Origin of the sequence: Neobacillus drentensis (genome assembly GCF_036965425.1) — a bacterium.
GTDB classification, from domain to species: Bacteria; Bacillota; Bacilli; order Bacillales; family Cytobacillaceae; genus Neobacillus; species Neobacillus drentensis_F.
In genome coordinates, this window is the sequence record NZ_JBALPP010000034.1 from 45,875 (window position 1) to 103,545 (window position 57,671).

The window sequence follows — 57,671 nt, forward strand, 5'->3', positions numbered from 1 at the left end:
TGTTAAAGTAATCGAGACCACACATAATACATATCACTTTTTCGAAAATCCATGGGGAAGGACAAAATATAGCTTTTATCTTAACCTTGTGGACTCTGTCGTTTCAGTTTCAAAGGCAGTCGAAAAGTTTAATTTGGCAAACTTTAAAGTTATGAATAATCGGAAATATACAGTTATAAGAAATTCCATTGATTCAGAAAGAATTATCCCTACTGAACGGACAAAAGCAGAATTGAAAAAGGAATTCGGATTGCCTGAAGACTCGTTTGTGGTCAGTACTCTTTCAAGACTAGATGTTCAAAAGGGGTTAGAATATTTTATTGAAGCAGCCAAGACTTTAAATCAAAAATATAAGCATCTCGTCTTTTTAATTCCAGGAGAAGGCGGCGAACAGTATAGCCAGTCCTTAAGAGAAAAAGCTGAAGGTGTCAGCAATATAAAATTTATCGGTCATGTTTCCAAAGTGAATGAATTGTTTAAGGTAATGGACGTTTTTGCGATGACGTCATTATGGGAAGGCGCCCCACTTACGTTATTAGAAGCGATGGCGTATGGAAAAGCTGTGGTTGTTACAAACGTTGGAAATACGGCTGAAGTGATTCAGGACAATGTGAATGGCTTTATTGTCGAAAAAAAGGATGTTTCCGCATTTGTTGAGCGGCTTAGCAGATTTATTGAAAATCCTGATAAACGATCCGAACTGGAACAACAAGCCAAAAAGGACTTTACAGAAAAATTTAGTAATCAAATTATGATCAGTCATTATAAACAGTTATACAAATCATTACTTTAAAATAATAAGGAAGAGTGGCTTACAAAAACCACTCTTCCTTTATTTGTCTGCAAGCAGGTTTAAAATTTCCTTGAAACGCTCGTCCCATGTGGTTTTTGCCAAAAAGTCATCCAACTCTTCATATGGCAGCTTGGAATGAATCAATTGTTCATAATCTTGTAAGATGGCTGATTTTACTGCCGCTTCACCTTCACAATGGGTAACGAGCGGATATTTTCCGATATGAGGAATACCGGTGGATATCGTTGGCAGCCCAAAATATAAGTATTCATAAATTTTTATTGGGTCAACCGCATCGGAGAGTTTACTCGATTTAAACGGAATGATGCCAATATGCCATTTCTCAACAAATTGCTGCAGCTGACTCGGATGTACTTTTCCATAAAATTTACAGTTGGGGGATGCTTCAATTTTAGCTAAAATATCATCAGGGGCGCCATGACCGATAAAATGGAAAAAAAAGTTCTCATTTTTGGCTAAGGAAAAAATAAGATCCCAATCAAACCATGAAGGTGTCAAATGGCCAAAATAACCGATATGAATTTTTTGATCAGGTGATTCTTTTCTAAGAGATACATTTCTTTTCCCGGATAAGGCGGCGTTATATCCATTTCCAATCACATAAATATCATTTCTAATGGAGGCAAATTTGTCTTTTAATGGCTGGGAAACAACTGAAACCAAATTAGAATCCTTCACAAATGCTTCCTCAATGCTCCGGTTATACCAAGGTGCATCCCCTGTCTTATAGAATTCTTCCCACTCATCCATGATGTCATAAACAATTTGATAATTAGATTGATTTAATTGATTTACACATCCGTAGAAAAGCTTTGCTGGGAATGTTGTTATATAGGTTTTATTTGCTATTTCATCTAGCATTTTTAATTTCTCGATCCCATAGATGAAATCGTAAACAGGAACTTCGAAGATATTCTTATAAACCATCTGATAGCTCTTTTCAAGCTTTTCCTGATCATCCCATTGCCATGCGACAAATAGTACAGCAAATCCCTGGTCAGATAAATACTTGGCAAGATTAATCGTTCTTTGATTATACAATTCTTCAAATTCACGCCCGGAGGTTAGAATGGCAAAGCCTTTGATTTCTTTACTTCTATTCAATTCCGCAATTTTAAGATAAACATCATGAAGCTGGAGATTATTACGATTGAAAATTTTGTTAACTCCTATTTTCGTAAACAATCTTCTTTGCACTTTTTGGAAAGTAGGCTGCAATCCATTTTGCTGAATGGATTTTAAACTCTTCCGGATTACATGTTTAACTGACATTTTTATGCCCCTTTATATAATAATGGTATCATTATACCTTAATTCGAAGGGGATATAAAATTCTGTCGAATTATCCTATGTTTTGTCCATGCTGATTAAAGTGCTCTAATTTGCCGAAAACAAAGGTATTAGTGGTTGTCATAGTCCCATTATCTCTGAGAAAGTACCATTGTTCGTTTTCGTAGTACCAGCCTGTCCGCATACTGCCAATTGCATTGAAATTGTACCACTTGCCGCTTAATTTTTGCCAGCCGGTTTGCATTTCGCCTTTATCATTAAAGTAATACCATTCATAGTCTATTTGTACCCAGCCGGTTTCCATCTTCCCAGTTGATTTATCAAGATAATACCAGTGTCCCTTCGAATGAAACCAACCCTTTTTTAGATTCCCTTTTGAATCATTATAGTACCAATCACCTTGATAGTTGACCCATTCGGTTTGAGTGGACTTGGATTTCCCTAGTGGAATGGTAACCGTCTTAATCCAAGTACCATTACTAAATTCTCTTGCTTTCAATTCTACTTTATCATCATATACATTAACGACATATCCTTGGGATTGAGTATAGTTTTCTTTTCCTTTAGGTGTATAGGTGTAGGCAACGGAGCTGGTGTTAACCATGGTAATGCCATCAGTTACAATACTTTTCGGATTATTAATAGGGTAATGAGAATGCCCTGTAAAAAGAATAACCTGAGGATACTTTTTTAACAGTGCAAGAATCTTTTGATCTTCTAGACCAGCACCCCATTCGCTGCCGTAAACAGTATTGGTAATGGGCTGGTGAAAGAAAACAAAGATTGGTTTATTGCTATCGGCATTAATAGACAAAGTATTCTCAAGCCATTGAAATTGTACGTCAGAAATATACGCTGAATCCCTTTCTTTCGATCCATATTGAGCGAGCATCGTTTTCTCTGATTTTTCTCCGCCAATTGTAATAAAATGATACCCCTTTATCCATTTATCATAATAAAGATTTGAAACGTTCATGTTACTTAGAAATCGATTTTTTAACTCCTCATCTGTGACGGAGGCATCTCCTTGCGAGTCAAGCCATTCATGATTTCCGATCGCCATAAATTCCTCAGCCCTGCTATTTTTCTTAGTCTTGAAAACCGAGTTAAACAAATCATACTCTTTTGTTCTTCCATAATTGGTCATATCACCATTAACGGCAATAGCATCATAACTTGGGGCGATGGTATTTAAGTCATCCATTGCCTTTTCAAATTTCTTTGTCAGTTTGGGGATATTTGGATCAATATGAGTATCACTTATAACGGCAACTTGTAAATTTGGATTAGTGCTGGCTTGTACCGTTTGAAATGCGGGTCCAATGATTCCTGAGACCATCAAACCAATCGATAAAATGGTTTTTAACATACCTCTACCTCACAACAATTGAATTTGTAATTGTTTATGATTATAGATTTTGTAGCTTAATTAATTCTTAAGTGAAAGAAGTGGGTGAAATATTATCATTTCCTAACTGAGTTTTTATATTAAAGTACTTTTGACCTAATTTCAGCCTAAGCCCTGACCAAATGCTCCTCTTTTGCATAAATAAAAGTAAAGGAGAGGATAAGCCATGAATATTATTCAACGACTAATTCCTGTTTCTCATACTGAAACCCGACCGGGTATTAAAATGGTTCCAAAATACATTACTATACACGAAACAGATAATACAGCGAGAGGTGCAGACGCAGTGGCGCACGCAAGTTTACAGGAACGGGGGAATAGCCGGACAGCCTCGTGGCATTTACAGGTAGATGAACACGAAATCATTCAGTCCATTCCCTTTGATGAAGTAGCATGGGCCGCTGGAGACGGACGAAATGGTCCGGGGAACAGGACATCCATTCATATTGAAATGTGTGTTAATGTTGACGGAAATTATAAACAAACTGTAACGAATACAGTTGAACTCGTCCAATATTTGATGAGCAGATTCAATATATCGATTGATCATGTAGTTCCTCATAAACATTGGACGGGTAAGAACTGCCCTAGAAATTTATTGCCACAGTGGGAGAGTTTTATTAAACGTCTCCAAGGTACAAATGATGGTTGGGTTAAAAAGGGCACCCAATGGTTCTTTTATAAAGATGGTATAAAACAAACTGGCTGGCTAAATCAAAATGGAAAATGGTATTTTCTTGATGCAACCGGACTGATGAATACCGGATGGACTAGAGTCAAGGGGTTGTGGTATTTCCTAAATACCGATGGAGTTATGCAAACGGGCTGGGTGAAAGTACAAGACAAATGGTACTTTCTTAATGCTAATGGAGTCATGCAGACAGGCTGGGTGAAAGTTAAAGACAAATGGTATTACCTTAGCGATAATGGAGTTATGCAAAAGGGCTGGCTAGAAATTAATAATAAAAAATATTATTTAATGAGTGACGGTTCGATGAGAACAGGCTGGCTTAAATTGGACTCGAAATGGTATTTCTTTAACACTAATGGAGAAATGGCCGTTGGCTGGGTTCAAGATAACGGGAAGACTTACTATCTTAATGCCGATGGTGTGATGGTTACAGGAAAACAAACCATTGATGGGGTAGAATATACGTTTGGTGATGATGGAGTTTTAATAGAAGCGCAAGCCACATCTCCAGCTAATGATACAAGCGCGGGTGGAGCTATAATTGCTCAAGATACTTCCATGACCGTTGCACCAGAAGGCAACAAATCCGAAGCAGTAACTACTCGGTCTGTAAGCGCTAATCCTAACGGAGCAGTTGGAAACCCTGCAGGCGGTAATCCAGAAGGAACAGCAGGAGAGCCTGTTACAGAAACCCCTGAAGGAGTACAAGAAGTTCCAATCAATGAAACTGAAGTTCAAGCAAATGATGAGCAAACACCTTAATGAAGGTAAAGGGCATGATTCTTTTATAAAGAATCATGCCCTTCTTATTTTCATTGCAGTCGAAAACACTAGTTATCTAAGACATACTGCTCTTTTATGGAGCTAACTTTTTGTAGTTGTTTAACGTTAAAATTGGTTATTTGCTTTTCGAAATTTTGAAGCTTTACAGCGTATTCTTTTTCCGATTGAACCGGTTTATTTTTTGCAAAATAATCGATAATCCAATTATTGATAAAGTTGTAGTAATGGGTTTGGTCGCCCTGGTAATTTCCAATATTAAATGTAATATTCCTCATATCCTGAAAATCATAAAGCTCTACATTGGGATATTTTTGGGCAAGCTTATAAACTTCATTTTTAAACCTTATTCTTTCAGTTAAATATTTCGGATTTTTTTTATAAAAGGTAACGTGATTATAGATTGGGTATGGCGCATAGAACAAGGTGAATTTCGTATTCGGATGTGCTTTTACAAGAGAAATCACATTTTCCTTAAAGGATTCGATTTGGATCGATGACTTTTCATAGCTCGGTAACTGTTCCAAAGGCTCTACATTCTTAAGCGTAGTTTTAATATGGTCGATTGATTCGATCGGGGCAACCTGACCAAATTTGTAAAGTGATTCAATATCCCTTCGGCGCTCGTCCCCTGCTTTGTTCGCCATTAGATTATTATAAAGGACCTCAATCGAATAAGAACTAAACAAATATCGAATATCATTGAATCTCCATTTATCGTACATATAGGTAGGGAAATCGCTTGGAGGTCCCGTTACCCAGTCAGGGTCACCTGCAAAGGAAAAATAATTGAGCTCCCAGATGACACGTTTTAAATGGGGCTTGTCTCGAAACGCGGCTTCCGCAACCATCGATTGTTCCTTGGCAGTCGATGCTGGTAAAGAGGCGTTAAAAGATTTAACGCCAAGCCTTTCATTTACGTAGCTTTCGCGGAAATTACGCCCCATTGAGGTAGCAGTAAAAACGGTATCGTAATCTTGATTTTTCAAAAATCCTGGCATTTGATAACGTTCTGTCGCAATATATTGCGGTCTGTACAGATCAGGTTTTCTAAAATAAAATAACGGGTCAAGTTTATACATTACGACCGAAACTAAAAAAATGAAAAAGGATGCCATAATGGCAGAAATGGCAAGGAATTTTTTATATGACATGATGGTAAACCCCTTAAAATTTAAAATATAAAAATTCGCTGACTCTGCTCAAATATAGCAAAGAAATCACTGCAATAAGACTAATGAATGCTGCAGTCCGATAATTAGGTTTAAAGGTATTCAAGCGTTCGATTGAGTTCTTGGCAAATACAACAATACCAAGAATAAAAGCAAAGAGAAGGATTAGTTTTAAATCAAAATAATACGTCGCCGCTATAAAATGAGTTCCAAGTGTTTCATTAAAGAACGCTGTCAGACGGTCTGGGAAATGAAACCCTTGAAGACTGAACATTTTTGTCAGCATTAATTTAACAGTCGTTAGATCAGGCGAACGGAAAAATACCCAGGCAATATGAACAAATAAAAAAGTGATAAACCAAGCGACAAGCTTTGGCAGCCTGATATTTAATGTGGACCAAAATCTGTAAATGACGCTTGCAACCCCATGCAAGATTCCCCAAATGACAAACGTCCATCCGGCTCCGTGCCAAATACCGCTGACAAAAAAGATGATAAATAAGTTAATATAAGTGCGGACATTGCCTTTTCTGCTTCCACCTAGCGGAATATAAAGATAGTGGGTGAAGAAGCGGCCTAAAGTCATATGCCATCTGCGCCAGAAATCTTGAATATCAAGTGATTTATAAGGTGAGTTAAAGTTAACCGGCAGCTTGATATTAAAAAATAAACCTAATCCAATTGCCATGTCACAATACCCGCTAAAATCAAAATATAATTGGAACGTATAAGCTAAGGTAGTAACCCAGCTATCAAACAATGTTAATGTTGCAATATTGGTGTACCCTGTATTGGCCCATCCAGCCAGTGTATCTGCAATGATAACCTTTTTAAAAAGTCCAATTGAAAAAATATACAGCCCTGAAGCGATATTATTCAATTTAATCTTATAATTTGTTCCGTCTCTTAGTTGGTCGATAATTTCCCGATGATGGACAATCGGTCCAGCAATCAAGTGAGGGAAGAAGGTAACAAAGAATGCATAATCAAGCAAGGAATATTCCTTCGTTCCTTCACGGAAGGTGTCAACTAAGTAAGCAATTTGCTGAAAGGTGAAGAAGCTAATGGCTAACGGCAGAGCCAGATGTAACAGCGAAAGGTCCGTCTTGAAAACAGCATTAACGTTGGTCATAAAGAAATCGTAATACTTGTAGTAACCAAGTAAGCCAATATTAAACAGAATGCCAATTGTTAAGACGGTTCTTTTTATAACCAGCTTTTGAATTTTGTTAAGTATGGTTGCCAAGGTGAAATTTATTGCAATCGATGAAAGAATAATCGGTAAATACTTAATATTCCAATAACTGTAAAAATAAAGGTTGGCAATAACGAAAAAGATCTTCGCGATACTTTTGTTTTTTAAGTTCAAAAGCAAATAGTAAGCTACGAATACTATTGGAAAGAACACGAAGATGAATATGTAGGAATTAAATAACAAATTGCGTACCTCCTTAAGATAATAAACAATGATGATATTATAACATATAGTAGAAAATCCACACATATTGTTGAAAAATGTCAAATGATAAGAAATTGAAACGAATATGTAACTTTTAGTTTGTGTAATTCGTCAAAATTCATGGTATATTAATAAGAACTATGTATGTCCAACAGGAGATTTCATGAAAAATAAAGTAACCGTCATTTCAAACATGTATCCGACGAGCGAGCATAAGAGCTTTGGAATCTTTGTGAAAAATCAAGTAGAAGCACTGCGCAGCAAGGGTTTGGATGTGGATGTCCTTGCGATTGACAATCCGAACAAAGGTAAGCTGAATTTGCTGAAGAAATATGGGAAATGGATGCTCAAGTTTGGAGTTCATCTGCTTTTTAAAGGGAGCAAAACATCCGTTGTTCATGCCCATTATGTGTTCCCAAGTGGCTGGCTTGCGAAGTGGTACAAAAAGCTTTTCGGAGCCCGTTTTATCGTCACTGCACATGGCGGTGATATTGATAAAATGGTGAAGAAAAGCGGACGCATTCAAACTATGACAAGAAACATTTTAGCAGATGCCGACCACGTCATTGCGGTTGGCCAAGAATTATTTGCCACCCTTGAAAAAGACTTTGGGGTGCCGAGGCCAAAACTTTCTCTCATTAATATGGGTGTAAACCTGAATGTTTTTAAGCAGGTTGATAAAGTGCAGGCTCGGAAGCAATGCGGAATTCCAGAGGGGAAGACTCCATTATTGTTTGTGGGAAATATCATTGAACAAAAAGGTGTTAATGAATTGATTGAGGCTTACAGCCTTCTCAAAAATGATTATCCAGATTATGAACTGTACATACTTGGTTCAAATAAGGATCAAGGCTATTTTCAAAAAATCAAGACGATGATAGCAAAAGAAGGGCTTACAGAAAGTATTCATTTTCTTGGTACTAAAAACCAAGCAGAGGTTGCTTTATGGATGGCCGCTGCAGAAGTGTTTATTCTGCCCTCACATATTGAAGGGTTCGGGCTTGTGGCCCTCGAGGCGATGGCTTGTGGAACGCCAGTGGTTGGAACTAATGTGGGCGGGCTTAAGTATCTTCTCGATGAAGGCAACGGAATTTTGGTAGAAGTAAATAACACCGATTCTCTAAAAAAAGGAATTATAACGGTCCTTGAATCGACAGAAGTGAAACAGGAGCTTATTCGAAACGGTTTAGAAATGGCGAAGGAAAACGATCAAGACATTATGACAGACCGCGTCATTCAGCTGTACCAAGTGGAAGATGTAAGGGGCCTAAGCTAATGCCCTTTTTATTGAATTTCATCTATTAATATAGTAACTATGAAGTTTATGGAAAATATGAAATAATTAGTCATTTGCTTGAAAAGGAAAATCTATTTAAAATAAATTTTAGCTGTGTTATAATCCACATGGTACATTCGTTAAGTTGTTATGTAATTGATTGTTAAATAGATAACTAACTTTCTAGTAACCTAGATGGTTACGGCCAACTATATGAGGAGGATCATGATGATCTACATCACCCTGATATTATGTTTTTTTAGTTCTATTCTTCTTACGCCTTTAGTAAAAAAACTTGCCTTCAAAATTGGGGCTACTGATAAACCAAATCAACGAAAAGTGCATCAAAAAATCATGCCGCGTCTTGGTGGATTAGCCATATACCTAAGCTTTATCGTCGGATTGTTAGTAATGCGTCCTGGAGGGCCCTATGCGCTGCCGATTATCATAGGTAGTATTATCATTGTCATTACCGGAATTCTTGATGACATGTTAGAGCTTTCGGCGAAAATTAAATTTGTTGCTCAGATTGCTGCAGCAGCCATTGTGGTTATCTGGGGCGGCGTTCATGTTCAATTTATCAACCTGCCATTTGGAGGCCAAATTGAATTCGGTTATTTAAGTATCCCGCTGACAATTATCTGGATCGTCGGGATAACCAATGCTATCAATCTAATTGACGGTTTAGACGGACTAGCTGCCGGTGTTTCTTCCATTGCCTTGATTACTATTTCTGGAATGGCGATTATCATGGGTGATGGCTATGTAACAGCTGTTGCTTCTATCGTTCTAGCAAGTACGCTTGGATTTTTGCTTTACAATTTCCACCCAGCCAAAATCTTTATGGGTGATACAGGTGCCTTATTTTTGGGCTATATGATTTCCGTTTTATCTTTGTTAGGTTTTAAAAACGTAACACTGATTTCCTTTATCGTTCCTGTTATTATTCTCGGCGTACCGATCTCCGATACTTTCTTTGCGATTATTCGCCGAATTGTGAATAAGAAGCCATTATCTGCACCAGATAAGTCGCATTTACACCACTGTCTGCTCCGTACTGGCTTTACCCATCGTCAAACAGTGTTAATCATTTATGCAATGGCAGCTTTCTTCGGTCTTGCGGCGATTATCTTTTCACAGGCAAAGCTAATGGGAGGATTCTTCCTCATTCTCGTTTTATTGATTCTAATAGAATTGATTGCGGAAACCGTTGGGCTTGTCGGCAAGAACTACCGTCCATTAATTAAAATGATGCGCGTTTTACTAGTTACCACAGTACGAAATAGATAAGATGTAATGCCTGACCAAAGCGGTCAGGCTTTTTCTTCGTTATAAAAAAATGTATAATGTTCCTAAAAAATGGTGGAATTATCAATATGACGAAGTTTTTAAAGTTTGGTGCTGTTGGTATCTTCAATACTCTCATTACGATAGGGAGTTTTACTCTGTTCGTTTATCTAGGAATAAATTATTTAATAGCGAACGTCATTGCCTATGGCTTGGGAACCGTTAACAGTTTTTTTTGGAATAAAAACTGGGTGTTTCAAGAAAAATCAGGCACGCTGATACTATTTCTAAAATTTGTTGTCGTTAATCTTATTACGCTTGGATTTAACACTTTATCTCTATTCCTATTGGTGGATCAATTAAATATCCATTCTGCAGGAGCTCAAGTTATTTCGACTTTCCTAGGCATGTTCGTAAATTTTTTCTTAAATCAAAAATGGACATTCAATAAAAAAAAGCCGCATCACGAATTATGATACGGCTTTTTTTGCTAATTGTTATTTTCGCTTGAGTTTGTATCAGTAGAATTTGAATCAGAATCACTGCTACCATTTGTGCTGTCTGTTGTGCTGGCGTCATCAGCAGTTGAATCGGCAGCTAAATGGGCTTTTAAGATAGATTTCGTCTCTTCGAGCGATGCTTCATCAAGCTTGTAGTAGTAAACCCGGTTAATATAATCGTCCGCACCCTTTAAGTTCAAGGTGTCGATTTTTAAGCCGCTGCCTGCAAGGCCATAATCCATCAACGACTTCATATCATTAAAGGACATATTCGTCTGCATATTGTCGCCAACTGCTTCAATCATGTTAGCATGCTTGGTAATGGAACCAAGAGATAGTGCTTTTTTGAAAATCGCTTTAATAATTTCCTGCTGTCTCATCCCGCGCATTACATCGGTATCCTTATGACGCGTTCTTGCAAGGGCCAGCGCCTGCTCGCCATTCAGCGTTTGGAAGCCAGGTTTTAAGTTGATAGCATTGTGATGGTCTTCTGAGTCCTTTTCTGAAATAGCATATGGGACATCGACATCAATTCCATCTAAAGCATTAACCACATCAATAAAGGCATAAAAGTTTACCTTAACATAATAGTCAATAGGAATATCTAGCAGGTTTTGTACCGTATCGATTGTATACTTCGGACCGCCGTATGCATGAGCATGGGTGATTTTATCATATTTATCTTTGTCGGGAATATACACATACGAATCACGCGGTATACTCAACAGCTTGACGGACTTTTCTTTTTTGTTTAAGGTTGCCACCAAAAGGGCATCAGATCGGACCGCATCGCCATATTGCTTCTTCCGGCTCTTACTTTCATCTACCCCAATCAAGAGGATTGAGATATTATCCATATCGGGATTAGCCTTGACCGTTCTTTTTGATACGGTCTGTACGGGTTTATATGATTTATTGACGACTGATTCCGCTTTTTTAAGCAAAAATGTTGCATATGCGGCACTACATAGGGCAACAATTAAAAACGGAACGAAAATCCACATAAAAACCCGCTTTTTCCGGATCTTTTTCTTCTTCTGCGCTTTACGCTGTGAGCGTTGAATTTCGGACATATATTTTCTCCTTTATATCAATATCATCATGATTCATTTTTTAAAAGTATAAAAGACCAATTTACATTTTACCCTTTTTTTACAGCTACGTAAACTGTAGTTTAGTGTCGAAATTTGAAAAATATAATTCTTCCATTTTTCCACCTTTCCTGCAGAAAACTTTCCCAAAATAGACGTTTGTCAGATTGGAAATGTTACATATAATTTTAAAATAATAAGCCACTTGAACCCTTGAAAATTCTAAATATTCACGCTAAAAATAATTTACGAACATTCAACAAAATACCAACAATTATTTTACAAAAAAGACTATGAATCTATTTGAAAAATTAGTAGAATAGTCTTGCAATACAAATATTTTTTGTCGAAGGGCGGAAAAAGTGTGAAGAGAAAGATAAAGAGAAGCATGAAGAGACGCATGCTTAATAGTTCTCTAGCTGTTGCGTTAGCGCTTACAACAGTTCCTATGAATATTTTCCCACATACTGCGAAAGCTGCAGTAACAGGAAACACAGCTAAACTACGTATCTTAGAAACAACTGACTTGCATGATGCAGTCATGGCGTACGACTATTACCAAGATACAGATAAGGGTATAAACTACGGTTTGGCGAAAACTGCCAGCTTAATTCAACAAGCAAGATCAGAGGTAGACCCAAGCAACTCGATGTTATTTGATGCCGGTGATTTACTACAAGGAAATCCAATGGCAGACTATGTAGCAAAAGTAAAGCCTTTAACTGCTGATGAAACACATCCAATGTTTAAAGCTATGAAGCTATTAAAATATGATGGCGGTATCGTAGGAAACCATGAGTTCAACTATGGCCTAGACTTCCTAAACACTGCGATGAAAAATGCACCGTATCCAATTGTAAACGCTAACATTTACAAGGATGATCATGATAGTGATCCAACAAATGATCAAAATTATTTTACTCCATATCAAATTATCCCTAAAACGATTAAGGATGCTAATGGTGTTGAACATACAATAAACGTTGGTGTTGTTGGTTTTGCACCGCCACAAATCCTACAGTGGGATAAAGATAACCTTCAAGGTAAAGTAATCGTAAAAGATATTGTTAAAACAGCAGAAAAATATGTAGCAGAAATGAAGTCTAAGGGTGCAGACGTTATTGTTGCGATTGCCCACTCCGGCTGTGACGTTACAAATGATGGTCAGCAAGATGCTGAAAACGCTGTTTTCTCATTAAGTAAAGTTACTGGCATAGATGCCCTTCTATTTGGACATGCTCACTATGCTTTCCCTGCTGGTAAAGAGTTCCACTCAGGAAGCAATTTAGCGAACCCAGATTTACCAGGACTTGACACAAAGCAGGGTACAATCAACGGAACACCTGCAGTAGAAGCAGGCTTCTGGGGCAATAACCTTGGAGTACTAGACTTAGCGTTAGTACAAGATGAAAATGGAAAGTGGACAGCAGATAAAACTGCCTCAAAATCTGTCGACATGCCTGTTACGGCTGCAACTGCAGTTGATCAAACAATTGTTGATGCCGTAAAACCGGAACATGATGCAACACTTGCCTACGTACGCGGAAAAATTGGTGAAACCACTTCACAAATGCACAGCTATTTTTCACGTGTAATGGATGATCCAACAATCCAAATCGTAAACAATGCACAAACCGATTATGTTAAAAAGTGGATTGCAACGAATAAACCGGAATTAAAGGATATTCCAGTCATTTCTGCTGGTGCTCCATTCAAAGCTGGCCGTCAAGGTGCAACTGATTATACGAATATCGTAAAAGGCGATCTTTCTATTAAGAGTGCAAATGACCTTTATTTGTATAACAACACTTTAAAAGCTGTTGAGTTAACAGGTGCAGAAGTTAAAGAATGGTTAGAAATGTCTGCATCTCAATTTAATCAAATTGACCCTAACAATGCGAATGCACAGGAATTAATCAATTATGGCTTCCAACCATATAACTTTGATGTGATCGATGGTGTTAAATACCAAGTCGATATTACGAAGCCAGCTCGTTACAATTTCACTACTGGTGATGTGGTCAATGCTGATTCCCACCGTATCATCAACTTTACAGATATGAATGGAAATCCAATTGATCCAAATCAAAAATTCATTGTGGCGACTAATAACTATCGTGCAAGCGGCGGCGGTAACTTCCCTGGAACAAAGGGCGGCAATGCCAAAGTTGTGGTTGATTCACCATATGAAAACCGTCAGATTTTAATGGATTATATTAAAGAGCAAGGTGTTGTCAATCCTGCAGCAGACAACAACTGGAAAATCGCTCCTGTTGGCGGCGTAGCGAAAACTTTAACATTTAAATCTTCTCCAGCTGCGAAAGATGTTTTAGCATCTGCACCAAATGTGAAAGATGCTGCGCCATTAGCAGATGGATTTGAGCAATACACTTTAGATCAAAACGTACACATTCAATTATTAGGCATCAACGATTTCCATGGTCAGCTTGACACTTGGAGATCCATTAAAGATTCTTCTGGTAAAGTAGTTGATTACTCAGGCGGTATCGAATGGCTTGCTGCTTACTTAAAAGACAGAGAAGCAACAAACCCTGCGAATACCTTAATGCTTCAAGCCGGTGACCTTGTTGGAGCAAGTCCCCCAGTTTCTGCATTAATGCAGGACGAGCCAACTATCCGCATGATGAATGAAATCGGGATGGACGTTGGTACAATCGGTAACCATGAATTTGACGAAGGCGTTGCCGAAATGAAGCGTTTAATCCATGGCGGCAGCAATCCGAAAACAGAAAAATACGAAGCGAAATACGGTAAATTCACAGGCTCAACTATGGATTACGTAGTAGCAAACGTTGTCGATGAAAAGACTAATGAAAATATTTTACCTCCATACGTGGTAAAAGAAGTTGATGGCGTGAAAATCGGCTTTATCGGTGTTGTAACAACTGAAACTCCATTAATCGTTACTCCAAGCGGTGTTGCAGGCGTCAAATTCACAGATGAAGTAACTGCTATTAATAAATACGCAAAAGAATTAACTGATAAAGGTGTAAAAACAATTGTCGTTCTTGCACACGATCCAGGAACTTCAAAAACAGACGGTACAGCAGCAACTGGAAAAGTTGTTGACATGGCTAAAGCAATTGATCCTTCAGTTGACGTTATTTACGGTGCGCATGACCATAAATATCTAAATACAACTGTTGACAGCAAGACTTTAGTACAATCATGGTCATATGGTACAGCATTCTCAGATATTGACTTAACTATTGATGCCGTTACTGGTGATATTATTGACCGCAAAGCAGAAGTGGTAGATACACTTCACAGCAAAATTACTGCTGATGCAAAAATCAAAGCGGAACTTGACGGCTACCAAGAAGACATCAAACCGATTGTCAGCCAAGTAGTTGGTTCTACTTCAGCTCCAATCACAAACGTAGCAAATGCTTCTGGTGAATCCGCACTTGGTAATTTAATTGCTGATGGTATGCGTAAAGTTACTGGAACTGAATTAGGATTTATGAATTCAGGCGGTATCCGTAACCCACTTCCAGGCGGAACCATCACTTGGGGCGATTTATTCAAGGTTCAACCATTTGGTAATGACCTAGTAACAATGACTGTTACTGGTGACCAAATCAGAACTTTATTAAATCAACAATTCCAAGCACCGCCAAGCTATAACAAAATCATGGCAGTCTCTGGTCTTCGTTATACTTGGACCGATTCACAGCCTTATGGCAGCAAAGTTCTTGATATTTATCTTGAAGATGGTTCATTAATCGATCCAGAAGCTGAATACACAATAACTGTAAACAACTTCATGGCAGATGGCGGAGATGGTTTCTCAGTCCTTAAGTCTGGTAAAAATCGTGTAACAAACGTGGTGGATTTAGACGGATTCATTCAGTACTTCAAATCTTTACCGCAGCCGGTAAGTGCACAAATTGAAGGCCGTATCTTAATCGATAACTTTGTTGAAGAGCCTCAAGTTTCAGTAACAAACTATGACGATACAGTTTATGGTACAACTGAGCCAGGTGCAAAAGTTGTAGCAAAAGTTGACGGAAAAGTTTTAGGTACTGCAACTGCTGATGACCAAGGTTACTTTGAAATTCCAATGGGACAAACATTTGCAAAAGGTACAGTGATTCGTTTAGACATTACTGACAGAACAGGAAATCTTGCTCCATTTGATATCACAGTTGAAGCACAAACAGGCTGGATCTATTCCCAGGATGAAGATGGAAACGACGTATGGTCTTATGTTGATCCTGAAACGGAAGAGCTTTACACTAATAAGTGGCTTCACGATGAAGATGGTATATGGTATCACTTCAACAAAGAAGGCATCATGGAAACTGGCTGGGTGAAAGTAAATGGCAAGTGGTACTTCTTTAGCGAAGATGAAGACACTGCCGGTGCTATGCAAACTGGCTGGATTAAAGAAGGTAACAAAAAGTACTATTTAGATGCAGTTAACGGCGATATGAAAGTTAACTGGGCACAAATAAATGGCAAGTGGTACTTCTTTGACATTCACGGTGTTATGAAAACCGGTTGGGTACTTGTGAACAAGAAGTGGTACTTCCTTGATACTACTACTGGTGTTATGAAAACGGGCTGGCTGCTATCTGGGAAGAACTGGTATTACCTAGCAAACAGCGGTGCTATGTTAACAGGCTGGGTACAGGTTAGCAATAAGTGGTACTATTTATATAATGATGGTAAAATGGCTGCTAATACTACTATTGGCAAATACAAAGTAGGTAAAGATGGAGCTTGGATTAAGTAATCTGTCTTGATTAAGAGGCAATTCCTTCAGGGATTGCCTCTTTTTATTTTTTCCGATTTTTACTATGATTTGTTTGTTTTTGATTTCTGTTTAATGGACAAACTGACTATTAAGGAGGATTTTTTTATGCTTTTTCTTACCTTGATAGTATGTTTTTTCGTATCAATACTTATTACTCCACTCATAAAAAAATTAGCCTTCCTTATTGGAGCCACTGATAGGCCAAACCAGCGAAAGGTCCATCAATCGATTATGCCAAGACTTGGAGGCTTAGCAATATTTATCAGCTTTATGGCTGGAATGCTCCTCTTAAGGCCTGGAAACCCCTATTCGCCTGCGATACTTATCGGCTGTTTGATTATTATCCTTACCGGTCTTTGTGACGATTTGTTTGAGCTGCCCGCAAAATATAAACTAATTGGCCAACTGGTAGCCGCCGGTACCGTTGTTTTTTTTGGAAACCTGCAAGTTGTCTTTATTAATCTGCCGTTTGGCGGTCAGCTGCAATTTGGTTTTTTAAGTATTCCGATTACAATTCTTTGGATTGTTGGAATCACCAATGCCATTAATCTCATTGATGGATTGGATGGATTAGCTGCTGGGGTATCGTCAATTGCGTTAATAACGATTTCGGGGATGGCAATTATTCAGGGGAATTTATATGTTGTTGCGGTTGGGTTAATTGTACTGGCAAGTACACTAGGATTTTTATTTTACAATTTCCATCCGGCCAGTATTTTTATGGGGGATACCGGGGCATTGTTTTTAGGGTTTATCATCTCAGTTTTGTCCCTTCTTGGTTTTAAAAATGTCACCTTTATTTCCTTTGTAATTCCTGTAATCATTCTTGGAGTGCCGATTTCGGATACATTTTTCGCAATACTTCGGCGTATTATTAACAAAAAGCCTTTGTCCGCACCTGACAAATCTCATTTGCATCATTGTATGCTGCGCATGGGCTATTCACACCGCCAGACTGTTCTGCTTATTTATGCAATGGCAGCGTTTTTTGGACTGGTTGCTGTCATTTATTCACAAGCCCGTATTGGTGGCGCCTTATTTTTAATCGCTGTAGTTATTCTTCTTATTGAAATCATTGCCGAAAAAATCGGTCTTATGGGACGAGACTACCGCCCATTACTCAATATCGTCCAGACGCTAAAAACAACCACTGCAAAAGACCGCTCATGACAAAAGGGACTCATACTTTGAGCCCCTTTAAATTTTCCCAATTGTAATCTATCTCAAGACCTAATATAATCTTCCTCAAGATATACTGTTTCACCTTTTTCGATGGTGCATTGGCCATTCGTCAGTTCGACCATCCATTCGACAAAGGTTTCGACACTGCTTTCCTCTACAAACGTATCAATGATGACGTTATCTAGGTAGTGAATTTCTTTCAGTTTATATTCCGACGCCCTGAGTTCTTTTTCTAACTTCCCGAGCCAAGTGTAGTCAATTTTTACTTGGATGACTTGGGCAAGTTTTCTTTCAACGATTCCAACGGTATCAATACCTTCAGAGGTAGCTTTGCCATAAGCGCGAATGAGACCGCCGGCGCCTAATTTGATTCCGCCAAAATAACGGGTAACTACCACGGCACTATCCTTTAGCTTTCTCTTTTTCAATACTTCAAGGATCGGGACACCGGCCGTTCCGCTTGGTTCCCCGTCATCATTGGCTTTTTGAATCTGATCCTGCTCGCCAATCAGATAGGCAGAACAATTGTGGGTGGCGTCCCAATGCTTTTTCTTAATAACTTGAATAAATTCCTGGGCTTCCTGTTCCGTTTCGACTCTTTTTATATGAGCGATAAACCGGGATTTCTGGATTACAATTTCGTGTTCTCCTGTTTCTTTTACTGTAAAATAACTTGCGAGCATGTTAAACTCCTTTCTATTTTTAAAAAATAAAAAATATGGTTGTAATATACCTTTAATATGATAGTAAAATTCGAATGATATAATAATCATAGTTCAGTGATGTTAATATGTGTTATAGGATGAAAGTAGTAGAATAATATTATCATTATACTACTTTTTACTGAACTTTGAGGGTTAAGTCTTTAGATAGTGCCTTCAAAATAGCAAAACGCTCCATTTATAGGTAATATATGTTAGAAGGCCTAAAGGGAAAAATATGCAATCCCTGGAGGAATGAAAATGAAAATTAAACAGATTAATATGAAGTCTATTGATGAAATCCGCGAAGAAATGATTGAGACAGTAACCTGCAGTAAGAGTGACATCTTTCGCATTAGTGAAAAATGCCGTCAAGATTACGACAACATGACAACAGAATTAGACAATATTAAACAAATGATGGTCAAGCTTAATGATGAAGGAGATCAGCTTGAAAAGCAAGTGCACCACGCGAGAGTCATGCTGTCTGAAGTGAGTATGAATATTAAAAAGTATTCGGAGGAAGAGGTCCGTGATGCATATGAAAAAGCGCATCAGTTGCAAATGGATCTTTCTATAAATTGGCAGTATAAAAAGCAGCTTTTGGATAAACGCGATGATCTCGAACGCCGGCTATTTGGATTAGTTGATACAATTGATCGGGCTGACCAGCTCATTTCACAAATTTCTGTCGTCATGAACTACTTGCAGAGTGATTTAAAACAAGTCGGCGAGGTAGCTAAAGCGAAGCAGGATTTTGGTCTGAAAATTATTGAGGCACAGGAGGAAGAGCGGAAGCGGCTCTCTCGTGAGATTCACGATGGACCTGCGCAAATGCTCGCCAACGTTATCGTCCGTTCCGATTTAATCGAACGGGTTTATCGTGATAGGGGTGTTGAAGAGGCATTTTTAGAAATAGATAGTTTCAAAAAAATGGTCCGTTCAGCCCTATACGAGGTACGGCGAATTATTTACGACTTACGTCCTATGGCGCTGGATGATTTAGGTCTCGTGCCTACCCTCAGAAAATATCTTCGTACTATCGAAGAATATCATAACCACTCGAAAATTAGTTTTGAGAACATTGGCCTAGAACGTCGGCTTCCGACTAAGTATGAAGTCGCATTGTTTCGCATGATTCAGGAATCAGTGCAAAATGCACTTAAGCATGCGAATGCCTGTGAAATAAAAGTAAGACTGGAAATAACCAATTCGTCAATTAGCGTTTTGATCAAAGACAATGGCGTAGGTTTCGATATTACCCAAAAGAAGCCTGAGTCTTTTGGAATGATTGGGATGAGGGAGCGGGTCGACCTGCTCGATGGTGAAATTACATTTGATTCAAAAATTGGAAAAGGAACAGCAGTATTAATTCATGTTCCATTAATCAACTAAATGAGGGGGCGTAGCAAATGACTACTAAAATTGTCATTATTGACGATCACCAACTATTCAGAGAAGGCGTTAAAAGAATACTAGAATTTGAAAAATCGTTTCAAGTCGTGGCAGAAGGCGACGACGGCAGTGAAGCGTTAAACCTTGTACAAGAATATCGTCCGGATGTTGTCATCATGGATATCAATATGCCAGAAAAGAATGGTGTCGAAGCGACACGTGAATTAGTCGAGAAATACCCTGAAACAAAGGTAATCATTTTATCGATTCATGATGATGAAAACTATGTGACCCATGCACTACAAACCGGTGCCTGCGGCTATCTGTTAAAAGAAATGGACGCTGATGCTTTAATCGAAGCAGTACGTGTCGTGGCCGATGGCGGTTCCTACTTGCATCCAAAGGTCACTCACAACTTGGTCAACGAATATCGCAAGCTGGCTGCTGGTGTGGTCCGTGCAGGTTCCTACGTGCAGACAATCGAAATTCGTCGTCCATTGCATTTGTTAACTCGCCGTGAGTGTGAAGTGCTGCAAATGCTTGCAGATGGAAAAAGCAACCGCGGTATTGGTGAAGCTTTATTTATCAGTGAAAAAACGGTCAAAAACCACGTATCCAACATTTTGCAAAAAATGAACGTCAACGACCGTACACAGGCTGTTGTTGTTGCAATCAAAAATGGCTGGGTGGAAGTACGTTAATATTTGTGTCAAGAGCATGCTCTAAATGGGCATGCTCTTTTTTGTGGTGCATTTTTTAGGATTTTCATATAAAATAGTCATACTGTATTTATAGACAAGGATGGTAAACATATATGAAAACGGCAGTTGTCACGGATAGCACTGCGTACATAACGAAAGAATTGCGAGAAAAACTTAATATACATATGATCCCGTTAAATATCATTTTCGGGAATGAGGTTTATCAGGAGGAAATCGATCTCACATGGAGCCAGTTCTACGAGGAGGTTCGGATCAAGGCGCTCCCAACGACCTCCCAGCCGCCGATTGGGGGATTTGTTGAATTGTTTGAGCAGCTTGCATCAGCAGGTTACGAAGCTGTTATCAGTATTCATTTATCCAGTGGAATCAGCGGCACCTATCAAGGGGCGGTTACCGCTGGTACAATGGTTGAGGGAATAAAGGTGTACCCATTTGATTCGGAAATCAGCTGTATGGTGCAGGGGTTTTATGCCTTGGAAGCCGCTGAGATGGCATCTTCGGGAGCGGATGCAGATGCCATTTTGGCAAGGCTTTCGGAATTAAAGAAGACGGCACGTGCTTATTTTATGGTCGATGATCTGGCACATTTGCAGCGCGGCGGCCGCCTTTCAAGCGCCCAAGCTTTCATCGGCAGCCTCTTGCAGGTGAAACCACTGCTGCATTTTGTGGACAAGGTAATTGCTCCGTTTGAAAAAATCCGTACCCGCCGGAAAGCGATGAAGCGGATTACCGGTTTGCTTGGCGAGGATGCCTTGAGCGGTGGCAATTGGCGGGCCGTCATCATCCACGCCAATCGCGGGCAGGAAGCTGAGGAGTGGCGTCAGGAGCTGACTGCTCTGTACCCCAACGTAGAATTCTCTATTAGCTACTTCGGCGCCGTCATCGGCACCCACCTCGGCGAAGGCGCCATGGGATTGGGCTGGATGAAAAAACTATAAGATTAGATACCTGCCATTTCGGTCGCTGGGCCGGAATGGTTTTTATTTTGGGTGCGCGCGAAATAATTGGGAGAGTGTGCGAAATTACATGGTAAATCAGCGGAACAGACCGGTAAATCCGCGAAATAAAATTAAATATCCACGAAATAAACTTATTTTGCCGCGAAATTATTTTCAATTACAAAAAGAGTTAACAATAACTTCATCCTTGACAAAAAAATTTCAAAAAAACCCCTATTTTTTCGACAATAATAGGCAGGAAACAACAAAGTTTATCTAGAATTCCTTCTAAAAAGGAAGAGGGAGTGATTATAAATTGATTTTAAAAGACTTGACTGTCCCGTTAAGACTTATATTAACTATGTTTTGAAAAGAAGACTCAGAATTCGTCATATAAAACATCCGGAAATTGAAAAAGACCTTGCGAAAAGATGGGCGGGGTACTGGGGTGAAATTGCATTAGCCCACTATGTAAAAGAACTTCCTCAAGAAAAATACTACATCTTCCACAACCTTCATTTACAACACAATGGTGTCCACTTTCAAATCGATACACTTCTTATAACTCAATATTACATTCTCATCATTGAAGCAAAAAATATTAATGTTACCCTGTTATTTGATAATGTATTCAAACAGTTAATTCGAATTAATGATGATGGAACAGAGGAATCCTTCGAAGATCCCCGTGTCCAATGTCAACGGCTTCAATACCTACTGGGAGGCTGGCATGTAAAGAATGGCCTAAATTTGTTTCCAATGAATTATCTCATTTTCTTAAAGAGTGTGAAAACGATATTAAAAGCTGATCGTGATGATAAAGTTGATTTTAGTAAAATATGCAAAGGGAGAGACTTTTTTAATAAAATAGAGAGTCAAGATAACAGGTATCATCAAATAAGAGTTGATAAAGAGACTATTAATAGACTAGTGGAGTTACTTGTAAGTCAACATTGCCCTAAACAAATAAACATATTAGCAGAGTACAATATTTCAAAGGAAGATATTCGAAGCGGAGTACATTGCTCTAATTGCTTCTACATACCGATGATTTACAAGAAGGGAAAATGGTTTTGCCCCACCTGTCATATGTCCTCAAAAGATGCTCTCATCGTAGGACTTAATGACTATTTTTACTTAATCCAACCTTGCGTATCAAGCTCAAAATTTTGAAGTTTCTTCCATATTCCCACCAAGGATGTTGCTAAAAAAATCCTTATTAATTTGCACTTACCATCCACCGGCACAACCAAAAATCGCAAATACCACTTCACCCCAAAGGAGATTCCCTATGCGTTTTACCTTAAAAAATCAGCAGTTAACACCAGTTAAATTTCCACATGAAGAATCTTTTAGAATTTCCCAAATCCCACTTATCCCACAGCCACAGCTAAATCAAAACTTTCCTTACAACAAAGACCTGCAGCAGCTTCTTACCGGAAAACAGCTTCTTCTTGACGATATCCCATTCCCCCTCAACGAAATTCACACACATTATGAAAATGGATTTATTACTTACCGACCTGGAATCCAATACAACGGTAAAAAGACTTGCTGCACACGGTGCGGAAATAAGGATCCACAGTGGTTTTCAGCCTACCCTTGCAAAAGATGCGGTGAAATCTGCCTCTATTGCCGGCACTGTATCATGATGGGGCGGATAAGCGAATGTACCCCGCTGCTTGGCTGGAATGGCCCAGTGCCTGACACCGCACTCGACCAAAAAATTATGGCTTGGCAGGGGAGACTTTCAGAGGGACAGCAAGTCGCATCCGACCATGTGGTGGACGCCATCCAACAAAATAAAGAGCATTTAGTCTGGGCTGTTTGTGGGGCAGGAAAAACCGAAGTGCTGTTCGCGGGAATTGAAGCCGCCTTGGCCGCCCTAAAAAGAATCTGCATCGCCACACCAAGAACGGATGTGGTTCTTGAGCTCACCCCTCGATTAAAGGCAGCATTTCCTGAAATCACCATAGCCTCTCTTTACGGCGGCAGCGAAGACCGACATTTATTCGCCCCGCTCACGATTGCAACCACTCATCAGCTGCTCCGTTTTTACCATGCCTTTGATGCAATCATTTTAGATGAAGTCGATGCCTTTCCCTACACGGTAGAGGAATCACTCCAGTATGCTGCCATTCAGGCGCGGAAACCAAACTCGGCCATGATCTATCTAACCGCCACACCCAATCAAAAATGGCAAAGAGAAAGCCGGACTGGAAAAAGAGCCTTTACAACGATACCTGCCCGCTTTCACCGCCACCCACTTCCTGTCCCTGAATTCATTTGGTGCGGCAACTGGCAAAAGCAACTTCACAAAAATAAATTACCCCCGAATGTCCTCAAATGGATAAAAGACAGGACCGACTCAAACAAACAAGCCTTGCTCTTCTTTCCACACATCCCGCTTATGGAAAAAGCACTTCCAATCATACGTAGGCTTGCCCCGAATACTGAGGCTGTCCATGCAGAAGATCCTGGCAGGAAAGAAAAGGTTCAAAAAATGCGTGCTAAAGAAATTCCTCTCCTTCTCACAACGACAATCCTTGAACGAGGCGTAACATTTCCAAATATCGACGTTGCCGTTATTGGGGCTGAGGATGATATTTTTACAGAGAGTGCCTTAGTTCAAATTGCCGGAAGAGCGGGGAGGAGCAAGGATCACCCGGAAGGAGTAGTGGCCTTCTTTCATTACGGTAAAACGGAAGAAATGCTGAAAGCCAAAAAACAAATTATCGGAATGAATCGTGAAGGCGTAAAAAGGGGATTAATTGATTTGTAAGAAAAAGGATGAGAAGAATGAATTTATTCCTGCAAGACCGCTGTTTAATATGCCACGAACTAATCCGCCCCAGCAACAGCTGGCGAGCCATGATTTCAGTAGAAAAAGAACATTCTATTTGCACAACATGTGAAAGCAAGCTAGAAAAAATAGAAGGGGAAACATGCCGTATTTGCTACCGGCCAATTAGATTACTGGATGAAAAATTTCTTCATGGAGATCTGTGCCATGATTGTAAGCGTTGGGAGGAGGACTCGGAATGGCAAGGTTTTCTTGATAAGAATATCTCCCTATTCCTCTATAATGACTTTTTAAAAGAAACACTAGCGAGGTTTAAATTCCGCGGCGATTATGCTTTGGCAAAGGTTTTCGTCGAATTTATTAAAGAAAAACTCACAGACATGGAGCCCGACCTTCTTATTCCCATCCCATTAAGTGACCAGCGCCTTTATGAGCGAGGGTTTAATCAAGCGGCAGCTGTCATCATTGAATCGGGCTTTACACCAACTGACATTCTAACTCGGATCCACTCAGAAAAACAATCAAAAAAATCTAGATCAGAGCGGATTCATCTTCCTCAGGTTTTCAAGATTAAACCAGACCTTCACCTCCAAGGAAAAAGAATCATCCTCATCGATGATGTCTATACAACAGGCTCAACCCTAAGGCATGCCGCAAAGCTTTTAAAAGGTGCAGGGGCTGCAGTCATTCAATCATTAACGATAGCGAGATAAGTGCCTGACACCCTTCGTGGACAAATACTAACAATTGTCCATGTGGGGTGGACATTAGTTAGTGTACGCCTCCAGTGGACAATGGTAGGGAAATGTCTTTTTATGGTGCCTGACACCCAAAGCATAATTGTGGCAAATTGTCCCAATAAAAATTAAAATTAATATTAAGATGAATAACTATTCATTTTAGTAAATGTTTCCTATCAATGTCAAAGGGTGTGCCAAACATTGTCACTATTTACCCATTGTTTTTGTCAATAATTCGACAAAATTTTTGTTCTGATTTAGCAGGATTATCATAGGGTAAAATAGAAATGTTATTACATAGCCTTAACTAAAGGAGGAGTCCACATGAAATATAACGTTCGTGGCGAAAACATTGAGGTTACTCCAGCAATTAGAGAGTATGTAGAAAAGAAAATTTCAAAATTGGAGCGCTATTTTACGGAAGCTCCCGACGCAAAAGTAAATGTGAATCTTAGATTCAATCAGGATAAAACTTCTAAAGTAGAGGTAACCATCCCGCTGCCACATTTAGTTTTACGTGCTGAAGAAACAAATGTTGATATGTACGCAGGAATTGATTTAATTTCTGACAAGCTTGAACGTCAAATCCGCAAGCACAAAACAAAAGTAAACCGTAAATTCCGTGAAAAAGGTGATTTTCCTATTACCTTTGCAACTTCAGAAAATACCGAAGTACATGAATTAGATGAAGAAGATTTAGAGTTAGTGCGTACAAAACGCTTCGACCTTAAACCAATGGATAGCGAAGAAGCGATCCTGCAGATGAACATGCTGGGTCACAGCTTTTACGTTTTCACGAACTCAGATACTAACCGTACTAATGTAGTATACAAGCGTAAAGATGGCCGCTATGGCTTAATTGAAGCCCATTAATATGAATATGAACGTCGCACCGGATCGTCGGAGCGGCGTTTTTTTCAATAAAGGACCCCGCTTACATAATTGAAATAGGTGCACTAATTCTGAATCCTCTGTACCCCGCCTGCCCAATGATAACACTCTTTTCCGGTAAAGGAAAAAGAGTGCTAAAAAAATGCCCCCCTAAAATTTAGGAAGGGATAATTTTCCGTGGAAAATTTCAAATTCAAAGTTCTGTCAAATATAGACAAACTTTTTTAATAGTACCGCCGTAAATTCAAATTGATTATCGTAATCTTTAGTAGACTTTTATCAGGGGGACAAATGTCATATGAAAAACAGAAAAATTAGTAGTTTAGTAACAAGTGGTATGCTTGCTTCAACTTTAATTTTTTCATTTGGTGCAGGCAGTGCATCCGCAAATGGCGATGGCACAGAAGCCACAACGGATTCAACGGTGACAACCGATCAAGTTCAAAATGGAACAGACCAAACTGAAACCTTAACCGAACAAAACGGAACGGATCAAGTTAAAGGAGAAACAGCACCAGAACAAGAGAAAGTAGAGACTCCTTCCTTAGTTCCTGGGGATTTCTTCTATTTTGTAAAAACAATGACTGAAAAAATCCAGCTTGCATTCACTTTTGATGATTATAAACAAGCAAAACTTTTAGCGGATTTTGCGTCTGAACGTATTGCAGAGGCCAATGCATTATTTGCAGAAGGCAAAACGGAAGAGGCGGCAGCGCTTTTAAAAGAAGCCATTGCCACACAAGAGGAAGCTAGTCAAACATTACCGGCAACTGAAGCAGGAACCAAAGCAGATTCTACGGATGATTCTCAAAGTGCTGAAGAAGGCAAAGTAGAAACAAAGCTTGCCCATAACATCGATGCTTTATGTGCGGCATTGGCACACGTAAAGAATCCAACTGCACAGCAAGCGATTATGAAAAACGTGCAAAAATCATTTGCTAAATTAGCAAAAAAGGCAACTAAACTGGAAGAAAGAGATGCCAAATTTGCTGAAAAAATGGGCGAAATTGAAGACAAGGTTGCAAGTGGAGAGGTTTCAAGTGGAGAGGTTTCAAGTGATGAAGCCGTAAAGGCAAAGCATAAGCTTCAAAAAGAGCATAAGCAGGAAGAAGAAGCAACAGAAGTAGAGAAAACCGAACAAGAAACAACGAATGTCGCTAAAGACCAAGCTAAAGAACAGCAAGTACAAGCGGCTGCTAACAAGGCTGAAGCAGCAAATAAACCGGTAGAAAAGCAACAAGCAGCAGTGAAAAAAGCAGAAGATAAACAACAAGAGGCAGCAAGTAAAGTCCAAGTAAAGCAGCAAGGAGCGGCTAAAAAATCTGAAGAAAAAAAGCAAAATAATGAAGATAATCAGCTTGGGCAAGGTAACGGAAAAGGTAATCATTAATTTTATAATCATACCAAAGGGTGCAGCCAAAAAATGGTGCACTCTTTCTTTTTTGATTATGAAAAATATACTGGGTATTTTGCGCTGTTTTGATAGGATAAACTATTGAAAATATAGGAAAAATCTATTAAATTGTAAAAGTACATAATCTTTTTGAGAATTTAGGACTATGGAGGTAAGAGCAAAGTGGGGAAAAAGTATTTAAAGGTAGCAAGCGTTTATTTAACAATTGGGGTTTTGGCTGGAATCATAATGGGGATCATTCATGACTTCCGACTTGCATCCGTGCACGCCCATATCAATCTATTAGGCTGGGTGTCCATGGCTCTGTTTGGGTTAATCTATCATTTTTATCCACAGGCGGCAAATTCGAAGCTTGCAAGAACACAGTTCTGGTTTCATAACATTGGCGTTCCGGTTATGTTGGGAGGAATTGCGGTGCAAGTCATTACCGGAAGCAATGCGGCACTTCCAGTTGCAATTATCGGATCCATCGTTGTTGTAGTTGGCGTTATTTTATTCACAATTAACTTGTTCAAACATATTGGCAAGGATTCAAACTATGATTCGAATAATAAGTTTTCCGCCTAAGGAGGACAAAGTGCGACCATCAAATAAAATGGTCGTTTATTTCAGAAAGTTATCCCCATGTGGATATCTACAAACTTAGGCTGAATATCCACAAAATTCAGAGAGTTATCTACAATTTCACATCACTTATCTACAAATCCACAAAAACCATCCCCAAAATATGAAAAGAGCCGGCGATTTCTATGCCAGCTCTTAGTATTACGATAATTTATTTCGCTGCTCCACAGCAGTTCTTATATTTCTTGCCGCTGCCGCAAATACATGGATCATTGCGGCCGACTTCTATTTGGTTTACTTTAGGCTTCTTCTTAACAGCTTCTCCGTCTTCCTTTGGATTCACAGCTTGGCCTTTCGCTACCTCTTGGCGCTCCAAATTGTTGCGGATTTCAGCCTTCATGATATACATGGCTGCTTCTTCCTCAATTGCTTGAATCATCGCTTCGAACATCGCGAAGCCTTCATGCTGGTATTCACGAAGCGGGTCGATTTGGCCATATGCACGTAAATGGATACCTTGGCGAAGCTGATCCATCGCGTCGATATGGTCAATCCATTTGGAATCAACCGCTCGAAGAGTAACCACTTTTTCAAACTCGCGCATTTGCTCAGGGAAAAGAATTTGTTCCTTTTCCTCGTAGCGCTCCTTCACTTTTGCATATATGGCATTGACCATTTCTTCTGGATCCTTGCCTTTTAAATCCTCTAGCGTGATATCACCTTCCTGAAGCAGGTTGGCATGTACGTAATCCACAATTCCCTGGAGGTTCCATTCTTCTTCATCCTCATGGTGAGATGCATGGGCATCGACTGTACGTTGAATGGTGCTTAAGATCATCTTTTGAACAATTTCCTGAAGGTTTTCTGATTCTAACACTTCGTCACGCTGAGTGTAAATAATTTCACGCTGCTGACGAAGAACATCGTCATATTGCAGAAGCTGTTTACGGGCATCAAAGTTGTTGCCTTCAACACGTTTTTGCGCGGATTCAACAGCCCTGGATACCATTTTACTCTGAATTGGCTGGGTATCATCCATGCCAAGGCGCTGCATCATGGTCTTCATATTATCTGATCCAAAGCGGCGCATCAATTCATCTTCCATGGATAAATAGAACTGGGTTATCCCCGGATCCCCTTGACGTCCAGAACGTCCGCGGAGCTGATTATCGATACGGCGGCTCTCATGGCGCTCTGTACCGATTACAGCCAGACCTCCTAATTCAATTACTCCCTCGCCAAGCTTAATGTCGGTACCGCGTCCTGCCATGTTTGTCGCAATTGTAACTGCGCCTTTGTGACCCGCTTCTGCGATAATTTCCGCTTCACGTTCATGGTTTTTCGCATTCAAGACATTATGATGAATACGCTTTTTGAATAAATAAGTGGAAATGAGCTCAGACGTTTCAATCGCTACCGTACCAACTAGAACGGGCTGTCCCTTTTCATGGCGTTCGGCAATATCCTCGACCACAGCTCTAAACTTGCCGTCCATCGATGCATAAATTAAATCCGGCCGGTCATCACGGGCAATTGGTTTATTGGTTGGAATCACGATAACGTTCATATTATAAATGTTACGGAATTCTTCTTCTTCCGTTTTAGCCGTACCTGTCATACCGGCCAATTTTTCATACATACGGAAGTAGTTCTGGAACGTAATAGTTGCCATTGTCATGCTTTCATTTTGGACTTCAAGGCCTTCTTTTGCCTCAATCGCCTGGTGCAAGCCTTCGCTGTAACGGCGGCCCTTCATTAAACGGCCGGTGAATTGGTCAACGATGACAATTTCGCCTTCTTGCACAACGTAATCAACATCGAGGTGCATACTGACATTTGCTTTTAACGCTTGGTTAATATGATGGTTTAAGGTTACATGCGACATATCAAAAAGGTTTTCAATGCCGAACGCTTTTTCCGCTTTGCTGATTCCTTCTTCAGTCAGCATAACACCCTTCGTTTTTTCATCATAGGTATAATCCTGGTCCTTTGTTAACATGCGGACAAAAGCATTGGCTTGAATATATAGCGCAGCGGATTTTTGTGCGGAGCCAGAGATAATTAATGGTGTCCGCGCTTCGTCGATTAAAATGGAGTCAACCTCGTCAATGACCGCATAAAAAAGCGGGCGCTGCACTTTTTGCTCTTTATAAAGAACCATGTTGTCACGAAGGTAGTCAAATCCGAATTCGTTATTTGTACCGTATGTGATATCACAGGCATAGGCTGCCTGTTTTTCATCTTTATCCATGCTGTTTAAGTTAAGTCCAACTGTTAATCCTAAAAATTGGTAAAGCTGACCCATTTCGTTCGCGTCACGACTAGCTAAGTATTCGTTGACTGTAACAACGTGCACGCCTTTACCGGAAAGTGCATTTAAATAAACCGGCATCGTCGCTGTTAGCGTTTTACCTTCCCCGGTCTTCATCTCCGAAATGTTCCCTTCGTGGAGTGAAATACCCCCCATCAGCTGAACATGGTAAGGATACAGGCCAAGCACGCGGCGAGCACCTTCACGAACAACTGCAAAGGCTTCTACAAGGAGGTCATCAAGGGTTTCGCCATTTTGATAGCGGGCTTTAAATGCCTCCGTTTTTTCACGAAGCTGATCGTCTGTCAGCTTTTCAGTTTCTGCCGCTAATGCGTCAATTTGTATAGCAAGCTTTTCCAGACGCTTCAGCTCTCGCTTATTAAGATCAAATACTTTATTTAAAATCCCCATCATGTGATGAACGCTCCTTTTTATCGAGACTACAAGAACATTTTTCAAAAAAAATCATATCAAACTTTTTCGATAATTTCCCTTTTCATCTTACCATTTCCTCTATGCAGTGACAACATTGATGGTGTAGAAGCAAATATTGTCAGCCTCCTATTATAACCAATTCTCCCTGAAAGATAAGTTCGTTTTTTCGTCAAATATGACAGACCGATGGCTTTTTATGGAAAATACAATGTAAGCAAGATTAAAAACGCAATAACCAACCAAATTTTTGAATAAAAAGAACGAATGATGAATTTTTATACAATATTACACTATCATCATGGTGCTAACTTTTTCTTTGAAAACAACATATTAACAGTGTTTTTAGAGATAATGGACCATCTGAGTGGTATGAAAAAATATTCACAAATTGTACATTGGAATAACCTTTCGCAATGTTAGATACTACCTTTAGAGAGGTTTAAATGGAAAATAAATAGATAATGAATCCAATATGGGAGGGTGAGAGATGTGGCCTTTTGGGGGAAAAAAAATAAAGAGAAAAAGCCCGAAACCAGAGAAGATAGAAAAAAAGTTGGCCCTATTCGCAAACTTTGGCAAAAGTTTCGAAATATAGATTGGAAGAATCCAGTGAACAGATGGAAATTACTTTTTGTCTCACTGATCGGCTGTATTGTTGTTTTTGGCGGGGGATATGGAGTTCTTTCCTTAACCAACTCGCCAACCTTCTGTGCCAGCTGTCATGAGATGGCACCAGAGTATTCAACCTATACGGCAAGCGCGCACAATCAGATTTCCTGTGTTCAGTGTCATATCAAGCCAGGGTTCACCAACATGATCACACACAAAATGAAATCTATGAAGGAAGTGTACTACCACGTTACAGGCGTACCAAAACAAATTGTGCAAACAGAGGAAGAGGCTGTTTCGAACGAAAACTGTTTACAATGTCACTCCAAGAACCGGTTGGTTACAGCGTCAGGGGATTTAAAGGTAAATCACAAACAACATATTGAAAAAGATATCCCATGTGTCACCTGTCACGCTGGTGTCGTTCATGCCAAAATTGCCGGACGAGGTATTAACGTTGAAGAAGCACGCGGCGAATGGACAAAAGAAAATGCTGAAAAATTAATTGAGAAAAAATACTTAAGACCAAACATGGGAACCTGTATTGATTGCCATAACAAGGTAAATAACGGGAAAGAACCTTGGAAGGATGTTGCTTACATTGTTCCTCCAAATCCAGAAGAACTAGAAAAAAAGCTTGAAGAGAACAAACAAGAAGCTGTAAAAGACACCTCCGTTGAAGCAACAACTGAAGGGGAAAAGACCGAAGCCGCCTCTTTAGAGCATGAGCAAAAAACACAAGATATCATTTTGCAGGCAATTGGAAAGCAGAAGAAAAATGTGAAAATCTCAATGGAATGTAAGACTTGTCATAAACAAACCGTGATACCTAAGACACATAAAAAAGTGGATTGGAACCAAAAACACGGCCAAACTGCTGTCCAACAGCTTGATAAATGTATGAACTGTCACCAAGATTCCAAATGGGTAAGGGAAATTCCAAAAGAGGATATCATTTCGCTTCTTAAAATGGGAAATCAAAAGATTAAGTACACACCAAATATGACTCTCGCAAAAGATCAAGCGCGAACCAATAAATTTTGCGCAGCCTGTCACGCCGATCGTCCGGATGGACATGGCGAAAGTAATCAATGGTTGACGGGTCACGCTTCTAAAGCCAAAACAAGTGATCAGAAAGCAGAATGTTTCGTCTGTCATGACCAAGATAAGCCAAAAGCGGATTCTACCGCAGCGAAAGCACCAACAGATGTTTATTGCAAATATTGCCATAGAACCGGTTTTAAAGATGATAAGAATTAAGGTGAAAATGTTTAAGAGGAGAGAAAATAGTGGAAGAAGAACACATGAATCAGACCTCCCCTCCACGGACTCGCTACAAATTATATAAATATTTAACAGTAGCACTGTTAGTTATCGTCGTCTTTTTCGCATTGGGATTGATAGGAGTGGAATCTACTTCGAGTTCAAAATTCTGCTCCTCGTGCCATGAGATGAAGCCGGAGTATTACACGTGGAAGGCGTCCACACATAGCGAAGTAGATTGCGTTAAATGTCATATAGGCTCAGGTACAAAAGAATATGCTCAAGCGAAAGCAAATGGTCTTCTCCAGGTATACAAGAAAGCGACACAAACATACACCGCGCCTATTCGAATGCCTAAGGAAATACCTGATAGTGCCTGTGAAAGCTGCCATGATGTATCCAAACGTGATGTCACAGCATCCGGGGATATAATCATCCCCCATGATAGACACAAAAACAAAGATATTGAATGTATCCAATGCCATAACGGTGTTGCTCACGGTAAAATTGCCGATCGGAAAATGACGTTCCAAACCGACTATGATAAATGGGATTCTATAACCGGTGTTTCTGCGATGGCGGATTTCAAATTTATCCGTCCAGATATGGACACCTGTGTGGAATGCCATAAGGCTCGTAAAGTAACCACTGAATGCTCAGCTTGTCACAAAACGGGCATGCTCCCTAAAAGCCATAAAAAAGCTGATTTTAAAACAAAAACGCATGGGAAGCTGGCGGCAGAAAATTTAAAGAAATGCCAACAGTGTCATAATGATATGTCGAAGGAGCCTTTAAAAGGGTATGATGATCCATCTGTAATTGATAGTTTCCTAAATAAGGATAATACTCTCGCAAAACAAAAGAACCAATACGACTATGCAAAAGAGAATACATTTTGCAAGGACTGCCATAGCAAGCGTCCGGCTAGCCATGATAGCAGCTTTTTCAGCAGTCATGGATCGATTGCAAGCAAAAATCAACAATCTTGTGTCGCATGCCATGATGTGAAAAAGTCTAGTACCGCAACTGGAAATCAAGTGAATTGCTCAAGCTGTCATCCGAGCAAACATAGTCAAAAGAATTACAAAGAAAACCATCCTATTCCGTTAGAGGGAGTTAAGAGACCTTCAGCAGTATGCTATACGTGCCATTCTAAACCAAAGTGTACAGAATGCCATAAGCAATAGAGCAGTTTTAAACCCGTGAAAACAGTCGGTACCTGTGATTTGGAGCGATATAGGTTCTGATATTATCAACAAGTCGATCAGGGCTAATCAGAAAATACTAGTGAAATTTGAGGTGGATATTATGGAAGCTAGAGAGCTGCCAATCAATCCAGAAAAAGAAATAAACGAAAGAAAAAAGTTGAAGGAAAAAAGTAAGTATTTTACTAAATTACAAGCTTTTATGCTTTTATTTGCTACTTTAATCGTTAGTGTAGGCGGAGCCTATTTTGTAAGCGAAAAATATTTATGGTCCAATTCAGACCAAAGCCGCCTTGAAAAACAAATCGATTATTATCAAACATTAGTGGAGGATAAGCCAAATAATGCTGAAAATCGGGTGAATTTAGGCTACTCCTACTTTGTAAAAGGTGATAACGACAATGCCATTAAACAATTGAAGGTGGCAACCGACCTAGATAGCAAATACTTTGGTGCCTATTTTAACTTAGGTCTTGTTTATATAAAGGAAGAAAGATACAACGATGCATTAAAGCAGGCTCAAAAGGCGGTAGAGTTAGGACCACGTAATTTTAAAGCACATCTGTTATCCGGAATGGTTTATCGCAATTTGAAAATGTATGACGAAGCGAATAAATCTCTCAAAGAAGCCCTAAAGTTAATGCCGACTAATACAGATATCATCACGGAAATTGGACGAGTGGCAGAGGATCAAGGCAAAAAGAAGGAAGCTGAGAAGTTTTTCAAAGAGGCTTTAACCTATGATCCGCTCTATAAACCTGCCTCTGATGGCCTGGAAAGAATCGCTGCAAAAGGAAAAGACAACAAATAGAAGGAGCTGACCACACTTGAAAAAGAGAACTGTTTATATATTGATGAGTAGTATTGTCGCACTTTCCGTCGCCTTTTTTGCAGCAATCTATTTCTTTAATTTAGAATCGACGATCAAACCGATTGTTGCAAAAGTAGATCCGAGCGGACCGCCGGTATTTACGAATGCCTTATACGGGGAGTTTAATGCACCCCTAAATAAACCAATGGATGTAACAAAAATTGGGGAATTTGTTTATGTAAGTGATACAAATAACAAACAAGTTCAAGTGTTTGACCAGTCAGGTACTTCGGTCTTTAAGTTCGGGAAAGAAGGTACAAAAGAAGGCGAATTTAAATTCCCATATGGAATAGCTGGAGATAAAGATGGCAATGTTTACGTAGCAGATTTATACAATGCCAATATTTCTATTTTCGATTCAAAAGGTAAGTTTCTCAAATACTTTAATGATAAAGAAAAACTTCTAAAATCACCTGGCGGGCTGCGGATTATTGATAAAAAGCTCTATGTTACTGACATTAAAGCAAATAAATTGTTTGTTTTTAATTTAAGCGGAGAGAAACTACTGGAAATCGGCGGCGCCGGTTTGGAAGAAGGTAAATTCATAGCACCGAATGCGGTAGCCGTCGATAATGATAACCATATATACGTTACAGATTCAGGAAATAATAGAGTCCAAGTTTTTGATAAATCTGGTAAATTCATCAAAATTATCAATGGATCTAAAGACGGAAAAGGTGATCCTACCTTCTTAAATCCAAGAGGGGTTGCCGTCGATTCTAAGGGAAATGTTTATGTGGTAAACAATCTAGCACATAATATTTATGCTTTCGATAAGGATGGAAAAGAATTATATGAATTAGGTGGAATGGGAACTGAAAATGATAAACTCTATCTTCCAAATGGGCTGTTTATTGACGATCGAGACACCTTGTTTGTGACCGATACTATCAATCAAAGAGTATCCGTTTTCTATTAAAATTCCCCTTCCTGGTAAAGGAGGTGAGCCGGAAAAAGTAAAATTCTAGCATTATACCATTAAATAAAGAGAGAGAGAAATTTGGGAGGTTTTAGAAATGAGTAAGTTAAGAATTGGGTTATCAACTGTCTTTATGCTTATGTTATTGAGCATATTCAGTGCAGTTGCTTTTGCGGAGGATGGCGTACCGCCTACTTCTACAAACCCTGCACCTGGAATTCATGTTGGTGATGTTGATAACTTTGGTAATCAAAGTACTCACAGAACACATGGTAATTTCCAAAACAACACGAACTCTTGTGCAAACTGTCACAGTACGCACAACGGTGAAGACGAAATGTTATTAATGAAAGATGGAGAATATGAGCTTTGCATGTCCTGCCATGATGGAACAATGGGCTTTTATGATGTTACAAAAGGCAGCGGTGCAGGAACTTTTGATGATTCCCATTTAAGTTCATCTATGCACAATGTTGATTCAGACTTATTAGTGAAACAAGCACCTGGTGCAGTAAAGAATACATCAACAGATATTTTAGAATGCTCTAGCTGTCATAATCCACATGGTTCAGCTAATGACAGATTATTAAAAGAAACAGTGATCGGAACTACACCTTTCGCTTACAATCCTACCACATTAGTATCGGTTCCAGTCGGCACTAAAACGATTAATCTTGCCTTGACAGAGGATCCTGACTATGTGGCTATCAACACACTTACAGGTGGCGGATTAAAAATCACAAAATCAATCGGTCCAAAAGATTCTCTTGATAAACAATACTATTCTCAATTTTGCTCTGCCTGTCATGATGATTACTATGGAAAGAGATCATCAGGCAGACCTAGCAATGCAACGAAAACAGATACACATGATTATCTGTTCTCACATACTACAAATTCTACGTCTCAAGGAAGAAACTGTGCTGCCTGTCACTATGCACATGGTACAGACGTAACAACTTTAACAGATGCATTAGGACAAAAGGTTGCTGACCTTACTAAGCCGGTTGCGGATGGCGGAAAATATGGCTGGACAGAAGAAAAAGCTGAAGCATACATGAAAGATGTGAGCGTTAAAGGCTCTTCATTAAAGAAATACACGAACATGGCAATCTGTTTTGCTTGTCACGCAACAAGTATTACAAATCAAATTGATCCGAAATACATCGGTCCGGACGGCCGTTTCATTGGAAGAGGACTAATCAGATAATAATTTAGCAATTTATTGGCAGGGAAAGTTGATTTCAGAACAAGGTAGCAATTTTAGTATTGTTACCTTGTTTTAAATGATTTTAAGCTGAAAGAAAAATTGCTGAACTCGAATAAGGACAGAAAACGGCCAGGATTACCTCCCACACGGCTAGTTTTTTGATATGGATATAGGATATTTACCATGAGGGGGTGGTGAAGAAAAGAGAGTCTATAAGTCAGTTCGCCAAACAAAAAAGAGAGAGAAAAACAAACAGAGAGAGATTTTAGGGAGGTTTTTAGAGTGAGTAAGTTAAAAATCAGTGTGTCTGCACTATTCATGCTTATTTTACTAAGCATGTTCGGCGCTCTTGCTTCTGCAGAAGAAGTGAAACTACCATCTAATGTTGGAACAGTGGATAACTTTGGAAACAACAATACACACAGAACACATGGTAATTTCCAAAATAACACAAACTCGTGTGCAAACTGTCACAGTACGCACAACGGGGAAGACGAATACCTGTTAATGAAGAGTGGTGAATATGAGCTCTGTATGTCCTGCCATGATGGAACAATGGGCTTCTATAACGTTAAAGTCGCTAGCGAAGCTGGTGTAATAGGTTCTCATGAAGAAAGTGCTTCTATGCACAATGTAGATTCAGATTTAGCAGTCAGTGCAGCCCCTGGTGCATTAAACAATAAATCTACTGCTGTATTTGAATGCTCAAGCTGTCATAATCCACACGGATCAGCTAATGACCGTTTATTAAATGAAGCCGTTGCCGGTAAGCAATACGGTAACAACTATAATGTCACTATCGTTGGCTACACTGAAACCATTACGAAATTGAATCAGGTTCCAATCGGAACAAAAGCTATTAAGCTTAACTTAGTAGAAGATCCTGCATACGCTGCTATTAATAGCGCTACAGGTCTATCAGGCTTAAAGATTTACAAGTCAAATGGTATCTATAATAAACCTGCTGATGGATTAACACAAGCGCAGGTTTATGATTACAAATTGAACTACTCTGAATTCTGTGCAAGCTGCCATGACGATTATCTAAAAAATAGAGAAAATGGCCCTAGAGCTGACGGAGTACACTATACACATACGACAAACAGCACTAAGCAAGGCAGAAGCTGCGTGGCATGTCACTATGCACATGGTACAGATATTACAACATTAAGAGATACAGCTGGTAACACAATTACTGATTTACAAACTAAAAAAGGCTGGACTGAAGCACAAGCTAAAGCTTATATGAAAGATGTAAGTAAAAAAGGTTCTTCCTTAAAGAGATTCACAAATATGGCTGTATGTTGGGCTTGTCACCAATCTACACACCAAATCGCCAATACTCCGGGAACAACAAATTATCCTAATACTACAGATGCTAGCAAGTACTTTGTTCCTGGTGGAGATTACTCTGGTAAGAACTTAATAAAATAAAAAAATGCTAACAAATAGCCTCACTATTTGTTAGCACTGATCAATATCATAGTAAACAAGGGACAATATCACTATTGTTACCTTGTTTTTATTATTGCATCTGGACTAGAAACTGTCAAAAATATTTAACTTAACCATGAAAATTAATGTTTAATCAGTTGATATAATTAAATAAAAAGCCTTTACTATTTGAAAAGGCAATTAGAAAAGGATGAATACCGTGAAAAGGATGAACTACAAACGAAAAATAATTTCATGCATTGTCATATGGGGCGTAATTATTGGTTCCCTCCTTTCCTATTCTCCTGATACCCATGTTCTATCGGCTGGGGGTGTACCGGAAATCAGTATCATTGCCCCGGCAGAGGAATCGGTATTTGATGATCCAGCGGTCGAAGTTACCGGCACTATTACAGATGATGATACTCCGCCTGAAAGCCTTCTTGTAAAAGTATTTGATCAGCAAAGCGCTACCCAGCAGCCGAGAGAGATTACAAATAAAGGAACGCTGACGATTAAACCAAACGGTCCTTCTGCTGATTTCACTTATGTGAAGAATGATTTTAGTGTGGGAAATCATACGGTATCCATTATAGTCACAGATAAGGATGGCATTAGCAGTTCGCCGATTGAACGGACCTTTACTGTAAATCAGTCTCGATCCGAGGAGACGACAGGCACTGAAATAGGGGCTGAAAATCAGGCTGCCGATACAGGACAAACTTCAACACCTACAGAATCGAATACTGGCCAACTATCTAACGTAATCAGTGTTCTAGCTGCAGACACCCTAGGAAAAAGACCTTACCTGGCAAAAATGTATCTGATTCCAAAAGATGCTTCAGAGGAATATGTACCAGATGGAGATGTTCCCAGCTCCTATTTACCAGTAGAGGATATGACTCGTGTCCCTTTGGATTATAAGATATTAATAGATATCAGAAGCACCGAACCATTAATCGATATTAAAACTCAGCCATTGTTAACTTCTTTTGGTGATATTACAGGAGTTGAAAGGTTGGTAAAAACGACCGCCTTATCGAATGATCTTAAATCCTATGTATATTCATTTACACCAGATAATAATTTTTTACCAAGAACTATTTATAATGTTTATTTAAATCCGAAATTTACTACCGAATCACAAATTCCTATTATTCCTAGGTTCCTAAAATTCACTACAGTTAGTAAATATGAAGAATATCATTTTCCTGCTGACAAAGGGGACAATTCGGATAATTACAGGGATAACGACTATGTTCATGGACCGTTTTCGGTTGTTACAAATGCATGTTCATATTGCCATAGTACACACAATGGTACTAATGAATTTCTCATAAATGGTAAAAATGGTACAAATGAAAATGATATGTGCATGGCGTGTCACGATGGTACTGGTTCGCCAAAGATTGAGGATAATAGTCAGCATAGTAAACATTTTGAGAGTACAAGTGTTTCATGTTCCAGTTGTCATGATCCTCATAACCCGGGGACAAAAGAAAATCCAAATAGCATTTACCGAATGGCGAGTGGGAATGGTCCTCCATATAGCTACAAAAAAGCAGCAACAGCTGCAGGGGATTCAATGGACTTCTCATTATGTTTTAGCTGTCACAATGGAAGCAAAGCAAAAAATATTGAAAAGTATTATACAGACGGGACCTTTAAGAGCCAATCCGGACATAATATTCAAGCAACAATTGACAGCGGAAGCTCGTTAAATGGGCAGCTTCCATGTGCAGATTGCCATGAAACACACGGTGCAGCTAATTTGAACATGCTCAGAACAGAGTTAGGAAACACAAAGCTGCAGGGTGAAAAACCTAAGACTGATCAGCTTGAAGATAATTGGTTTAGTAAAACAGATGGTGATTGGGACATCGATTCGCAGCGTAAATTTTGCTTATCGTGCCACAATGGTCAAACCGTATTATATGGTGAAACAGGAAAAACCATCTATATTAAAGAAACAGGGATAAGCCTGACAACTACTGTTGAACATAATAGAAATAGTACAACAGCATGCTCAGAATGTCACAGCGATAGCAAATCATTTATTGATACTGCACATGCACCTAAAAGGATTACTCCATAAAAAAGAGCGGAACTTTTCCGCTCTTTTTAACTTATTTAATACCTTTTAACCACTCTTTCAGCCCCTCAATCTTCCTCCACAAATGCAAATGCATATCGGCATATACAATCGCTTCATTTTCATCTCCAAACCCGTAAAATTCTGGGGTGTATGCTGGAAGACGTTTTCGTCCCGTTAGATAGGCAATGACATGATTGTTCTCTTTTTTTGCAGCCTTTAAGAGCTTAGCTGCATTCGCTGTAAAACCATTATCGTGCAGTTCGAGCAACAGCTTATTGTAATAATATTGGGCAGATTCCTCTTCGTACTGTTCGAGCAAAGCCCTTGCCTTATTCATTTCACCCAAATCGATATAGGCTACAAACAAAGAGTAACGAACACCTTGATTATCCATAGGGTTTAACTCGAGCAATTCTTCATACTGCTTGGCTGCCTCAGGGATTTTTCCTAAGAGAGATAGGGACTCAGCATAATGGAGTTTTGCCCGCATAAACGGTCTTGTTTCGACTAGCCCCCAGAAGTAGCCGGAGTTTTCTTTGAAAAACGCTTTGCCTAGTTCTCTCTCACCGGCTTGAATTCCTTTTTCATAGAGAAGAATCGCTTCTTCAAGACTCTTTGTTTTTTCTGCGAGAATGACGTAGGCATCGGCACAATCTGGATTAAGCTTTAGTGCTTCTTCAGCTAGTTTATATCGATGTTTTCCTTCTGTCTGCATGGCATCGTAGATCATATTTCTAGCTCGTTCTTGAGCGCTTCTCGATATCTTTTTCGAAGGGCTTTTTCCTTTTTTCGCAGCCTTTTCAGCACTTGGCAATGTCAGCACATTGGATTCAACCACATTTATACTCCGGCTTTTAGGAAACTCAATCACGGTTGCTTCCTCAAATGGCGGATCTTCGCCGTCATTGAATACGAGCCCCATCAGCTCAGCAATTTCTGATGATAGTGCAGATTCCAGCTCTGAATAAATTGAGCTGATACCTCCTGGAGAAACTTCATAAAGTTCAGCTAATTCCTTTTGAGTAAACACTTTTTCCATAGGAGCGATGGTAGAAAGTAAATAATGAAGGGCAGCTGCATAAAGGTACGGATTTTGGATGCGTTTTTGTTTTTTTAGGCAAAAATTCAGCCAAAGAATAACGCCTGTATCGACAATCGGGGTCGGCACGCCAAAGGCATCTAGCCTATTTTTGAAAATATCCGCGACTTCTTTATAAATCGGTGCTGGCCAATCCATTTCGTCAATATCAAGCAAGCCGCCAATCATCGGAAGTCCACTCAAAATCTCCATGAAAAAATCAGTCAGGTACTCTTGTGGAGAATCATAATCTTCGTCTTTGCTGCCATCCTTAATATATTGGAAGGCATGTTCGGGCTCTATGTCCGGCAAATCAAATGGGGATGGGAAAAAGACATAGTTTTGTTCGTAGGGCATCAAAATTCCAACGAAGAAGGAGCCTTCCTCAATGGTAACCGGCATGCCTGTAACGACCGCATCCATTTGTTCGCCAGTAAACCCGTCTTCAATGGTCATTTTGTTATTTTCCAGGGTAATGACCTGTCCGGCAATGGCTCTGGCGTTCGTCCAGGTTTGTAAAATTTGCTTTAGTTTCGGACGCTTCATTTTGCCAGTTTCCGAAGCAATAAATTTCTTGATGATTGTCTCTCCGTCTTCTAATTCTTCAAAAAGCGAAAACCAAATGGTATGGATCAATTCATAAAAATGCAATTCCTGTTCATTATCAATGTCCGTGAAAGTCTCGAAGGCTTCAAAATCCTCTTGAATGTCATGTCCATAGTGATAGACAGCAAAATGAATCAGCTGCTTTTGCAGGTCATCAATTTCCCCTTCAAGGATTTGCGAGATAGAAATAGCTTCATTTGCGCCGCAGCACTTTTTATACTTTTTCCCGCTGCCGCAAGGACAAGGGTCATTACGGTTTATTTTCTCCAACTCACTCCGCTCCTTTATCTCCTGATTTTTGTGAGAATGTTATGTAGAAAACTAAAAGAATTTATGTGCATTTTGTCCAGTTTGTTCATATTTAATAGTACCATTTTTGACAGGATGGTAGATGAAATATACGAAGTATTTTTTCTATCAAACGGTCAAGTTTTGAATTTTATACGGCAATCACGCTATAATGGATAAGAACTGAGCGATGACTTCAGAATATACTAAAATACAGGGTATGATTTTTACTTTTATAGAGGTGACGAAAATGGAATTAGCAGAAATTCGTAATGAACTGGAAAAAACAGCTAAGAAATTAGCGGACTTTAGGGGGTCTCTTTGACCTTGAAAATAAAGAAGCCAGAATCGCTGAGCTAGAGGATGCTATGCTGCATCCTGATTTTTGGAATGATCAGCAGGCTGCACAAACTGTTATTAGTGAAGCTAACGGTTTAAAAGATCAGGTGAATGAGTTCAATGAATTAAATGACTCATTAGAAAACTTGGAACTGACCTATGAACTGGTCAAAGAAGAAAATGATGCCGAACTGTTTGCAGAGATGGAAGACGAGCTTCTGCAGTTAACCGGCCGCTTAAATCAATTTGAACTGCAGCTTCTTTTAAGTGAAGAGTATGATAAAAATAATGCGATTTTAGAGCTTCATCCTGGAGCCGGTGGAACAGAATCACAGGACTGGGGATCAATGCTATTAAGGATGTATACACGCTGGGCCGAAAAGAAGGGCTTTAAGGTGGAGACATTGGATTACCTTCCCGGCGATGAAGCGGGGATAAAAAGTGTGACGTTGGCGATTAAAGGTCATAATGCTTATGGCTATTTAAAAGCAGAGAAAGGGGTTCACCGGCTTGTGCGGATTTCTCCGTTTGATGCCTCAGGCCGCCGCCATACTTCTTTTGTCTCCTGTGAAGTAATGCCTGAATTGAATGATGATATTCAAATCGAAGTCCGGACAGAGGATTTAAAAATTGATACGTATCGTGCGACCGGTGCGGGCGGACAGCATATCAACACGACGGATTCAGCGGTGAGGATTACTCATCTTCCAACTGGTGTGGTAGTGCAATGCCAGTCAGAGCGCTCGCAAATTAAAAACCGTGAAGCTGCCATGAAAATGCTAAAAGCCAAGCTCTATCAACGGGAAATTGAGCGACAGGAACAAGAGCTATTGGAAATTCGCGGTGAACAAAAGGAAATTGGCTGGGGGAGCCAAATACGATCTTATGTCTTCCATCCTTATTCGATGGTAAAGGATCACCGAACCAGTACGGAAAGTGGTAACGTTCAGGCTGTAATGGACGGGGAATTAGATCAGTTTATAAACGCTTATTTGCGTTCGAGAATTTCATAACAAATGTTATGGCCTTTGTCGATAGGTTCGGCAAAGGCTTATTTATTTTTCATGAAAACTATTGCAATAGTAAATGCTAATAAAAAATTTAATCCTTTAATACGTCAGCCTAATGCCATTTACAGCCTAATTGGGTCGTGCTATACTCACTCTCGGTTAGTGAAATGAAGAATTTTAGAGGAGAAAGCAATCATGAATATTTTAAGCAATATTACCGATACATATCCGAAAACGAGAGTGGCAATTGATTATGTATTTGTCTTAATCGGCTCTGCAATCATTGCGGTTGCCTTTAATTTGTTCCTGCTGCCGAACCAAATCGCCTCTGGGGGTGTCAGCGGCATAAGTACGATTCTGAAAACGGTCCTTGGCTGGGAGCCGGCATATGTACAGTGGGCATTTAATATTCCTCTATTTATTGCCGGTGTTATTCTATTAGGAAAGCAATTTGGGGTAAAAACCTTAGTTGGTACGATTTTTCTGCCGATGGTTGTATTTGCTACAAAAAATGTAGAACCATGGACACATGACGCGCTGCTTGGAGCTTTGTTTGGTGGAATTGGTGTCGGTCTCGGCCTTGGCATTGTTTTTAGAGGGAAAGCATCGACTGGAGGAACGGATCTAGCCGCCCAAATTATTAATAAATACACAGGATTTACGTTGGGTAGATGTGTAGTTATGATTGATGGAATTATTGTTCTGAGTGCTGCCATCGTATTCGATATCGAAAAAGGGCTGTATGCTTTAATCGCTCTCTATGTGACAAGTAAAACAATTGATTTGATACAAGTTGGATTTGGCCGGTCGAAAATGGCGATGATCATTACCAATAAGCAGGAGGAAGTCCGAGAAGGTATTTTGAAAAAAGTTGACCGGGGAGTGACCAAGCTTTCTGCACATGGGGGATTTACTGATAATGAACGTCCCGTGTTAATGTGTGTGGTCGATCAATCGGAGTTCACAAAATTGAAACAATTGGTTAAATCCCTTGATCCATCTGCATTTGTCGTTGTTATGGATGCTGCAGAGGTGCTAGGTGAGGGTTTCAAACGGGCCTAGTACTAGTTTATACTATTATAGTAATGGAATTTTTTTCTGTAGGGGGAAAAATAATGAAAAAAAAACTACTAATGCTATTAATGGGGACATCTTTAGTAATGGGACTTGCTGCGTGCGGCGGCTCAGACGATGACAATGGCAAGGATACTGCTTCTGGCGGTGAGGCAGCAAAGATTGTTGATCAAAAATGCTCGGGCTGCCATGGCGGGGATTTAAAAGGGGCAATGGGTCCAGACTTAACTAAGATTGGATCTAAATACTCTAAGGATGAAATTTTAGACATTCTTAAAAATGGCAAGTCAGGCGGAATGCCAGCGAACGTAGTGGAAGGCGATGACGCTGAAACAGTAGCTGCATGGCTTGCTGAAAAAAAATAAAAGGATTGCAAAACGTTCTGTGAAATCGCCAGAGCGTTTTTTTATTTTATCTGAAATGTGTAGTTGGCGAAATAAATTCCAATTTAAAGCGGAATAAAAATGAAAACCCGCGAAATAAACCAACAATTCCGCGAAATCCCCGAATCCCCATAAAATGAATAGTCCTTCTTGCCTACCGAATAAATATGCAAGCGAAAAAAATCGACAAAACCGTGGCAGTCTTTTTAAAAAATGACATTAATATTGGGTGATCATGGCGGATTTTGTATTCTTTGAAAAGAAACTGTAATATTTTTACCGCTTTTTTTGGCGATTTATGATGTTATAATAATATCATGCGCAATTTTGCACACATTGTCTTGGATTTTGGCCTTTTTTGAAAACAAAAGAAGAATTTTGTCGAATTTTCTAAAATAAACTCTAAAACTAGGTGATATAAATGATAGAACTGCAAGAGGTATATAAAAAGTACCCGAACGGCGTAACGGCCGTAAATGGAATAGATGTCCGGATCAACCAAGGCGAATTTGTTTATGTCGTTGGCCCAAGTGGAGCCGGGAAATCGACCTTCATTAAAATGATGTACCGTGAGGAGGTACCAACCTCAGGAACCATCATGATGAACGGTGTAAACTTAGCAAAATTAAAGATGAAAAAGGTTCCTCTTTTCAGACGGAATCTAGGTGTTGTTTTCCAAGACTTCAAGCTGCTTCCTACTCTAACAGTCTATGAAAATGTTGCGTTTGCATTAGAAGTAATTGAAGCACAGCCGAAGTATATTAAAAAACGAGTTATGGAAGTTCTTGACCTTGTGAACCTAAAGCATAAGATTAAAATGCTGCCTTCCGAGCTTTCCGGTGGTGAGCAGCAGCGTGTTTCCATCGCTCGCTCCATCGTCAACTCACCGAAAGTGGTTATTGCAGACGAGCCTACTGGAAACCTGGATCCTGATACGTCATGGGAAATTATGAAGATTTTTGAAGAGATCAATGAAAGAGGAACAACAGTTGTGATGGCAACCCATAACAGGGAAATCGTTAATACATTAAGGCATCGCGTGATCGCTATTGAAGGCGGAAAAATCGTACGTGATGAGCAGAAAGGTGATTACGGTTATGAAAATTAGAACAATTGGCCGTCACGCCCGCGAAAGCTTAAAAAGCATTGGCAGAAATGGCTGGATGACCTTTGCATCCGTTAGTGCCGTTACCGTTACATTAATTTTAGTCGGCGTCTTTTTCGTTATTATGATGAATCTTAATAGAGTAGCTGAGACTATTGAAGAGGACGTGCAAATCCGCGTTCACATCGACGTTGCTGCCAACAAACAAGATCAGCAAGCTTTAAAAAGTGAGATTGAAAAGATACCTGAAGTCAAAAGTGTCAAATTCTCGCCGAAGGAACAAGAATTAAAAGAATTAGTGCAAAGCCTTGGTGAAGAAGGAAAGGCCTTTAAGCTATTTGAACAGGATAATCCGCTAAACGATGTATTTATCGTAAAAACGAAAAAGCCGACAGATACCATGAAGGTTGCGAAACAAATTGAAAAAGACAATTTCGTAGCAAAAGTAAAATACGGGCAGGGCAAGGTTGAAAAATTATTTAAATTTATCAAGGCAAGCCGAAATGTTGGGGTTGTATTGATTATCGGCTTATTCTTTACTGCGATATTCTTAATATCTAACACCATTAAAATTACGATTATTGCTAGACGCAGAGAAATTAAGATTATGAGATTAGTAGGGGCTACCAATAATTTTATTCGCTGGCCATTCTTCCTTGAAGGACTATGGCTTGGAATACTTGGTTCAATATTACCGATTATTCTCATCGCAATTGCCTACTATCGTGCTTATGACTATATCGGACCAAAGCTTCAGGGAACGTTTATTAAAGTTCTGCCATTCGATCCATTCGTCTATCAGGTTTCCGGCATTCTCATTTTAATGGGGGCATTGATTGGAGTTTGGGGAAGCGTCATGTCCGTTAGGAAGTTTTTAAAGGTTTAAAAATCATCAGGGAGGGCTTATTACGTAGTCCTTCCTGATTTCTTCGTGTAAAAAAACAAACAGATAAAGAACGATTTACCTGTACATAGAGAAATGGGAGGAGAAATCGAGATGAGGAAAACATTTATAACTCTCGTCACCGTTGCCGCAGTGGGGTTTGGAACCATTTTTGCGGGAGTTCCGGCAAAGACAAACGCAGAATCCATCTCTAAATTAAAAGGCGACCAAAATAAAATCCAAGAGCAGCGTTCCGATGTGAAATCAGGAATAAATGCGTCAAATGATAAAATCAGTAACCTGCAAAATCAGCAGGCAGGCGTAAAGGACGAAATGAAGCGCCTGGACTATGCCATCACAGACGCAACCAATAAGATTAATAATGAGACGGCTAAAATAGAAAAAACCAAAGTTGAAATTACTAAACTTGAAGAAGAAACAAAGGTTTTAAAGGATCGAATTAAAAAGAGAAATGTACTCTTAAAGGACCGTGCGCGCAGCTATCAGGAAAATGGCGGAATGGTCAACTATCTCGATGTCTTAATGGGCTCCGAAAGCTTTAGTGATTTCATTGACCGTGCCAATGCAGTCGCCACCATCATGCAAGCGGACCGGGATATTTTAAAGCAGCATGAAGCCGATAAAAAGGAACTTGAAACAAAGCAAGCACAAGTGGAAAAAGACCTTGCCAGTCTGCAAACCATGGTGGCAAACTTAGAAGAATTGAACAAGCAGCTGGCTGCTCAAAAGGCGGAAAAAGATAAATTATTAGCCAGTCTAGTCGAGCAGGAACAAGAAGAACACGAACATGTAATGGATTTAAAAGAGCAGGAAGAAATCTTGGCAGCACAAGAGGCAGCGGTTCAAAAGGCCATTCAATTAGCACAAGAAGAACAAGCAAGGGCAGCAGCAAGGGCAGCAGCCAATAAAAACAACTCTTCAAGTTCAAGCAGCGGCGGCGGAGCGAGTTCTGGAGCTGTACCAGGCGTTTCTAGCGGCTATTGGACGCAACCAGCTGTCGGTACATTCACTTCCGGATTCGGCGGACGCGGTTCAGAATTCCATTATGGTGTAGATATTGCGAATCGAACTCAGGTTCCAATTGTGGCTGCGGCTGACGGTGTCGTTATTCGATCCTATCTGTCCAGCAGTTATGGAAACTGTATTTTCGTTTCGCACTCCATTAATGGACAAGTTTATACCACTGTCTATGCTCATATGAGCTCTCGGATGGTTGGTAATGGAGCTGTTGTGAAAAAGGGCCAGCAAATCGGTGTCATGGGTAACACTGGTGATTCTCGTGGACAGCATTTACATTTTGAACTTCATAAAGGTCCGTGGACACAGGATAAGCATAATGCTATCGATCCAAGAGGAATTGTTCCACTGCCATAATAAAAACAGGAGAAGCTTTAATGCTTCTTCTTTTTTTATATTCTTTATTAATTCATCAAAGGGTTCGTCCACATTTCTATTCATAACTCGTCCATTTCTTTCATATATGTTAATAATCGGGCAGGAAAATGATGCCTTTATATAAAAATAGATAGGAAATTGGCATTTTAGCTGAGGAGGATCTCAATGAATCGAAAATGGATTGCCCTGTTAATGACGGGTTCGCTTCTCACGGGAGCAGGGGGCACATATGCAGGAATGCAGATTTTTGAAAATAAACAATCAAGCTCCGCTCTCGAGCAAGCATTATCTCCAAAAAATAAAGCCGTAAATTCTGCAGCGGAAACAGCCGACCTGGGAAAAGTCGAACAAGCCTATGAGTTAATTTCAAGCCGATACGTTGAAAAAGTTGACAATGACAAGCTGGTTGAAGGGGCCATTCAAGGGATGCTTTCTGTTTTAAAGGACCCTTATTCGGTTTATATGAACAAGGAGACAGCCCAGCAATTCACCCAATCGTTAGAATCATCTTTTGAAGGAATCGGCGCTGAGGTCGGCATGGTGGATGGCAAAATTGTTATCGTCTCTCCTTTTAAAGACTCCCCAGCTGAAAAAGCAGGCATTAAGCCAAACGATCAAATTCTAAAGGTAGACGGCAAGAGTGTGGAAGGACTTGACCTAAATAAGGCGACGTTAAAAATCCGCGGCAAAAAGGGCACCACTGTAAAGCTGGAAATAGCCCGTAATGGATTAAAAGAACCGCTCACTATTGAGGTGAAACGTGATGAAATTCCCCTTGAAACCGTCCATGCTTCGGTTAAAAAGCAAGATGGCAAAAAGGTCGGTTATATTGAAGTGACTTCATTTTCAGAAGATACAGCAGCGGATTTTAAAAAGGATTTAAAGGCTTTGGAGAACGATCATATCAAAGGTCTGATTATCGATGTCCGGGGAAATCCGGGTGGATTTTTGGAGAGCGTCGGTGAAATCTTGAAAGAATTTGTGCCGAAGGATAAGCCATATGTGCAAATTCAGGAACGAAACGGTGATAAGAGACGCTATTTCTCTACTATTTCTAAAAAGAAGGATTATCCAGTAATTGTTTTGGTAAACAAGGGCAGTGCATCAGCTTCGGAAATCCTGGCAGGATCCCTTAAGGAGGCAGCTGGTTACCAGTTGGTCGGTGAAACTACCTTTGGCAAAGGAACAGTGCAGCAGGCTGTACCAATGGGGGATGGAAGTAATATTAAATTAACGTTAGCTAAATGGCTAACCCCAAATGGAAATTGGATTCATAAAAAAGGGATTAAACCGGATGTCGCCATCAAGCAGCCGGCCATTTTTGGAACCCATCCGCTTCAGGTTGAGAAGCCGCTTGTGGAGGACATGAACAATGAGCAAGTAAAGAGCGCCCAAGAAATTCTCGACGCCCTTGGATTTGCTCCAGGACGGACAGACGGATACTTTAGTTCCGAAACAAAAATTGCTGTAAAAGGATTCCAACAGCAATATAATCAGACACCAACAGGAAAAATTGACAGTAAAACAGCTGCTAAATTGGAAGAAATCGCTATTAAAGAAATGAAAAAAGAGAAAAATGACCTCCAGCTTCAGACGGCGTTAAGGCTGATTACAAAATAGGAAACAGGGGCTTTTGGCCTCTGTTTTTTTGTCATTTTTTTCTAATATCTAAGTGGATTCGCGGAATAAACTGCTTTTTTTGCGGAATTAGCGAGAATTTCCACGGAAATAGCAGCTAAGTTCGCGGAATAAATCTAAAATTCCGCGGAATTCCGGCAAAAGTCCGCGGAAATTAGGGACAGATGCTCGCAAAGACACAAGAAGGCTTAGCGAATTTAGTAAGAAAGACATTTTTTCATTTTTCTAGAAACTAGCAATATGTTTTATGGTTGTTATTTGGTAAAATAATCTTTAAGAGATTTTTTATAGAATGCTAGAAATTTAATAGAGGCAGGTGACAGGAATTGGTGCAAATATGGCTTGTGGAGCTTCTTAAAGGGACAGGCAAGTTATTTCTTCATCCTGTTTTATACTATCTCGTTTTCCTTGCAGGGATATTAGGCATCATGAGGGTGAAACGTGAAAGGAAAAATTTCCATATTCGGGCATATGATGCCTATTTCGAACTTCGGCAGTTGTTTCCAACTGGCCTTTTAATTGGTCTTGTGCTTTCCATTATTGTAGTTGCGTCAGGGATTGCCGTTCCTTTTGCCGCAATCTTGTTAATCGCTGGGTTTACGTTTTTGTGGTCTCTTACAACAAATGTTCGCTGGGTTTCACCAGCCTATACGGTAGGCGCAGCCTTTTTTGCCATCATTTTGTTTGCGGAAAATAACTGGTCCATTCCCCCGTTTACGGATGCCTTCCATTCCATTGGTGACAAGATATATCCTTCCATGGTCATCCTATTGGGGCTTTTGTTAATCGCGGAAGGGATGATGATTGTTAAAAATGGCAGTATTGGGACCTCTCCAAAACTCGCTAAAAGCAAGCGGGGCCAAAGCATCGGTGTCCATGAAGTGAAGCGAATCTGGATGCTCCCAATGTTTTTGCTGATTCCAGGTGATGCTCTTCATCTTCCATTCGATTGGTGGCCAGTTTTTCATATCGGTGCTAAGGAATTTTCGCTTATCCTAGTTCCTTTTGCGATTGGCTTTCACCAACAAATTAAAGGGATGCTGCCAAAAGAAGCGGTCCAGCTTCATGGCCGAAGAGTCATCTTCCTTGGAAGCCTCGTTACGATCCTTTCCGCTGCCGGCTATTGGAATCCGCTTTTAGCCATCGTGATTGCTTCGCTGGCTATCATTGGCCGTGAGGCTTTAGCATTACTTGCTTATTTGAAGGATGAAGGGCTGCCATTTTATTTTTCGAAAAAAAATCAAGGCCTGATGATTATCGGGATTATTCCGGAATCACCTGCCGATAAAATGGGACTTCAGGCCGGAGAAATCATCGCAAAAGTAAATGGTGTACTAGTACTTGATGAAAAAGTGTTTTACGAAGCCCTGCAAAAAAATCGTGCCCATTGCAAACTCGATGTACTCGATACAAATGGCGAAATTCGTTTCGTTCAGCGTGTTTTATTTGAGGGGGATCACCACGAGCTTGGGATTCTATTTGTACATGATGAACGTAAGTATGATGAGAAAATTGGATAGAGAAGGGGCTGCTTCCGGCAGCCCTTCTATTTTTTTATTCGATTCCACCTAGCCTTCTTTTTAAATAAAATTAATCATCTACCGACTTTTCTAAATTTTTATCAACAATAAAAACCTCTATCCGCTCTCCCATCTTAGTGCTGATGTCACTGTGACTCGAAAGAACTTTACAATTAGTGAGATCCTCGACAATTTTTTCAAAATCTGAACTGTACATTTCTCGGAGGACTTGTCTCATTTTTTTTACTAGTCGTCTCCCTGTATCATGATTCACAAGATGCTTCTCCTCAGTAGTCAATACTCCTTTGAAGCGAGTAATAACCATATCTTCAACAATGTAGGTCTTCGCTTCTTGTGGACCGCGGCCAAGCAATTCCCGTTGAAATTTTATGAATGCTGAACTGATCTCAGCTTCCAGTTTCTTTTTAGAACCAACCATCCCATAACCCCCGAATAATGTTTACAAATAAAAAACCACGGGAAGAAGGACTCTTCCCGTGGTTTTAAACACAGTTAAATAAACTGTGCAAAACTACGCGACAAAATAAGTGTCCTCTCTAAACGCTTACGAGGTTAGCTGTCGGATTCGGGCATGAGAGTAGCCCTACTCAAAAATGAGATTCACCCCATTTGGCAGTTAATAGCCGCAATTGGTTCCCCCGTTCTCCAGTTAGGAGATTAAGCGAAAATGGTTCCGCAAACATACATATGAAAGTAATACTACGCCCGGTGCAAGAAAAAGTAAAGTGTTTTTTTGCGATAATACTTGCTCTTTTTTCATGGTGCAAATAGGAAATCTAATTGTAAAAAAAAGAGGAAATAAGAGAAATAAGGAGAAAACATACTGATTTCATAGTGAAATATTAGAATTTAACTGTTTTTGATGAAATATAACCATTTACAAAAATACTTCACAGGAATAAAATAGCCACAAATGAAACAATAACTTTATAGATCGGCCTAATCCTGAGGCAGCTCAGGAACGGAGGAACCAATTTATTGGGGTTAATTCTGGGGAACCAGAAGGGATGAGATACTCTTTCGCCATCCTACCCGTCAGCTAACTTCGTCGGCTAAAGCGAAGGAGGTCACAAGACCGCCTATTCAGGGGGCTTTTTTGTTTTTAGCAAAAGGGCAGCTTGAGGAAATAAGTAGGTCTTTTTATTATGCCTATCTTTATAGAAAAAGGAACATGGAAGACAGAACGCAAAGAGAGCGATAATGCTTGGCTGGGCGTTAAGTAGACCACGCATACTTTTTCTCCAATATGTTAATCACAATTTCTGCAAAACCCACTAATAGATATCATTGATAGATATGGCTATTTTGGGTATTGTTTGGAATGGATTAACTGGGGAATGAGTAAGCGTGGTCTATTTTTATGTGTTTTTCAAAATTCAATTTTATCAAAAGGTATTAAATCGGCTAAATGAGTGAGGGGGGACGGATATGAATAATGATTTTGTTACAATTGGACTTTTAAATTTAGCCTTTGCCCTTTTTTGGGGATTTATACAATTTAGTGAAAAAGCCTAGGGAGGAAATCAGGTATGCTCATACCGGGAATTATTGATGTAGCTTTAATTATTTATCTATCATACGTCCTAATTAAACCTGAAAAGTTTTAATGGACTTTAACATCGAAATATCAAACAGGGGGAAAACGAAATGACTATGGGGTTAATACAGGTAGCGGTTACCTTACTAATTGCCGGATTATTAGTAAAACCGGTTGGTGGCTACCTTGTGAAAGTTTTCGAATATGAAAAAACTGGTTTAGACCGGGTTTTTGGACCAGTGGAGAGGATGATCTACCGAATCATAGGAGTTAAAGAAAAAGAGTCAATGGGCTGGAAAAAATATGTATTTTTCATGCTGCTCACTAATTTTATCATGATGATGTTAATGTACATCGTTTTTAGGATTCAAAAGTATCTGCCTTTAAATCCAGATAAGATTGATAATATGCCGCCTGCTTTAGCCTTTAATACGGCAGTTTCGTTTATTACAAATACAAACTGGCAGGCATATAGCGGAGAGAATTCACTTTCTTACTTATCACAAATGATTGCTATTACATTCCCGATGGTTACTTCAGCTGCCACAGGATTTGCAGTGGCGATAGCTTTTATTCGCGGCTTAGTGGCCCGACAGAATAATCTTGGAAACTTCTATGTTGATTTAGTTCGCTGTATTACACGTGTATTCTTGCCATTATCTTTTGTTGTTGCACTTTTCTTGGTATTTCAAGGTGTACCTCAGACACTTCATAGTGCAACGGACGCCACAACAGTTGAAGGCATTAAACAAACGATTACAAGAGGTCCTGTTGCATCACTAGAATCAATTAAGCACATTGGAACAAACGGCGGCGGATATTTTGGTACTAATGCGGCACATCCATTTGAAAATCCAACGCCATTAACAAATCTAATTCATATTCTATGTATGCTGTTGCTGCCTACTGCTTTGGTGTATGCATTTGGGGTTATGATTCGGAATAAACGTCAAGGCTGGACAGTTTTTGCAACTATGGGAATTATGTTTTTAGTGTTTCTTGCAGTAGTCTTTTTCGCTGAATATAAAGGTACACCTGCATTAAATGCACTTGGTATTCATGGGAATATGGAAGGGAAAGAGGTTCGCTTTGGTTTATCAGAATCAGCATTATTTACGGCTGTGACGACAGCGGCTACTACTGGATCCGTTAACAATATGCATGATTCATTAACTCCGATTGGCGGACTTGTACCTCTTGGGGAAATGATGTTAAATAACGTGTTTGGCGGTAAAGGGGTCGGGTTGTTAAACGGGTTACTATACGTCATTTTAACAGTTTTTATTTGCGGATTAATGGTAGGGCGAACACCGGAATTTTTAGGAAAGAAAATTGAAGCTAAAGAAGTGAAACTGGCTTCAATTGCACTGCTAACCCATCCTGTTATTATTCTAGTTCCGACCGCTATTGCATTGATTACACCTGGAGCGATTTCGTCTATTTTAAACCCAGGATATCATGGAATTTCAGAGGTCTTATACGCTTTTACATCAGGGGCAGCCAACAACGGTTCAGCTTTTGGAGGTCTGACAGCGAACACCGACTTCTATAATATCATGATTGGTTTAGTCATGTTATTGGGACGATTTATTTCTATTATTGCCATGTTAGCAATAGCTGGATCTTTTGCTACGAAGAGAATCGTAGCTTCATCGTCAGGAACATTTCATACAGATACACCATTATTCACTGGTATCTTGGTCGTGATTATTTTGGTAATTGGTGCACTAACGTTCTTCCCAGCACTGGCATTAGGTCCGATCGCGGAACATCTTGGAATGTTTCATTAAAAGGGAACGGGATTATGAAGGAGGATTTCTTATGGCAAGAGAAAATACAGGGATAACAAAAGACATGGTCTTTCAAGCCATTATCGATTCATTTAAAAAGTTAAACCCGCTTGTAATGATTAAGAATCCAGTTATGTTTGTGGTGGAAGTTGGGACACTCATAACACTGATTCTTTCGATAAAACCAGACATTTTTGGGGTTAGCAATGTCGGAAGGGGCTATAATGTAACTGTATTTATCATCCTTCTCATTACGGTGCTCTTCGCTAACTTTGCTGAAGCTATTGCAGAGTGGCGGGGGAAGGCACAGGCAGAAACACTCCGGAAAACAAAATCGGAAACGATGGCTAAGGTTAGACAAAGAGATGGTTCATTCAAAGTACTTCCATCTACTTCGTTACGCAAAGGTGATATTGTTCGTGTTGAAACTGGAGAACTGATTCCTTCTGATGGGGAAATTATTGAAGGATTGGCTTCGATTGATGAATCAGCAATCACAGGTGAATCTGCTCCTGTCATTAAAGAGGCAGGCGGGGACTTTTCATCTGTTACAGGAGGAACGAGAGTTGTTTCGGATTATATCATTGTTAAAATCATGACGGATCCAGGTGAATCATTCCTTGATCGAATGATTTCATTGGTCGAAGGAGCAAAACGTCAAAAAACGCCGAATGAAATTGCTTTAACTACTCTTTTGGCTGTATTAACACTCATTTTCCTATTTGTCATTATGACACTGGTACCTATGGCCGATTATTTAAAGGTTAGTATAGATGTGGCAACACTCATAGCCCTTCTCGTTTGTTTAATTCCAACTACAATCGGAGGATTGCTTTCAGCTATTGGGATTGCCGGGATGAACCGCGTAACGCGATTTAACGTTTTAGCGATGTCAGGTAAAGCGGTTGAAGCTGCCGGAGACATTGATACGATGATTTTGGATAAAACGGGGACCATTACCTTTGGAAACCGGATGGCAAGCGAGTTTATTCCAGTAGAAAATGTTTCTGGCCAAGATGTTACGTTTGCCGCTTTAAAGGCATCGTTAAAAGATGAAACACCTGAAGGGCGTTCCGTTGTGGAGCTTGCCCATAAACTGGGAGTCAAATGGAATGAAAAGGAATACGAAAACGCAGAAGTTATTGAATTTACGGCAGAAACAAGGATGTCAGGGCTAACCTTAGAAGATGGGACGGAAATTAGAAAAGGTGCTGTAGACGCCATTAAAAAATATGTGGTTGCGAATAATGGAAGCGTTCCGGCTGCCCTGGACGAGAAAGCCAAAACCATTGCGAAGGCAGGAGGAACTCCACTTGCAGTTGCGATTAATAATAAGATATATGGAGTTATCTATCTGAAGGATACCGTTAAGCCCGGACTAAAGGAACGCTTTGCAGAATTAAGAGCGATGGGAATCAAAACTGTTATGTGTACTGGTGATAACCCATTGACTGCATCCACGATCGCTAAAGAAGCAGGTGTCGATGAATTTATCGCAGAAGCAAAACCTGAGGATAAGATTGCCGCTATTAAGAAGGAACAAGCAGAAGGAAGACTTGTTGCCATGACAGGCGATGGAACCAATGATGCCCCAGCATTGGCACAAGCAGATGTTGGTTTAGCGATGAATTCGGGAACAATGGCAGCAAAAGAAGCAGCCAACATGATCGATTTGGACTCAGATCCAACTAAACTATTATCTGTAATTGCGATCGGAAAACAATTATTGATTACTCGTGGTGCATTAACAACATTCTCAATTTCAAACGATATTGCCAAGTATTTTGCGATCATTCCGGCGTTATTTATTACGGTAATACCGCAACTGCAATCGCTCAATATAATGGGATTGGCATCGCCAAAATCAGCGATTCTTTCCGCTTTGATTTTTAATGCCATCATTATTCCTCTCCTCATTCCAATTGCGATGAAGGGAGCAAAATACAAACCGATGACAGCGAATAAACTCCTTTCTCGTAACCTTCTAATCTATGGGTTTGGCGGAGTGGTGGTACCTTTTATCGGGATTAAAATCATAGATTTAATTGTAACTGCTTTACATTTAGCTTAATTTTTGAAAGTGGAGGAGATTTTTGATGAGGTCATTTATGGTTGCACTTCGAGCCTCTTTGTTCTTAATGATACTTTGTGGTTTAATCTATCCTTTGGCAACAACTGCTGTTGCCCAGGTATTGTTTCATAAGCAAGCAGAAGGAAGTCTTGTAACGCAAAACGGAAAAGTTCAAGGTTCAGAGCTTTTGGCACAAGAATTTAAGGGGCCGCAATGGTTTCATCCACGAGCTTCCGCGGCAAAGTATAATCCAACCGCTTCTGCAGCTACAAACGCTGCTGTTGCATCAAAGGATTATATAAATACTGTGAAAGATAATGTGAAGCAATTGAAAAAGGAAAACGGAAATATGGGCAATACAATTCCTGCAGATTTAGTGACAACTTCTGGTTCAGGTTTTGATCCGGATTTATCTCCGGAAGCTGCAAAGGCTCAGGTACCTAGAATTGCAAAAGCAATGAGCGTTTCTGAAGATCGATTAGAAAAACTTATAAAGGAGCATACGAAAGGACGTCAATTGGGGATTTTTGGCGAGCCGCGTGTAAATGTTTTAGAACTAAACATGGCATTACAACAAATAAAATAAAAAGGGGAGAGTCTTTCTCTCCTTTTTCTGTATGAATGAAAGAAAGGGGGGGCTTTCATGAGTGAAGAGGGGTTCC

The 57,671-nt window shown here is 39.7% G+C and carries 45 protein-coding genes and 2 riboswitches (1 of these 47 cut by a window edge); of the genes, 36 read left to right on the forward strand and 9 right to left on the reverse strand.

Annotated features, from left to right (window positions below; translation table 11 throughout):
- Positions 1-793, forward strand: a 793-nt coding sequence (locus V7161_RS09215) for a glycosyltransferase family 4 protein (protein ID WP_335444346.1), incomplete at its 5' end; no start/stop codon positions are given.
- Between the two features lie 39 nt (positions 794-832).
- Here V7161_RS09215 and V7161_RS09220 read toward each other — a convergent pair.
- The gene (locus V7161_RS09220; RefSeq protein WP_335444348.1) at positions 833-2,086 is read right to left on the reverse strand and encodes a hypothetical protein; all 1,254 of its coding nucleotides are present in this window, start codon (positions 2,084-2,086) and stop codon (positions 833-835) included.
- 70 nt (positions 2,087-2,156) lie between these two features.
- Positions 2,157-3,473, reverse strand: coding sequence for a metallophosphoesterase family protein (locus V7161_RS09225; RefSeq protein WP_335444351.1), 1,317 nt, complete (start codon positions 3,471-3,473; stop codon positions 2,157-2,159).
- A gap of 205 nt (positions 3,474-3,678) precedes the next feature.
- On the opposite strand from V7161_RS09225, the gene V7161_RS09230 reads away from it, so the two are divergent.
- Positions 3,679-4,965, forward strand: a complete 1,287-nt coding sequence (locus V7161_RS09230) for an N-acetylmuramoyl-L-alanine amidase (protein WP_335444354.1) — start codon at positions 3,679-3,681, stop codon at positions 4,963-4,965.
- Positions 4,966-5,033: 68 nt separating this feature from the next.
- Here V7161_RS09230 and V7161_RS09235 read toward each other — a convergent pair whose 3' ends face one another.
- Both V7161_RS09235 and V7161_RS09240 read right to left on the reverse strand, forming a co-directional pair.
- A complete protein-coding gene (locus V7161_RS09235) occupies positions 5,034-6,137 on the reverse strand; it encodes a hypothetical protein (RefSeq protein WP_335444357.1) in 1,104 nt (367 codons plus the stop codon).
- Positions 6,138-6,150: 13 nt separating this feature from the next.
- Positions 6,151-7,593, reverse strand: a complete 1,443-nt coding sequence (locus V7161_RS09240; protein WP_335444359.1) for an MBOAT family O-acyltransferase — start codon at positions 7,591-7,593, stop codon at positions 6,151-6,153.
- A gap of 184 nt (positions 7,594-7,777) precedes the next feature.
- On the opposite strand from V7161_RS09240, the gene V7161_RS09245 reads away from it, so the two are divergent.
- The 3 genes from V7161_RS09245 to V7161_RS09255 all read left to right on the forward strand — a co-directional run bounded on the left by V7161_RS09245 (position 7,778) and on the right by V7161_RS09255 (position 10,653).
- Positions 7,778-8,890: a glycosyltransferase gene (locus tag V7161_RS09245; RefSeq protein WP_335444362.1), complete on the forward strand. Its 1,113-nt coding sequence runs from the start codon at positions 7,778-7,780 to the stop codon at positions 8,888-8,890.
- A gap of 228 nt (positions 8,891-9,118) precedes the next feature.
- Positions 9,119-10,180: a glycosyltransferase family 4 protein gene (locus V7161_RS09250; protein ID WP_335444365.1), complete on the forward strand. Its 1,062-nt coding sequence runs from the start codon at positions 9,119-9,121 to the stop codon at positions 10,178-10,180.
- A gap of 86 nt (positions 10,181-10,266) precedes the next feature.
- Positions 10,267-10,653 carry a GtrA family protein gene (locus tag V7161_RS09255; protein ID WP_335444368.1) on the forward strand — a complete coding sequence of 129 codons (387 nt, stop codon included), beginning with the start codon at positions 10,267-10,269 and terminating at the stop codon, positions 10,651-10,653.
- A gap of 14 nt (positions 10,654-10,667) precedes the next feature.
- Here the strand turns inward: V7161_RS09255 and V7161_RS09260 are convergent, their stop codons facing one another.
- Entirely contained in the window at positions 10,668-11,750 is a 1,083-nt protein-coding gene (locus V7161_RS09260) for an LCP family protein (protein WP_335444371.1), read from the reverse strand.
- A gap of 382 nt (positions 11,751-12,132) precedes the next feature.
- Here V7161_RS09260 and V7161_RS09265 point away from each other — a divergent pair, with 382 nt between their 5' ends.
- Both V7161_RS09265 and V7161_RS09270 read left to right on the forward strand, forming a co-directional pair.
- Positions 12,133-16,527 carry a bifunctional 2',3'-cyclic-nucleotide 2'-phosphodiesterase/3'-nucleotidase gene (locus V7161_RS09265; RefSeq protein WP_335444373.1) on the forward strand — a complete coding sequence of 1,465 codons (4,395 nt, stop codon included), beginning with the start codon at positions 12,133-12,135 and terminating at the stop codon, positions 16,525-16,527.
- Between the two features lie 126 nt (positions 16,528-16,653).
- A complete protein-coding gene (locus V7161_RS09270; protein WP_335444374.1) occupies positions 16,654-17,718 on the forward strand; it encodes a glycosyltransferase family 4 protein in 1,065 nt (354 codons plus the stop codon).
- 53 nt (positions 17,719-17,771) lie between these two features.
- Here V7161_RS09270 and V7161_RS09275 read toward each other — a convergent pair whose 3' ends face one another.
- Positions 17,772-18,413, reverse strand: a complete 642-nt coding sequence (locus V7161_RS09275; protein WP_335444377.1) for a YigZ family protein — start codon at positions 18,411-18,413, stop codon at positions 17,772-17,774.
- 279 nt (positions 18,414-18,692) lie between these two features.
- Here V7161_RS09275 and V7161_RS09280 point away from each other — a divergent pair, with 279 nt between their 5' ends.
- From V7161_RS09280 to V7161_RS09320, 9 genes are all read left to right on the forward strand, one after another.
- A complete protein-coding gene (locus V7161_RS09280) occupies positions 18,693-19,826 on the forward strand; it encodes a sensor histidine kinase (RefSeq protein ID WP_335444379.1) in 1,134 nt (377 codons plus the stop codon).
- A gap of 17 nt (positions 19,827-19,843) precedes the next feature.
- The gene (locus V7161_RS09285; RefSeq protein WP_289988676.1) at positions 19,844-20,527 is read left to right on the forward strand and encodes a response regulator transcription factor; all 684 of its coding nucleotides are present in this window, start codon (positions 19,844-19,846) and stop codon (positions 20,525-20,527) included.
- Positions 20,528-20,640: 113 nt separating this feature from the next.
- Positions 20,641-21,486, forward strand: coding sequence for a DegV family protein (locus tag V7161_RS09290; RefSeq protein WP_335444381.1), 846 nt, complete (start codon positions 20,641-20,643; stop codon positions 21,484-21,486).
- A 366-nt stretch (positions 21,487-21,852) separates the two neighbouring features.
- Entirely contained in the window at positions 21,853-22,659 is an 807-nt protein-coding gene (locus V7161_RS09295; protein ID WP_335444384.1) for a nuclease-related domain-containing protein, read from the forward strand.
- A gap of 118 nt (positions 22,660-22,777) precedes the next feature.
- Complete coding sequence (locus tag V7161_RS09300; RefSeq protein ID WP_335444387.1) at positions 22,778-24,268, forward strand: DEAD/DEAH box helicase; 1,491 nt, start codon at positions 22,778-22,780, stop codon at positions 24,266-24,268.
- Between the two features lie 17 nt (positions 24,269-24,285).
- The gene (locus V7161_RS09305) at positions 24,286-25,002 is read left to right on the forward strand and encodes a ComF family protein (RefSeq protein WP_335444389.1); all 717 of its coding nucleotides are present in this window, start codon (positions 24,286-24,288) and stop codon (positions 25,000-25,002) included.
- A gap of 351 nt (positions 25,003-25,353) precedes the next feature.
- Positions 25,354-25,902, forward strand: a complete 549-nt coding sequence (hpf, locus tag V7161_RS09310; RefSeq protein WP_335444391.1) for a ribosome hibernation-promoting factor, HPF/YfiA family — start codon at positions 25,354-25,356, stop codon at positions 25,900-25,902.
- Positions 25,903-26,218: 316 nt separating this feature from the next.
- Positions 26,219-27,310: a DUF5667 domain-containing protein gene (locus tag V7161_RS09315; RefSeq protein ID WP_335444394.1), complete on the forward strand. Its 1,092-nt coding sequence runs from the start codon at positions 26,219-26,221 to the stop codon at positions 27,308-27,310.
- A 186-nt stretch (positions 27,311-27,496) separates the two neighbouring features.
- Complete coding sequence (locus tag V7161_RS09320) at positions 27,497-27,901, forward strand: cytochrome-c oxidase (RefSeq protein ID WP_335444397.1); 405 nt, start codon at positions 27,497-27,499, stop codon at positions 27,899-27,901.
- A gap of 208 nt (positions 27,902-28,109) precedes the next feature.
- On the opposite strand, the gene secA is transcribed toward V7161_RS09320, so the two are convergent.
- Entirely contained in the window at positions 28,110-30,623 is a 2,514-nt protein-coding gene (secA, locus tag V7161_RS09325) for a preprotein translocase subunit SecA (protein WP_335444399.1), read from the reverse strand.
- 630 nt (positions 30,624-31,253) lie between these two features.
- Between secA and V7161_RS09330 the strand changes: the two genes are divergently transcribed.
- The 7 genes from V7161_RS09330 to V7161_RS09360 all read left to right on the forward strand — a co-directional run bounded on the left by V7161_RS09330 (position 31,254) and on the right by V7161_RS09360 (position 40,250).
- A complete protein-coding gene (locus V7161_RS09330) occupies positions 31,254-32,513 on the forward strand; it encodes a cytochrome c3 family protein (protein WP_335444401.1) in 1,260 nt (419 codons plus the stop codon).
- A gap of 29 nt (positions 32,514-32,542) precedes the next feature.
- Positions 32,543-33,703 carry a cytochrome c3 family protein gene (locus tag V7161_RS09335; protein WP_335444404.1) on the forward strand — a complete coding sequence of 387 codons (1,161 nt, stop codon included), beginning with the start codon at positions 32,543-32,545 and terminating at the stop codon, positions 33,701-33,703.
- A 121-nt stretch (positions 33,704-33,824) separates the two neighbouring features.
- Positions 33,825-34,532: a tetratricopeptide repeat protein gene (locus tag V7161_RS09340; protein WP_335444406.1), complete on the forward strand. Its 708-nt coding sequence runs from the start codon at positions 33,825-33,827 to the stop codon at positions 34,530-34,532.
- A gap of 16 nt (positions 34,533-34,548) precedes the next feature.
- A complete protein-coding gene (locus V7161_RS09345) occupies positions 34,549-35,511 on the forward strand; it encodes a 6-bladed beta-propeller (protein ID WP_335444408.1) in 963 nt (320 codons plus the stop codon).
- A gap of 97 nt (positions 35,512-35,608) precedes the next feature.
- On the forward strand, positions 35,609-36,721 hold the full coding sequence (locus tag V7161_RS09350) for a cytochrome c3 family protein (protein WP_335444410.1): 1,113 nt from the start codon (positions 35,609-35,611) through the stop codon (positions 36,719-36,721).
- Positions 36,722-37,003: 282 nt separating this feature from the next.
- A complete protein-coding gene (locus tag V7161_RS09355; protein ID WP_335444412.1) occupies positions 37,004-38,155 on the forward strand; it encodes a cytochrome c3 family protein in 1,152 nt (383 codons plus the stop codon).
- Between the two features lie 229 nt (positions 38,156-38,384).
- A complete protein-coding gene (locus tag V7161_RS09360) occupies positions 38,385-40,250 on the forward strand; it encodes a cytochrome c3 family protein (protein ID WP_335444561.1) in 1,866 nt (621 codons plus the stop codon).
- A 31-nt stretch (positions 40,251-40,281) separates the two neighbouring features.
- Here the strand turns inward: V7161_RS09360 and V7161_RS09365 are convergent, their stop codons facing one another.
- On the reverse strand, positions 40,282-42,204 hold the full coding sequence (locus tag V7161_RS09365) for an SEC-C metal-binding domain-containing protein (protein WP_335444414.1): 1,923 nt from the start codon (positions 42,202-42,204) through the stop codon (positions 40,282-40,284).
- 268 nt (positions 42,205-42,472) lie between these two features.
- On the opposite strand from V7161_RS09365, the gene prfB reads away from it, so the two are divergent.
- The 8 genes from prfB (at position 42,473) to V7161_RS09405 (ending at position 51,590) form a co-directional block, all read left to right on the forward strand.
- A protein-coding gene (gene prfB, locus V7161_RS09370) for a peptide chain release factor 2 (protein ID WP_335444417.1) occupies positions 42,473-43,574 on the forward strand; the annotation gives its coding sequence in 2 pieces (ribosomal slippage) (positions 42,473-42,544 and positions 42,546-43,574; 1,101 coding nt in all).
- Between the two features lie 192 nt (positions 43,575-43,766).
- Positions 43,767-44,633, forward strand: coding sequence for a YitT family protein (locus tag V7161_RS09375; protein WP_335444419.1), 867 nt, complete (start codon positions 43,767-43,769; stop codon positions 44,631-44,633).
- Positions 44,634-44,686: 53 nt separating this feature from the next.
- The gene (gene cccB, locus V7161_RS09380) at positions 44,687-45,010 is read left to right on the forward strand and encodes a cytochrome c551 (protein WP_335444422.1); all 324 of its coding nucleotides are present in this window, start codon (positions 44,687-44,689) and stop codon (positions 45,008-45,010) included.
- Between the two features lie 439 nt (positions 45,011-45,449).
- On the forward strand, positions 45,450-46,136 hold the full coding sequence (gene ftsE, locus V7161_RS09385) for a cell division ATP-binding protein FtsE (RefSeq protein WP_289988700.1): 687 nt from the start codon (positions 45,450-45,452) through the stop codon (positions 46,134-46,136).
- Positions 46,126-47,019 carry a permease-like cell division protein FtsX gene (gene ftsX, locus V7161_RS09390; protein WP_335444424.1) on the forward strand — a complete coding sequence of 298 codons (894 nt, stop codon included), beginning with the start codon at positions 46,126-46,128 and terminating at the stop codon, positions 47,017-47,019. The genes ftsE and ftsX overlap by 11 nt, the downstream gene beginning before the upstream one ends.
- A gap of 111 nt (positions 47,020-47,130) precedes the next feature.
- Positions 47,131-48,411, forward strand: a complete 1,281-nt coding sequence (locus V7161_RS09395; protein ID WP_335444427.1) for a murein hydrolase activator EnvC family protein — start codon at positions 47,131-47,133, stop codon at positions 48,409-48,411.
- Positions 48,412-48,597: 186 nt separating this feature from the next.
- Positions 48,598-50,052 (forward strand): S41 family peptidase, encoded by a 1,455-nt coding sequence (locus V7161_RS09400; protein ID WP_335444429.1) that lies wholly within the window; start codon positions 48,598-48,600, stop codon positions 50,050-50,052.
- Positions 50,053-50,396: 344 nt separating this feature from the next.
- Positions 50,397-51,590: a PDZ domain-containing protein gene (locus tag V7161_RS09405; RefSeq protein ID WP_335444432.1), complete on the forward strand. Its 1,194-nt coding sequence runs from the start codon at positions 50,397-50,399 to the stop codon at positions 51,588-51,590.
- Positions 51,591-51,660: 70 nt separating this feature from the next.
- Here the strand turns inward: V7161_RS09405 and V7161_RS09410 are convergent, their stop codons facing one another.
- On the reverse strand, positions 51,661-52,029 hold the full coding sequence (locus V7161_RS09410) for a DUF2294 domain-containing protein (protein WP_335444434.1): 369 nt from the start codon (positions 52,027-52,029) through the stop codon (positions 51,661-51,663).
- A gap of 109 nt (positions 52,030-52,138) precedes the next feature.
- Positions 52,139-52,285: riboswitch (cyclic di-AMP (ydaO/yuaA leader) on the reverse strand.
- Between the two features lie 252 nt (positions 52,286-52,537).
- Positions 52,538-52,680, forward strand: a riboswitch (cyclic di-AMP (ydaO/yuaA leader).
- 460 nt (positions 52,681-53,140) lie between these two features.
- Between V7161_RS09410 and kdpF the strand changes: the two genes are divergently transcribed.
- The 5 genes in view from kdpF to V7161_RS09430 are tightly spaced (at most 57 nt apart) and all read left to right on the forward strand, a layout consistent with a single transcriptional unit that may run on beyond the window.
- Positions 53,141-53,218: a K(+)-transporting ATPase subunit F gene (gene kdpF, locus V7161_RS30390; RefSeq protein ID WP_420491599.1), complete on the forward strand. Its 78-nt coding sequence runs from the start codon at positions 53,141-53,143 to the stop codon at positions 53,216-53,218.
- A 46-nt stretch (positions 53,219-53,264) separates the two neighbouring features.
- A complete protein-coding gene (gene kdpA, locus V7161_RS09415; RefSeq protein ID WP_335444563.1) occupies positions 53,265-54,938 on the forward strand; it encodes a potassium-transporting ATPase subunit KdpA in 1,674 nt (557 codons plus the stop codon).
- A 31-nt stretch (positions 54,939-54,969) separates the two neighbouring features.
- Entirely contained in the window at positions 54,970-57,009 is a 2,040-nt protein-coding gene (gene kdpB, locus V7161_RS09420) for a potassium-transporting ATPase subunit KdpB (protein ID WP_335444435.1), read from the forward strand.
- A 25-nt stretch (positions 57,010-57,034) separates the two neighbouring features.
- Positions 57,035-57,595, forward strand: coding sequence for a potassium-transporting ATPase subunit KdpC (gene kdpC / locus V7161_RS09425; protein ID WP_335444437.1), 561 nt, complete (start codon positions 57,035-57,037; stop codon positions 57,593-57,595).
- A 57-nt stretch (positions 57,596-57,652) separates the two neighbouring features.
- Positions 57,653-57,671: the beginning of a universal stress protein gene (locus V7161_RS09430; protein WP_335444439.1), read on the forward strand. Its footprint extends 2,324 nt past the window's final position; the window shows 19 of its 2,343 coding nt (coding positions 1-19); the start codon lies at positions 57,653-57,655; its stop codon lies off the right edge, out of view.

Bases quoted from the DNA above. Each gene is read 5' to 3' on its own strand.
- V7161_RS09410 (WP_335444434.1), bottom strand. From the start codon at position 52,029: ATGGTTGGTTCTAAAAAGAAACTGGAAGCTGAGATCAGTTCAGCATTC.
- V7161_RS09260 (WP_335444371.1), bottom strand. From the start codon at position 11,750: ATGTCCGAAATTCAACGCTCACAGCGTAAAGCGCAGAAGAAGAAAAAG.
- V7161_RS09275 (WP_335444377.1), bottom strand. From the start codon at position 18,413: ATGCTCGCAAGTTATTTTACAGTAAAAGAAACAGGAGAACACGAAATT.
- V7161_RS09255 (WP_335444368.1), top strand. From the start codon at position 10,267: ATGACGAAGTTTTTAAAGTTTGGTGCTGTTGGTATCTTCAATACTCTC.
- secA (WP_335444399.1), bottom strand. From the start codon at position 30,623: ATGATGGGGATTTTAAATAAAGTATTTGATCTTAATAAGCGAGAGCTG.
- V7161_RS09290 (WP_335444381.1), top strand. From the start codon at position 20,641: ATGAAAACGGCAGTTGTCACGGATAGCACTGCGTACATAACGAAAGAA.
- V7161_RS09375 (WP_335444419.1), top strand. From the start codon at position 43,767: ATGAATATTTTAAGCAATATTACCGATACATATCCGAAAACGAGAGTG.
- V7161_RS09280 (WP_335444379.1), top strand. From the start codon at position 18,693: ATGAAAATTAAACAGATTAATATGAAGTCTATTGATGAAATCCGCGAA.
- V7161_RS09300 (WP_335444387.1), top strand. From the start codon at position 22,778: ATGCGTTTTACCTTAAAAAATCAGCAGTTAACACCAGTTAAATTTCCA.
- V7161_RS09270 (WP_335444374.1), top strand. From the start codon at position 16,654: ATGCTTTTTCTTACCTTGATAGTATGTTTTTTCGTATCAATACTTATT.
- V7161_RS09235 (WP_335444357.1), bottom strand. From the start codon at position 6,137: ATGTCATATAAAAAATTCCTTGCCATTTCTGCCATTATGGCATCCTTT.
- V7161_RS09360 (WP_335444561.1), top strand. From the start codon at position 38,385: ATGAACTACAAACGAAAAATAATTTCATGCATTGTCATATGGGGCGTA.
- kdpC (WP_335444437.1), top strand. From the start codon at position 57,035: ATGAGGTCATTTATGGTTGCACTTCGAGCCTCTTTGTTCTTAATGATA.
- V7161_RS09225 (WP_335444351.1), bottom strand. From the start codon at position 3,473: ATGTTAAAAACCATTTTATCGATTGGTTTGATGGTCTCAGGAATCATT.
- kdpF (WP_420491599.1), top strand. From the start codon at position 53,141: ATGCTCATACCGGGAATTATTGATGTAGCTTTAATTATTTATCTATCA.
- V7161_RS09340 (WP_335444406.1), top strand. From the start codon at position 33,825: ATGGAAGCTAGAGAGCTGCCAATCAATCCAGAAAAAGAAATAAACGAA.
- V7161_RS09400 (WP_335444429.1), top strand. From the start codon at position 48,598: ATGAATCGAAAATGGATTGCCCTGTTAATGACGGGTTCGCTTCTCACG.
- V7161_RS09250 (WP_335444365.1), top strand. From the start codon at position 9,119: ATGATCTACATCACCCTGATATTATGTTTTTTTAGTTCTATTCTTCTT.
- V7161_RS09285 (WP_289988676.1), top strand. From the start codon at position 19,844: ATGACTACTAAAATTGTCATTATTGACGATCACCAACTATTCAGAGAA.
- V7161_RS09395 (WP_335444427.1), top strand. From the start codon at position 47,131: ATGAGGAAAACATTTATAACTCTCGTCACCGTTGCCGCAGTGGGGTTT.
- V7161_RS09305 (WP_335444389.1), top strand. From the start codon at position 24,286: ATGAATTTATTCCTGCAAGACCGCTGTTTAATATGCCACGAACTAATC.
- V7161_RS09220 (WP_335444348.1), bottom strand. From the start codon at position 2,086: ATGTCAGTTAAACATGTAATCCGGAAGAGTTTAAAATCCATTCAGCAA.
- kdpA (WP_335444563.1), top strand. From the start codon at position 53,265: ATGGGGTTAATACAGGTAGCGGTTACCTTACTAATTGCCGGATTATTA.
- kdpB (WP_335444435.1), top strand. From the start codon at position 54,970: ATGGCAAGAGAAAATACAGGGATAACAAAAGACATGGTCTTTCAAGCC.
- ftsE (WP_289988700.1), top strand. From the start codon at position 45,450: ATGATAGAACTGCAAGAGGTATATAAAAAGTACCCGAACGGCGTAACG.
- V7161_RS09315 (WP_335444394.1), top strand. From the start codon at position 26,219: ATGAAAAACAGAAAAATTAGTAGTTTAGTAACAAGTGGTATGCTTGCT.
- hpf (WP_335444391.1), top strand. From the start codon at position 25,354: ATGAAATATAACGTTCGTGGCGAAAACATTGAGGTTACTCCAGCAATT.
- V7161_RS09245 (WP_335444362.1), top strand. From the start codon at position 7,778: ATGAAAAATAAAGTAACCGTCATTTCAAACATGTATCCGACGAGCGAG.
- cccB (WP_335444422.1), top strand. From the start codon at position 44,687: ATGAAAAAAAAACTACTAATGCTATTAATGGGGACATCTTTAGTAATG.
- V7161_RS09230 (WP_335444354.1), top strand. From the start codon at position 3,679: ATGAATATTATTCAACGACTAATTCCTGTTTCTCATACTGAAACCCGA.
- V7161_RS09350 (WP_335444410.1), top strand. From the start codon at position 35,609: ATGAGTAAGTTAAGAATTGGGTTATCAACTGTCTTTATGCTTATGTTA.
- ftsX (WP_335444424.1), top strand. From the start codon at position 46,126: ATGAAAATTAGAACAATTGGCCGTCACGCCCGCGAAAGCTTAAAAAGC.